Origin of the sequence: Streptomyces sp. NPDC051105, from assembly GCF_040682795.1 — a bacterium.
In the GTDB taxonomy this organism is placed as follows: domain Bacteria; phylum Actinomycetota; class Actinomycetes; order Streptomycetales; family Streptomycetaceae; genus Streptomyces.
In genome coordinates, this window is sequence record NZ_JBFBBR010000020.1 from 57,672 (window position 1) to 112,461 (window position 54,790).

Annotated in this window: 57 protein-coding genes and 1 riboswitch (2 of these 58 only partly in view); of the genes, 32 read left to right on the forward strand and 25 right to left on the reverse strand. The window is 71.2% G+C overall.

What is annotated here, in order from left to right; all coding sequences use genetic code 11:
* The 4 genes from AB0N16_RS35985 to AB0N16_RS36000 form a co-directional block, all read left to right on the forward strand.
* Nucleotides 1-1,112: the 3' portion of an ABC transporter ATP-binding protein gene (locus AB0N16_RS35985; protein ID WP_365804232.1), read on the forward strand. The gene continues 559 nt to the left of window position 1, outside the view; the window shows 1,112 of its 1,671 coding nt (coding positions 560-1,671); its start codon lies beyond the left edge, outside the window; its stop codon occupies nucleotides 1,110-1,112.
* A complete protein-coding gene (locus AB0N16_RS35990; RefSeq protein ID WP_365804234.1) occupies nucleotides 1,109-2,329 on the forward strand; it encodes a dipeptidase in 1,221 nt (406 codons plus the stop codon). Before AB0N16_RS35985 ends, AB0N16_RS35990 begins: the two co-directional genes overlap by 4 nt.
* 467 nt (nucleotides 2,330-2,796) lie before the next feature.
* The gene (locus AB0N16_RS35995; RefSeq protein ID WP_365804236.1) at nucleotides 2,797-3,897 is read left to right on the forward strand and encodes an LLM class flavin-dependent oxidoreductase; all 1,101 of its coding nucleotides are present in this window, start codon (nucleotides 2,797-2,799) and stop codon (nucleotides 3,895-3,897) included.
* Nucleotides 3,894-5,294, forward strand: a complete 1,401-nt coding sequence (locus tag AB0N16_RS36000) for an NtaA/DmoA family FMN-dependent monooxygenase (RefSeq protein WP_365804238.1) — start codon at nucleotides 3,894-3,896, stop codon at nucleotides 5,292-5,294. Before AB0N16_RS35995 ends, AB0N16_RS36000 begins: the two co-directional genes overlap by 4 nt.
* A gap of 76 nt (nucleotides 5,295-5,370) precedes the next feature.
* Here AB0N16_RS36000 and AB0N16_RS36005 read toward each other — a convergent pair whose 3' ends face one another.
* The 9 genes from AB0N16_RS36005 to AB0N16_RS36045 form a co-directional block, all read right to left on the reverse strand.
* On the reverse strand, nucleotides 5,371-6,369 hold the full coding sequence (locus AB0N16_RS36005; RefSeq protein ID WP_365804240.1) for a zinc-binding dehydrogenase: 999 nt from the start codon (nucleotides 6,367-6,369) through the stop codon (nucleotides 5,371-5,373).
* A gap of 172 nt (nucleotides 6,370-6,541) precedes the next feature.
* On the reverse strand, nucleotides 6,542-7,834 hold the full coding sequence (egtA, locus tag AB0N16_RS36010) for an ergothioneine biosynthesis glutamate--cysteine ligase EgtA (RefSeq protein WP_365804243.1): 1,293 nt from the start codon (nucleotides 7,832-7,834) through the stop codon (nucleotides 6,542-6,544).
* A gap of 357 nt (nucleotides 7,835-8,191) precedes the next feature.
* Nucleotides 8,192-9,466 (reverse strand): sulfite oxidase, encoded by a 1,275-nt coding sequence (locus AB0N16_RS36015; protein ID WP_365804245.1) that lies wholly within the window; start codon nucleotides 9,464-9,466, stop codon nucleotides 8,192-8,194.
* On the reverse strand, nucleotides 9,412-9,858 hold the full coding sequence (locus AB0N16_RS36020; RefSeq protein ID WP_365804247.1) for an ATP-binding cassette domain-containing protein: 447 nt from the start codon (nucleotides 9,856-9,858) through the stop codon (nucleotides 9,412-9,414). The genes AB0N16_RS36015 and AB0N16_RS36020 overlap by 55 nt, the downstream gene beginning before the upstream one ends.
* Nucleotides 9,851-11,206, reverse strand: a complete 1,356-nt coding sequence (locus tag AB0N16_RS36025; protein WP_365804249.1) for an LLM class flavin-dependent oxidoreductase — start codon at nucleotides 11,204-11,206, stop codon at nucleotides 9,851-9,853. The genes AB0N16_RS36020 and AB0N16_RS36025 overlap by 8 nt, the downstream gene beginning before the upstream one ends.
* Nucleotides 11,203-12,258: an aliphatic sulfonate ABC transporter substrate-binding protein gene (locus AB0N16_RS36030; RefSeq protein ID WP_365804251.1), complete on the reverse strand. Its 1,056-nt coding sequence runs from the start codon at nucleotides 12,256-12,258 to the stop codon at nucleotides 11,203-11,205. The genes AB0N16_RS36025 and AB0N16_RS36030 overlap by 4 nt, the downstream gene beginning before the upstream one ends.
* Nucleotides 12,259-12,323: 65 nt before the next feature.
* Nucleotides 12,324-13,055, reverse strand: a complete 732-nt coding sequence (locus AB0N16_RS36035) for an ABC transporter ATP-binding protein (protein ID WP_365804254.1) — start codon at nucleotides 13,053-13,055, stop codon at nucleotides 12,324-12,326.
* On the reverse strand, nucleotides 13,052-13,942 hold the full coding sequence (locus tag AB0N16_RS36040; RefSeq protein WP_365804256.1) for an ABC transporter permease: 891 nt from the start codon (nucleotides 13,940-13,942) through the stop codon (nucleotides 13,052-13,054). Before AB0N16_RS36040 ends, AB0N16_RS36035 begins: the two co-directional genes overlap by 4 nt.
* A complete protein-coding gene (locus AB0N16_RS36045) occupies nucleotides 13,939-14,835 on the reverse strand; it encodes a TauD/TfdA family dioxygenase (RefSeq protein ID WP_365804259.1) in 897 nt (298 codons plus the stop codon). Before AB0N16_RS36045 ends, AB0N16_RS36040 begins: the two co-directional genes overlap by 4 nt.
* Nucleotides 14,836-15,537: 702 nt before the next feature.
* Between AB0N16_RS36045 and AB0N16_RS36050 the strand changes: the two genes are divergently transcribed.
* Nucleotides 15,538-16,359 (forward strand): DUF1684 domain-containing protein, encoded by an 822-nt coding sequence (locus AB0N16_RS36050; RefSeq protein ID WP_365804261.1) that lies wholly within the window; start codon nucleotides 15,538-15,540, stop codon nucleotides 16,357-16,359.
* 192 nt (nucleotides 16,360-16,551) lie between these two features.
* On the opposite strand, the gene AB0N16_RS36055 is transcribed toward AB0N16_RS36050, so the two are convergent.
* Complete coding sequence (locus tag AB0N16_RS36055; protein WP_365804263.1) at nucleotides 16,552-17,367, reverse strand: DUF427 domain-containing protein; 816 nt, start codon at nucleotides 17,365-17,367, stop codon at nucleotides 16,552-16,554.
* Nucleotides 17,368-17,389: 22 nt separating this feature from the next.
* A complete protein-coding gene (locus AB0N16_RS36060) occupies nucleotides 17,390-17,584 on the reverse strand; it encodes a hypothetical protein (protein ID WP_365804265.1) in 195 nt (64 codons plus the stop codon).
* 36 nt (nucleotides 17,585-17,620) lie between these two features.
* Nucleotides 17,621-17,734: riboswitch (SAM riboswitch) on the forward strand.
* A gap of 37 nt (nucleotides 17,735-17,771) precedes the next feature.
* Here AB0N16_RS36060 and AB0N16_RS36065 point away from each other — a divergent pair.
* The 7 genes from AB0N16_RS36065 (at nucleotide 17,772) to AB0N16_RS36095 (ending at nucleotide 24,926) form a co-directional block, all read left to right on the forward strand.
* Nucleotides 17,772-17,888, forward strand: coding sequence for a putative leader peptide (locus AB0N16_RS36065; RefSeq protein WP_365804267.1), 117 nt, complete (start codon nucleotides 17,772-17,774; stop codon nucleotides 17,886-17,888).
* Nucleotides 17,889-18,118: 230 nt separating this feature from the next.
* On the forward strand, nucleotides 18,119-19,738 hold the full coding sequence (locus AB0N16_RS36070; protein WP_365804269.1) for an ABC transporter substrate-binding protein: 1,620 nt from the start codon (nucleotides 18,119-18,121) through the stop codon (nucleotides 19,736-19,738).
* A 3-nt stretch (nucleotides 19,739-19,741) separates the two neighbouring features.
* Complete coding sequence (locus AB0N16_RS36075; RefSeq protein WP_365804271.1) at nucleotides 19,742-20,701, forward strand: ABC transporter permease; 960 nt, start codon at nucleotides 19,742-19,744, stop codon at nucleotides 20,699-20,701.
* Nucleotides 20,698-21,621 carry an ABC transporter permease gene (locus tag AB0N16_RS36080; protein ID WP_365804273.1) on the forward strand — a complete coding sequence of 308 codons (924 nt, stop codon included), beginning with the start codon at nucleotides 20,698-20,700 and terminating at the stop codon, nucleotides 21,619-21,621. Before AB0N16_RS36075 ends, AB0N16_RS36080 begins: the two co-directional genes overlap by 4 nt.
* A complete protein-coding gene (locus AB0N16_RS36085) occupies nucleotides 21,618-23,318 on the forward strand; it encodes an ABC transporter ATP-binding protein (protein ID WP_365804275.1) in 1,701 nt (566 codons plus the stop codon). Before AB0N16_RS36080 ends, AB0N16_RS36085 begins: the two co-directional genes overlap by 4 nt.
* Before the next feature lie 13 nt (nucleotides 23,319-23,331).
* Nucleotides 23,332-24,372, forward strand: a complete 1,041-nt coding sequence (locus AB0N16_RS36090) for an LLM class flavin-dependent oxidoreductase (protein ID WP_365804277.1) — start codon at nucleotides 23,332-23,334, stop codon at nucleotides 24,370-24,372.
* Between the two features lie 209 nt (nucleotides 24,373-24,581).
* Nucleotides 24,582-24,926, forward strand: coding sequence for a DUF6479 family protein (locus tag AB0N16_RS36095; RefSeq protein ID WP_365804279.1), 345 nt, complete (start codon nucleotides 24,582-24,584; stop codon nucleotides 24,924-24,926).
* 175 nt (nucleotides 24,927-25,101) lie between these two features.
* Here the strand turns inward: AB0N16_RS36095 and AB0N16_RS36100 are convergent, their stop codons facing one another.
* Complete coding sequence (locus AB0N16_RS36100) at nucleotides 25,102-26,088, reverse strand: YihY/virulence factor BrkB family protein (protein ID WP_365804281.1); 987 nt, start codon at nucleotides 26,086-26,088, stop codon at nucleotides 25,102-25,104.
* A 261-nt stretch (nucleotides 26,089-26,349) separates the two neighbouring features.
* Between AB0N16_RS36100 and AB0N16_RS36105 the strand changes: the two genes are divergently transcribed.
* The 4 genes from AB0N16_RS36105 (at nucleotide 26,350) to AB0N16_RS36120 (ending at nucleotide 29,602) form a co-directional block, all read left to right on the forward strand.
* Nucleotides 26,350-27,030, forward strand: coding sequence for a HemK2/MTQ2 family protein methyltransferase (locus AB0N16_RS36105; protein ID WP_365804283.1), 681 nt, complete (start codon nucleotides 26,350-26,352; stop codon nucleotides 27,028-27,030).
* Nucleotides 27,011-27,223 (forward strand): CDGSH iron-sulfur domain-containing protein, encoded by a 213-nt coding sequence (locus tag AB0N16_RS36110; protein ID WP_365804285.1) that lies wholly within the window; start codon nucleotides 27,011-27,013, stop codon nucleotides 27,221-27,223. Before AB0N16_RS36105 ends, AB0N16_RS36110 begins: the two co-directional genes overlap by 20 nt.
* Entirely contained in the window at nucleotides 27,220-28,236 is a 1,017-nt protein-coding gene (locus AB0N16_RS36115; protein WP_365804287.1) for an iron-containing redox enzyme family protein, read from the forward strand. The genes AB0N16_RS36110 and AB0N16_RS36115 overlap by 4 nt, the downstream gene beginning before the upstream one ends.
* A gap of 355 nt (nucleotides 28,237-28,591) precedes the next feature.
* Nucleotides 28,592-29,602, forward strand: a complete 1,011-nt coding sequence (locus tag AB0N16_RS36120; protein WP_365804289.1) for an AI-2E family transporter — start codon at nucleotides 28,592-28,594, stop codon at nucleotides 29,600-29,602.
* A gap of 415 nt (nucleotides 29,603-30,017) precedes the next feature.
* Here the strand turns inward: AB0N16_RS36120 and AB0N16_RS36125 are convergent, their stop codons facing one another.
* The 3 genes from AB0N16_RS36125 to AB0N16_RS36135 are packed head-to-tail and all read right to left on the reverse strand — an operon-like array spanning nucleotide 30,018 to nucleotide 32,071.
* On the reverse strand, nucleotides 30,018-30,689 hold the full coding sequence (locus tag AB0N16_RS36125) for an HAD family hydrolase (RefSeq protein WP_365804291.1): 672 nt from the start codon (nucleotides 30,687-30,689) through the stop codon (nucleotides 30,018-30,020).
* 19 nt (nucleotides 30,690-30,708) lie between these two features.
* A complete protein-coding gene (locus AB0N16_RS36130; RefSeq protein ID WP_365804417.1) occupies nucleotides 30,709-31,674 on the reverse strand; it encodes an LLM class F420-dependent oxidoreductase in 966 nt (321 codons plus the stop codon).
* A 52-nt stretch (nucleotides 31,675-31,726) separates the two neighbouring features.
* Nucleotides 31,727-32,071: a hypothetical protein gene (locus tag AB0N16_RS36135; protein WP_365804293.1), complete on the reverse strand. Its 345-nt coding sequence runs from the start codon at nucleotides 32,069-32,071 to the stop codon at nucleotides 31,727-31,729.
* A 755-nt stretch (nucleotides 32,072-32,826) separates the two neighbouring features.
* Between AB0N16_RS36135 and AB0N16_RS36140 the strand changes: the two genes are divergently transcribed.
* The 3 genes from AB0N16_RS36140 to AB0N16_RS36150 all read left to right on the forward strand — a co-directional run bounded on the left by AB0N16_RS36140 (nucleotide 32,827) and on the right by AB0N16_RS36150 (nucleotide 35,129).
* A complete protein-coding gene (locus AB0N16_RS36140; RefSeq protein ID WP_365804295.1) occupies nucleotides 32,827-33,384 on the forward strand; it encodes a hypothetical protein in 558 nt (185 codons plus the stop codon).
* A 252-nt stretch (nucleotides 33,385-33,636) separates the two neighbouring features.
* Nucleotides 33,637-33,792, forward strand: coding sequence for a DUF6131 family protein (locus AB0N16_RS36145; protein ID WP_365804297.1), 156 nt, complete (start codon nucleotides 33,637-33,639; stop codon nucleotides 33,790-33,792).
* 524 nt (nucleotides 33,793-34,316) lie between these two features.
* Entirely contained in the window at nucleotides 34,317-35,129 is an 813-nt protein-coding gene (locus AB0N16_RS36150) for a Rieske (2Fe-2S) protein (RefSeq protein WP_365804299.1), read from the forward strand.
* A 379-nt stretch (nucleotides 35,130-35,508) separates the two neighbouring features.
* Here AB0N16_RS36150 and AB0N16_RS36155 read toward each other — a convergent pair whose 3' ends face one another.
* Genes AB0N16_RS36155 through AB0N16_RS36165 form a run of 3 tightly spaced genes read right to left on the reverse strand, consistent with a single transcriptional unit; the run spans nucleotide 35,509 to nucleotide 39,191 of the window.
* Complete coding sequence (locus tag AB0N16_RS36155) at nucleotides 35,509-35,685, reverse strand: hypothetical protein (RefSeq protein ID WP_365804301.1); 177 nt, start codon at nucleotides 35,683-35,685, stop codon at nucleotides 35,509-35,511.
* Complete coding sequence (gene amcB / locus AB0N16_RS36160) at nucleotides 35,660-36,763, reverse strand: cyclophane-forming radical SAM peptide maturase AmcB (protein ID WP_365804304.1); 1,104 nt, start codon at nucleotides 36,761-36,763, stop codon at nucleotides 35,660-35,662. Before amcB ends, AB0N16_RS36155 begins: the two co-directional genes overlap by 26 nt.
* Nucleotides 36,756-39,191, reverse strand: coding sequence for a tetratricopeptide repeat protein (locus AB0N16_RS36165; RefSeq protein WP_365804306.1), 2,436 nt, complete (start codon nucleotides 39,189-39,191; stop codon nucleotides 36,756-36,758). Before AB0N16_RS36165 ends, amcB begins: the two co-directional genes overlap by 8 nt.
* A 177-nt stretch (nucleotides 39,192-39,368) precedes the next feature.
* Here AB0N16_RS36165 and AB0N16_RS36170 point away from each other — a divergent pair, with 177 nt between their 5' ends.
* Both AB0N16_RS36170 and AB0N16_RS36175 read left to right on the forward strand, forming a co-directional pair.
* Nucleotides 39,369-39,836 (forward strand): GNAT family N-acetyltransferase, encoded by a 468-nt coding sequence (locus tag AB0N16_RS36170; RefSeq protein WP_365804308.1) that lies wholly within the window; start codon nucleotides 39,369-39,371, stop codon nucleotides 39,834-39,836.
* Nucleotides 39,837-39,865: 29 nt separating this feature from the next.
* A complete protein-coding gene (locus AB0N16_RS36175; protein WP_365804419.1) occupies nucleotides 39,866-40,111 on the forward strand; it encodes an alcohol dehydrogenase catalytic domain-containing protein in 246 nt (81 codons plus the stop codon).
* 109 nt (nucleotides 40,112-40,220) lie between these two features.
* Here AB0N16_RS36175 and AB0N16_RS36180 read toward each other — a convergent pair whose 3' ends face one another.
* The 3 genes from AB0N16_RS36180 to AB0N16_RS36190 form a co-directional block, all read right to left on the reverse strand.
* Nucleotides 40,221-40,862: a hypothetical protein gene (locus AB0N16_RS36180; RefSeq protein ID WP_365804310.1), complete on the reverse strand. Its 642-nt coding sequence runs from the start codon at nucleotides 40,860-40,862 to the stop codon at nucleotides 40,221-40,223.
* Between the two features lie 150 nt (nucleotides 40,863-41,012).
* A complete protein-coding gene (locus AB0N16_RS36185; RefSeq protein ID WP_365804312.1) occupies nucleotides 41,013-41,846 on the reverse strand; it encodes a hypothetical protein in 834 nt (277 codons plus the stop codon).
* Between the two features lie 325 nt (nucleotides 41,847-42,171).
* Nucleotides 42,172-42,840 (reverse strand): Type 1 glutamine amidotransferase-like domain-containing protein, encoded by a 669-nt coding sequence (locus AB0N16_RS36190; protein ID WP_365804314.1) that lies wholly within the window; start codon nucleotides 42,838-42,840, stop codon nucleotides 42,172-42,174.
* A gap of 264 nt (nucleotides 42,841-43,104) precedes the next feature.
* Here AB0N16_RS36190 and AB0N16_RS36195 point away from each other — a divergent pair, with 264 nt between their 5' ends.
* The 11 genes from AB0N16_RS36195 to hypA all read left to right on the forward strand — a co-directional run bounded on the left by AB0N16_RS36195 (nucleotide 43,105) and on the right by hypA (nucleotide 51,358).
* Nucleotides 43,105-43,329: a hypothetical protein gene (locus tag AB0N16_RS36195; RefSeq protein ID WP_329277862.1), complete on the forward strand. Its 225-nt coding sequence runs from the start codon at nucleotides 43,105-43,107 to the stop codon at nucleotides 43,327-43,329.
* Nucleotides 43,330-43,523: 194 nt separating this feature from the next.
* Nucleotides 43,524-43,694, forward strand: a complete 171-nt coding sequence (locus AB0N16_RS36200) for a hypothetical protein (protein WP_365804317.1) — start codon at nucleotides 43,524-43,526, stop codon at nucleotides 43,692-43,694.
* Nucleotides 43,695-43,763: 69 nt separating this feature from the next.
* A complete protein-coding gene (locus AB0N16_RS36205) occupies nucleotides 43,764-44,588 on the forward strand; it encodes a maleylpyruvate isomerase family mycothiol-dependent enzyme (protein WP_365804319.1) in 825 nt (274 codons plus the stop codon).
* A 414-nt stretch (nucleotides 44,589-45,002) separates the two neighbouring features.
* Entirely contained in the window at nucleotides 45,003-46,493 is a 1,491-nt protein-coding gene (locus AB0N16_RS36210; RefSeq protein WP_365804321.1) for a hypothetical protein, read from the forward strand.
* Nucleotides 46,494-46,601: 108 nt separating this feature from the next.
* The gene (locus AB0N16_RS36215; RefSeq protein ID WP_365804421.1) at nucleotides 46,602-47,588 is read left to right on the forward strand and encodes a hydrogenase expression protein HypE; all 987 of its coding nucleotides are present in this window, start codon (nucleotides 46,602-46,604) and stop codon (nucleotides 47,586-47,588) included.
* A 52-nt stretch (nucleotides 47,589-47,640) separates the two neighbouring features.
* Complete coding sequence (locus AB0N16_RS36220; protein ID WP_365804423.1) at nucleotides 47,641-49,434, forward strand: nickel-dependent hydrogenase large subunit; 1,794 nt, start codon at nucleotides 47,641-47,643, stop codon at nucleotides 49,432-49,434.
* Entirely contained in the window at nucleotides 49,427-49,975 is a 549-nt protein-coding gene (locus AB0N16_RS36225) for a NifU family protein (protein ID WP_365804323.1), read from the forward strand. Before AB0N16_RS36220 ends, AB0N16_RS36225 begins: the two co-directional genes overlap by 8 nt.
* The gene (locus AB0N16_RS36230) at nucleotides 49,972-50,577 is read left to right on the forward strand and encodes a DUF5947 family protein (RefSeq protein WP_365804325.1); all 606 of its coding nucleotides are present in this window, start codon (nucleotides 49,972-49,974) and stop codon (nucleotides 50,575-50,577) included. The genes AB0N16_RS36225 and AB0N16_RS36230 overlap by 4 nt, the downstream gene beginning before the upstream one ends.
* Nucleotides 50,578-50,606: 29 nt before the next feature.
* Nucleotides 50,607-50,813: a hypothetical protein gene (locus AB0N16_RS36235; RefSeq protein WP_365804327.1), complete on the forward strand. Its 207-nt coding sequence runs from the start codon at nucleotides 50,607-50,609 to the stop codon at nucleotides 50,811-50,813.
* 22 nt (nucleotides 50,814-50,835) lie between these two features.
* Nucleotides 50,836-51,012, forward strand: a complete 177-nt coding sequence (locus AB0N16_RS36240) for a hypothetical protein (RefSeq protein ID WP_365804329.1) — start codon at nucleotides 50,836-50,838, stop codon at nucleotides 51,010-51,012.
* A 7-nt stretch (nucleotides 51,013-51,019) separates the two neighbouring features.
* A complete protein-coding gene (gene hypA / locus AB0N16_RS36245) occupies nucleotides 51,020-51,358 on the forward strand; it encodes a hydrogenase maturation nickel metallochaperone HypA (RefSeq protein WP_365804331.1) in 339 nt (112 codons plus the stop codon).
* 108 nt (nucleotides 51,359-51,466) lie between these two features.
* On the opposite strand, the gene hypE is transcribed toward hypA, so the two are convergent.
* From hypE to hypF, 4 genes are all read right to left on the reverse strand, one after another.
* A complete protein-coding gene (hypE, locus tag AB0N16_RS36250) occupies nucleotides 51,467-52,456 on the reverse strand; it encodes a hydrogenase expression/formation protein HypE (RefSeq protein ID WP_365804425.1) in 990 nt (329 codons plus the stop codon).
* 67 nt (nucleotides 52,457-52,523) lie between these two features.
* Nucleotides 52,524-53,651: a hydrogenase formation protein HypD gene (gene hypD, locus AB0N16_RS36255; protein WP_365804333.1), complete on the reverse strand. Its 1,128-nt coding sequence runs from the start codon at nucleotides 53,649-53,651 to the stop codon at nucleotides 52,524-52,526.
* The gene (locus tag AB0N16_RS36260) at nucleotides 53,648-53,938 is read right to left on the reverse strand and encodes a HypC/HybG/HupF family hydrogenase formation chaperone (RefSeq protein WP_351734432.1); all 291 of its coding nucleotides are present in this window, start codon (nucleotides 53,936-53,938) and stop codon (nucleotides 53,648-53,650) included. The genes hypD and AB0N16_RS36260 overlap by 4 nt, the downstream gene beginning before the upstream one ends.
* A 3-nt stretch (nucleotides 53,939-53,941) precedes the next feature.
* On the reverse strand, nucleotides 53,942-54,790 hold the final stretch of the coding sequence (hypF, locus tag AB0N16_RS36265) for a carbamoyltransferase HypF (protein WP_365804335.1). Its footprint extends 1,515 nt past the window's final position; only the last 849 of its 2,364 coding nucleotides appear in the window; the start codon falls outside the window, past its right edge; the stop codon is at nucleotides 53,942-53,944.

The window sequence follows — 54,790 nt, forward strand, 5'->3', positions numbered from 1 at the left end:
CGACCACCGCCCTGGACGTCACGGTCCAGGCGGAGATCCTGGAACTGCTGCACCGCTGCCGCATCGACTTCGGCACCGCCGTGCTGCTCATCACCCACAACATGGGAGTCGTCGCCGACCTCGCCGACCGGGTGGTGGTCATGCGGGCCGGAAAGGTGGTGGAACAAGCGCCGGTGCGTGATCTGTTCGCGGCGCCCACCCATCCGTACACCCGGGAACTCCTCGCCGCCGTACCAGGTTTCGGTACCGGCGGACGTGCCGGGCCGGAGCCGGCGGACGGTGGGGTCCAGTCGGTCGTGCGGGCCTCTGGGCTGGTCGTCGACTACCCGGGGCGGCTGGGGCGCAAGGGCTTCCGGGCGGTGGACGGGGTGAGCTTCGAGATCCGGCCGGGTGAGGTGCTCGGGCTGGTCGGTGAGAGCGGTAGCGGCAAGACCACCATCGGGCGGGCCATCGCCGGGCTGACCGCGGTGACGGGCGGCCGACTGGAGCTGTTCGGCGAGCCGTTGACACGGACGTCACGGAAGTCGAGGACGGCCGGGCGCATCGGGTTCGTCTTCCAGGACCCCGCCACCAGCTTCAACCCCCTGCTGACGATCGCCGAGAGCATCGCGGAACCGCTCGTCGTGCACCGGCGGGAGCTGGGCGCGAAGGAGATCCGGGCGCAGGCCGAGTCGCTGCTCGAAGCGGTGCGCCTGCCACGCGCCTACGCGGACCGCTACCCGCACGAGCTCAGCGGCGGCCAGCGTCAGCGCGCCGGCCTCGCGAGGGCACTCGCGCTGCGGCCGGGGCTGCTGATCGCGGACGAGCCGACCTCCGCGCTGGACGTGTCCGTGCAGGCCAAGGTGCTCGATCTGTTCGGCGAGCTCCAGCGCGAACTGGGCTTCGCGGCGCTGTTCGTCAGCCACGACCTGGCCGTGGTCGAACAGGTCGCCCACCGGGTGGTGGTACTGCACCGGGGGCGGATCGCCGAGGAGGGCACCACCGGCCAGGTGCTCGGCAGCCCGCAGGACGCCTACACCCGCCGGCTCGTCGCCGCCCTGCCCGTGCCCGACCCGGTCCGGCAGGCGAGACGTCAGCAACGCCCCGTGGAGGAAGGAGTGGCCGGCTCATGACCGACGGCACACTGATCGAGGAAGTACTCAGCAGCACGCCTGTCTTCGACGGCCACAACGACCTGCCGGTGGCACTGCGCGCGCGGGCCGGCTACAGCGTCGAGGGGCTCGACGACGGCCGCCCGGAGCTGCATACAGACCTGCCCCGGCTGCGCGCCGGAGGGGTGGGCGCGCAGTTCTGGTCGGTGTACGTCTCCTCCAGGCTGTCCGAGCCCGAGGCGGTGGTGGCCACGCTGGAGCAGATCGACGCCGTCTACCGGCTCGCCGCCCGCTACCCCGACGCCTTGCGGATCGCCTACACCGCCGCCGACGTCGAGACGGCCTTCGCCGAGGGGCGCATCGCCTCCCTGATCGGTGTCGAGGGCGGCCACAGCCTCGCCGAGTCGCCCGGTGTGCTGCGCTCGTACGCCCGGCTCGGCGTGCGCTACGTGACCCTGACCCACAACGACAACACCTCCTGGGCCGACTCGGCCACCGACGAGCCGGTGGTCGGCGGTCTCAACGACACCGGCCGGGCGATCGTCGCCGAACTGAACCGCACCGGCGTGCTCGTGGACCTCTCCCATGTCGCCGAGTCCACGCAGCGCGCGGCCCTCGCCGTCTCCACCGCCCCGGTGCTGTTCAGCCACTCCTCCGCGCGGGCCCTCAACGACCACCCCCGCAACGTGAGCGACGAGGTACTGGAGCTGCTCCCCGGCAACGGGGGCGTGATCCAGCTGACCTTCGTGCCGTACTTCATCTCCGCCGACGTCGCCGCCTGGGGCCAAGCGCTCCAGGACGAACGCGCACGCCTGGGGCTGCCCGCCGTGCCCTGGAGCTGGCCGCGCGCACCACGCCCGGGCGAGGATCCGGCGCGGGTCGCCGAGGAGCACGCGGAGGCCTTCGGTGCGGCGCCCGACGACCGGTTGAAGAGCTGGCTCGATGCCCACCCCCGCCCCGACGTGACGGTCGCTCAGGTCGCCGACCACGTGGAGCACGCGCGTGCGGTGGCCGGGGTGGACCACATCGGTCTCGGCGGCGACTACGACGGGGTGGACCATCAGCCGACCGGCCTCGCCGACGTCTCGGGCTATCCGGTCCTGCTGCGTGAACTCGCCGACCGCGGCTGGTCGCGGCCCGAGCTGGAGGCCCTGACCGGCCGGAACGTCCTGCGTGTGCTGCGCGCCGCCGAGGAGTGGGCCACCGAGCCGCTGTGGCCCACGGTCCCGCTGCGCTGACCGATCGGTCCACACCGGCCGACGCCCCGGCGGGTGTGGACCGCGTCGCATGTCCTTGACACCCGCGGGGGCGGGCGACGTACGGTGAACCGATCGGTTTCGGACGGGTGGAGGCCCTTGATGCACGTATCCGGCGCGGCACCGCGAGGTGGGCGCTGCGGCGTGCGACTGATCATGCGCCGGCATGTCGACTACTGCCGCACCTGCTCCGCCGTCTGTCCTTCCGGACACCGCCTCTGACCCCTGCGGCCCGTCTCGCAACACGGTCCCGCAGGCCCGTTCGCAGGTCCCGTACGCCGTGGCCACGCCCAGTCCCGCGCGCCGTCGTCACACCCGGCACCTCTGGTCGTCGCCACGCCTTGCTCGTACGTCGTGGCTTCGTCCGGCTCTCGTCCCCTGCCGTCGCCCGGCTCGCTCGTCGTGGCCGGGCGGCCGCGAGTTCCCGTGTTTCCCGGAAGGAACGTCCCATGTCCGGCCCCGCCCTGCACCTCGCCGTCGAGATCGACGGTGACGGCGCCCACCCCGCGGCCTGGCGCCGCGCCGCCCACGCACCCGACCTGCTGCTCACCCCGCGCCGGGTGGCCGGGCTCGCCGCCGTCGCCGAGAACGCCGGGTTCACCCTGATCACCCTGGACGACGGGGTGCTGCCGCCCGGTGCCGCGCCGGATCCCGTCGGCCGGATCGGGGCGGTGGAGCGGGCGGCGTACGTCGCCGCGTCCACGAGCACGATCGGGATCGCGCCCGTCGTCCCGGTCACCTATGCCGAACCCTTCCATGTCTCCAGCCAGTTGGCGTCCCTGGACCACATCTCCGCCGGCCGCGCCGGCTGGGTGGTGACGGAGGAGGGCGACCCCAGGGCGGCCCGGGTGTGGGGGCGCCCTCTGGTCGCCGACGCGGCCGGGCGGGCCCGGGAGTCCCGGGACGGGGTGGAGGTGGCCCGCGCCCTGTGGGACTCGTGGGAGGACGACGCGGTCATCCGGTCCGTGGCCACGAGCCGTTACCTCGACCGCGAGCGGCTGCACTACATCGACTTCACCGGGGAGACCTACGCCGTCAAGGGCCCGGCGATCGTGCCGCGCCCGCCGCAGGGGCAGCTCGTCGTCCTGGGCCGGGCGGACCGGGTGCCCGCCGCGCGGCTCGACGTCGCCCTGGTCGAGGGCCGCGACCCGGCGTCGGTCGCCGCGGCCGCCGCCGGTGCCGGCACGCCCCGTGTCTTCGCCGAGGTCGAGGTGGCGCTGGACACGCCGGAGACGACCGGCGCCGAGCGCGTCGCCGACCTGGAACGCCATGCCCCGTGGGACGACCGCGGACGGCTGCGGCACGTCGGCTCGGCGGACGGACTGGTGGCTGTTCTCGATGAGTTGAGCCGTCACGTCCACGGGGTGCGACTGCATCCCCTCGTACTGGACGAGGATCTGCCCGTCCTCTCCCGCCTCGTCCTGCCGGCCCTGTCCGCGCGGCGCCTGGTCGCCCGCCCGCTGCCCGGCACGTCCCTGCGCTCGACCCTGGGTCTGGAGCGCCCCGCCAACCGTTTCGCGGCCGCGGCCGTCCAGGAGGAGACCCGATGACCCGCACCGACCCCCTCGACGTCCCCCGGCCGGACGCCCAGCTGCATTTCGGCGTGTTCTTCCAGGGCGTGAACCACTGGACCATCTGGTCCGCCCCCGACAGCGGCTCGCAGATCGACCCCGCCTCCTTCCGGCGGGTCGCCCAGGCCGCCGAACGGGGCCTGTTCGACGCGTTCTTCCTCGGTGAGGGACTGCGGCTGCGCGAGGTCGACGGCAGGATCCACGATCTCGACGTGGCCGGACGGCCCGATGCCATCACCCAGCTCGCGGCGCTGGCCGCGGTCACCCGCCGGATCGGCCTGGTCTCCACCTCCAACTCCACCTTCAACGAGCCGGCGGACCTCGCCCGCCGCCTCTCCGGCCTCGACCTCCTCTCCGAGGGCCGGGCCGGCTGGAACGTGGTGACCACCGACAACGCCTGGACCGGCGCCAACTTCCGCCGCGGCGGCTACCTCGACCACGCCGACCGCTACCGGCGCGCCGAGGAGTTCCTCACCGTGGCCCGCGCCCTGTGGGACGGCTGGGACGATCGGGCGGTCGCCACGTCCGTGGCCGCGCCCGCCTGGTCGGTGCCCGGCGCCGTACGCCAAGTACGCCACCGGGGAGCGCAGTTCGACGTCGATCTCGCCCCCACCCTGCCGCGCAGCGCCCAGGGCCACCCGGTGATCTTCCAGGCCGGTGACTCGGGCGAGGGGCGCGACTTCGCCGCCCGCAACGCCGACGTCATCTTCTCCGCGCACGGCGACGACTTCGACGACGCGCTGGCCTTCGCCGAGGACATCCGGAGCCGGCTGCGGGCGGTCGGGCGGCCCGACGACGACCTGCGGATTCTGCCCGGCACCGAGATCATCATCGGCGCCACCGAGGAGGAGGCGCAGGAGAAGAAGCGCTGGATCCGGCTCCAGCAGGTCACGCCCGCCACGGCGCTGGGGATCGCCGGTCTGCTGTGGGGCATCGACCTGTCCGACCGTGACGCCGACGGGCCGCTGCCCGCGGAGGACCCGGTCGTCGCCGAGAACGACGGTTCCTTCGGGGCGCGGCGCATCGCCGATCCGCGCACGGTGGTGGCCGAATGGCGGGCGAAGGCGGAGGCGCACGGCTGGTCGCTGCGCGAGACCGTCATCGCGCTCGGTCCGCAGCGTGGGCACGTCGGCACGCCGTCCGGCCTGGCCGACAAGTTCGCCCGGTTCGTGCGGCACGGCGCGGTCGACGGCTTCAACGTCACGCCGTACCTCATCCCCGACGGCCTCGACGACATCGTCGACCTGCTCGTCCCGGAACTCCAGGAACGCGGGGTCTACCGCACCGCGTACACCGGCAGCACACTGCGCGAACACCTCGGCCTGCGGGCACCGCTCACCCACCGCTCCGCACCCGAGCGACGGCAGGCCGGCTGAACACGTCTCCCCCCGTCGCACCGGACCGGCACCGGCTCCTCGCTCGCCGGAGCGACGGGGGAACGCACCGCCCGGCTCAGCCCGCCCCGTGCCCCGTGAACGCGAGCACGGTCTTTCCGTGGGTCCGCCCGGCCTCGTGACGGCGGTGGACCTCGACGACGTCCGACGACGCGACGACGGTCGGCGGGGTGTAGGGCAGTTCGCCGGAGGCCAGCGCGGACAGCGCCCTGGAGAGGTGTTCGCCGATGGTGGCGGGGGAACGGCGGGCGACGTCACCGATGTTGTATCCGGCGATGGTCTTGTTGTTCTTCCACAGGTCCCAGACGTCCGCCGTCCAGTCGGCGTCACGTCCGAGGTCCCCGTAGGTGACCACCCGGCCGAAGGGGGCCAGTACCCGCAGGCCGGCGTGGCGCACCGGACCGCCGACGGGGTCCAGCACCAGGTCCACCCCGCGCCCAGCGGTGGCCTCCCGGACCGCGTCCTCGAAGTCCTCCCGGACGAACAGGGCGTCGTAGCCCAGTTCGGCGGCCAGTTGTGTCTTCGTCGCGGAGCCGACCGTGCCGAAGACCCGGGCGGCGCCACGCGCTCGCGCGATGCGCGCGGCGGCCGAACCGACTCCGCCGGCCGCGGCATGGATCAGGACCGTGTCGCCCTCGTGGAGCCGCCCCGCCTCCGTCAGCACCCCGTAGGCCGTCGGATAGACGCACGGCACCCCGGCCGCGTGCGCGAGCGGAAGCACACCGACCGGGCGGACGAAGTCCGTGTCGACGACGGCGAACTCCGCGTATCCGCCGAAGGCCGGAAGGTAGGCCGCGACCTGTTCGCCGACAGCCGGACCCGTCGCCCCGCTGCCGAGCGCTGCCACCGTGCCGGAGACTTCCAGCCCGGGCACGTCGTAGCCGCCGGGGCCGTCGGGCTCGCCGAACTCGCCCCGTCGGTGCTGGACCTCGGCGAAGTTCACACCGGCGTACGCGACCTCGATCAGCACCTGACCCGGGGCCGGCCGCGGGGTCGGTACCTGGATCTCTTCCAGGACTTCCGGTCCGCCGTTCGACTTGAATCCGTATGCACGCACGTGGCGTCCTTCTCTACTCGATCGATGCGCAGGCCCGAGGCCATCCCGCGGAGCGCCGTTGCTCCATCACCCCGACTCGCGGTCCCCACAGGTGTCCTGACGACCCGAAACCCTTCAGCGGCAACATCACGAAGCGCTTCGCCATTCCGCTCGGGGGCCAGGATCGTCCGGGTCACCGGCAGGTCCGGCGCCGTACGGACGCGTCCCGGTCACGCTGCCGGTCGAGCACGTCGTCGGCCGGGCAGCGGCCACGGCTGACATAGCGGTCGGTGTAGGCGGCGACGGCGTCCATGACCCTGGTGCTCGCGCCCAGCCGGGGCAGGACGTCCAGCGCCGCGCCGAAACAGGTCACGGCAGCCCGCTTCAGCTCCGGGTCGGCAAGCCCGTGGCGCGCCGCGTCGGCCCACAGCGGATTGTGCGGAGCCGGGGTCCCGGCGGCCCGCTCGACCAGGGGCTCCACCGCCCGGTTCGCGATCGCCGCGGCACCGGGGTCGTCGAACAGGGCCGTGGCCACGGCGAGCGGCACGATCCACCCGTCGTCGCCGGGCTGTGCGTCGATCATGCGCAGTTCCAGGTATCCGCGCGGCCTGACGGGCGGAAACAGGGTGCTGATGTGATAGTCGAGGTCCGCGTGGGTCGGCGGGCGCATGGTGCGCGAGCGGGTCCACTCGCGGAAGCTCACTTTGTCCGGCACCTCCCAGGGACCGTCCCGCCGTACGCACATCACCGGTGCGTCCAGGACGCGCCGGACCCAGGCACGGCGCGGGTCGGGGACCAGGGAGGGCCCGCCGGCCCGTCCCGGATCGACTTCCGCCCACATCAGCTGCCGCGTGGACAGCCAGCCCGTGGCGCGCCCCTCAGCCATGGGCGAGTTCGCGAACGCCGCGACCAGGACCGCGCCCAGGTGGTGTGCCAGCCACCAGCGGCGCGCGAATCCCATGACGCCGGGTTCCTCCCGTCCGGCGTCGAGGCAGACCTGGACGGAGGCCGAGGTACACATCAGGGTTCGTCCCGCCGGACCCGTACGGTCGAGGCAGGCCTCCATGGCGTCGTAGCGCCGCTCCCGCAGGAACCGGCGGGGCGGCTGCCAGGGATCGACGCCCATCCCGGCCAGGGTCAGGCCGTGCGCGCGCAGCGCGGTGCGTACGGCCGCAAGATCGGCGGAGACCTCCGAGACGCACTGGGCCAGCGACGGGGCCGGCCGGGAGCTCAGCTCCACCTGACCGCCGGGCTCGACGCTCAGCCCGGACGTCAGCGGGAGGGTTCGCAGTACGGCGTGGGCCGCTTCCAGGTCTTCCCGGCCCACGACGTCGTGCGGCGCACGCTCCCGGTGGACAAGCCATTCCACCTCGACACCGACGCTGCGCGGCGGGCCCGTCTTGAAGCAGATCCCCTCGACCAGCACCTCCGCCTCGTGTTCGGAGACAGCAGGACCATCAACGCCGCACTCCGGTGAAACCGACATCCGGGAGCCTCCTGAGCCGCCTCAGGGCCGTCGGGGATCCGACGTCCGGTACGCGCCGCCGTATCTGCTGCCAGAGTCCGCCGTCCCGCCCTGTCATGACAAGAGCGCACTTTCCAGACACCTGGGCGTGCGGCACCCCGCGACGGGCGTCTCGGGAGGTGCCGGGCCGCCCTCAGCCCGTCGCGGGCCCGCTGTCGGTGTCCCGGCGTACCTTCTGGCGGATACGCGTGTCCCGGCCGTGGTCGTGGTGCCCCAGCACGCGCGGCCGGACCCTCGTCGTCGGCCGCCCGGATCGCCTCGGTGACCGCCCGGTTTCCGGCGAGGGTCGCTCCGAGCCGCGTCCTGCTCAGTGATCCGTCACACCACGCTCACCGGATGCCGGACCACCGCGTCGAACAAGTAGCCCTGTGTGTTCGGTACGGCGACGTCCGGCTGAGTACGGCCGGCTGCGTCCGTGGCACGGGCCAGCAGGTGGGTGGCGCCGGGTTCCTCGGGCTGCCAACCGAGGGACCAGCGGGTCCAGGTACCGGCGCGGGGGCGGTCGTGCAGGCGGGCAGGGCGCCAGTTCACCCCGCCGTCGGTGCTGACGTCGACCCGGGCGACGGCGCCCGCGCCCGACCATGACCGTCCGTGCAGTACGTGTCCGCGACCCGCCGTGAACGTGGCCCCGCTCGCCAGCTCGAAGGCGCTCTTCGTCGCCTGCCGAGTGAGCGGTGCGCTGCCGCCCTCCGGGTAGGAGGGGCCGAACAGCCGGTAGAAGGTGGTGTTCCAGGGCGAGTAGAGAGGCTGCGCGGACACCTGGATGTCGCCGACCCATTTGATCGACGCGATCCCCACCCAGGAGGGCACCAGCACCCGCACCGGGTAGCCGTGATCGTACGGAAGCCGCTCGCCGTTCATCTCGTACGCGAGCAGTACGTCGTCCAGAGCCTTGGCCAGCGGCAGCGGACGGCGTACCCGGCCCAGGCTCTCGCCGCCGCTGACGTACTCGGCGTCCAGACCGCGCGGCTGCACGTCCACGGCGTGGGGGGACAGACCGGCCCTGCGCAGCACGTCGGCGAGGCGCACCCCGCGCCAGCGCGCCACCCCGATCGCTCCCAGGGTCCACGCGGTGCCGGTGACCGTCTCGCCCTGCTGTGTCGTGTAGTAGGAGCGGCCGTTGCCTGCGCACTCCACGAAGGCAGTCCGGGTGACGGCGGGCAGGGCGCGCAGATCGTCGTACCCGAACTCCACCGGTCGGTCCTCACCGGGGTTGCCGCGCAGCCCGTTCCCCCACAGCCTCAGCCGCCAGTCGTCGGCCTCCAGCAGGGGGGTGGCGGTGTGGTTGCGTACGAAGAACAGCTCGTTGGGGGTGTGGTGGCCGGTTCCGCGCAGCGCCTCCCAGCGGGTCTCGGCGTTGGTACCGCGCTCGATGAACCACTCGGGCGGCAGCGGCTTGACGATTCCGGCGACGGCGGCGCGGGCGGAGCGGGGGTTCCCGAGTGCGGTCCCGGCGGCGGTGGCGGCGAGCAGGGTGAGCAGCCGACGGCGGGTGACCCCGTCAGCCCTGGCCTCACCGGCGAGCCACTGGCGCAGCCTTAGGCGGTCGTAGTCGGTTTCGTGGCGGTGCCCGGAGGAGTGGGCAGCAGACATGGCGGGTCCTCGTCATGAGAGGGGTGAAGGAGCACGGCAGGGGGCGGCACGGGCCACGGCCGGGGCATCCGGCGGCAGCCCACACGATTTCCTTTTCCACGGATCGGCAGAAACCGGTCCACGTTGATCTCCCGTTCGGCCAGGCCGAGCAGCCGGCGCGCCTCCCGGGTCCGGTGGTCGTGGCCGAAGACGGTGAGCGTGCCGGTAGTGGGACGGACGATGCTGCACACCGAGCCGATCAGCGTGGTCTTGCCGGCGCCGTTCGGGCCGAGCAGACCGAAGAAGGTCCCGCTGGGGATCTCCAGGTCCAGCCCGGCCACTACGGTGAAGCCGTCCTCGTACGTCTTGCCAGCCCCCTGGACGCGCAGGGCCGGCGGTCCGGTTTCAGCCATCGGAACGGTGGAACTGGTTGGCCGGTACCGGCAGCCCGTAGTGCTCGCGCAGCGTCGTGCCCTCGTACTCCTCCCGGAACAGGCCCTTGCCGCGCAGGATCGGCAGCACGTGCTGGACGAAGGCCGCCAGGCCGGACGGCAGGGCCGGTGCCATGATGTTGAATCCGTCGGCGGCACCGCCCTCGAACCAGGTGATGATCGTGTCCGCCACCTGCTCGGGCGTGCCGATGAACTCGAAGTGGCCGCGGCCGCCGCCGAGCCGCGAGATGATCTGGCGGACCGTTAGTTTCTCGCGTAGGGCAAGCTCGATGATGAGGTCGGAGCGGCTCTGCGAGCCCTCCAGCTTGGGCCGGGCGAGGATGAAGTCGGGGAGCGGGCCGTCGAGTTCGAACACCGACGGTTCGGTCTCGAAGACCGATGCCAGCTGACGCAGCCCGTACTCCGGTACGCGCAGCTCGTCGAACTCCTTCGCCAGCGCCCGGGCCTCCTCCTCGGTCGACCCGATGTACGGGACGATGCCCGGCAGCACGATCACGCCGTCCGGGTCTCGCCCCGCAGCGCGGGTCCTGGCCTTGATGTCGGCGTAGAAGGCGGCGGCGCGCTCGTACGTCCGGTGGGCGGTGAAGATCGCCTCGGCGTGCCGGGCGGCGAAGTCCTTGCCGTCCTCGGAGGAGCCGGCCTGGACGAGCAGCGGGTAACCCTGGGGCGGGCGCTCGACGTTGAGCGGTCCTGCCACCGAGAAGTGCGTGCCCCGGTGGTCGAGCCGGTGCAGCCGGCCCGGGTCCGCGTACCGCCCCGTGGCCTTGTCCGCCACGACGGCCTCGGACTCCCAGCTGTCCCAGAGCGCCTTGGCGACCTGGAGGAACTCGTCGGCCCTGGCGTAGCGCAGGGCGTGGTCGGGACGGTCGGCGAGGCCGAAGTTGGCCGCCTCGTCGGCGCCCGCCGAGGTGACGATGTTCCAGCCGGCGCGGCCACCGCTGACATGGTCGACGGAGGCGAGGCGGCGGGCGAGGTTGTAGGGCTCGTTGTACGTCGTCGACACGGTCGCGATGAGGCCGATCCTGCTGGTCGCCTGGGACAGCACGGTCAGCAGCGTCAGCGGTTCGAGTTGGCCGGGCGGCCGGAACTCGCCGGTGCCGTTCAGGGCCGGCCCGTCCGCGAGGAACAGCGAGTCGAACTTGGCGCTCTCGGCCAGCCGGGCCAGCTCGATCCAGTGCCGCAGGTCGAAGTCCGCCCGCGGGTCGCTGTGCGGGAGCCGCCAGGCGGCCTCGTGGTGGCCGGCCTCCATCAGGAAGGCGTTGAGGTGGAGCCGGCGGCGTCTCTCGCTGACGTGGCTCACGTGGCTCACGAGGTGACCTCCAGCTTCGAGCTGTCGTAGCCGGCCGGGAGGAGGTTGTCGGTGATCGACGCGACGTCGACCGTCTTGGTGATCTGGCCCGCCTCCAGGAAGGCGTCGGCGAGCTTCTGCTCCGCCGCGATGTCCGACTTCTCCACCGGGGTGACGCGGGTCTCGAAGGTCTCCAGGGAGGCCTTCGCGTCGGCCAGCGGGATGCCCTCTTCCTTGGAGACGGCCTCGGCGTACTTGTCCTCGTGCTTGATGGCCCAGGCGAACTCGTGGGCCAGCCGCTTGAGGACGTCCGTGAGGGCCGCCCGCTTCGTCTTGTCGTTCAGCGACTTCTCGCTCGCGACGTAGTAGCTGCTCGTCTGGTCGATGGGCGGAAGGCCCTTCGCCAGGATCCGCGCACCGTTCTTCACCGCGATGGCCGACTGCGGGTTCCAGATCGACCAGGCGTCCACCTTTCCGGTGTTGAACGCCGTCGCGCCGGCCGCCGGATCCAGGAAGACCAGCTTCACGTCCTTGGGGCCGAGACCGACGCTCTTGAGGGCGTTGAGGGCGAGACCGTGGGCAGAACTGCCCTGCGGGACGGCGAGTTTCTTGCCCTTGAGGTCCGCGAGCGTCTTCAGCGTCGAGCCCTTCGGCACGATGATGTTCTCGTTGGCCTGGTCGGGCCTCAGGGAACGGTTCACGGCGACGACCTTGAAGCCGTACTCCTTCGCGGCGCCGGTGATGGGCGGTACGTCGCCGACGCTGCCCAGGTCGATGTCGCCCGACGCGGCGGCCTGGACGAGCGGCGGCCCGTAGGTGAAGCGGGCGAACTTCACCTTGTACGGCGCGTTGTCGAAGACGCCGGTGATCTTCGCCAGCTCCTGGCTGCCGTCGCCGCCGTTGTCACCGATGGTGAACGTGTAGTTCTTCCACTCGGGGTGGCTGTCGGCACTCGATCCGCTCACGTTGCTCAGCGGTGCCGCCGCCTCCGACTCCGATCCGCAGGCGGCGAGGGGACCCGCGAGGGCGAGCAGGCCGAGGGCGCCGACTGTTCGGGCAAATCTTGTGGGCATGGTTCTCACGTGCTTTCTGTGCAGGGACGGGGCGGGCGGGAGCGGGGGGGATGACTGGCTTGGATTCAGTGCTGGTTGGCGAGACCGAGGTCTTCGAGGAGCGCGGCGCGTAGTTCCTCGCGGGCGACGCTCGCCTCGCGGTCGGCGGCGGACAGCTCGACCAGGTGCGAGGTGCCGATGCGTCCGTTGCTCATGACGACGACGCGGTCGGCCAGCGCGATCGCCTCGTCGACGTCGTGGGTGACGAGCAGCATGGCCGCGTGATGCCTGCTGCGCAGCGCCCGCACGAGGTCGTGCATGCGCAGCCGCGTGATCGCGTCGAGTGCCGCGAACGGCTCATCGAGCAGCACGAGTTCGGGCTCCGAGACCAATGCCCGGGCCAGGGACACCCGTTGGGCCTCGCCGCCGGAGAGTTCCTTGGGCCACGCCTTCTCGCGGCCCGCGAGCCCGACCTCGGCGAGCACGTCGAGGGCCCGCTGGTCGGCGTCCGGTCCGTGCAGGCCGAGGGTGATGTTGCGCAGTACCCGCTGCCACGGCAGCAGCCGGTCGGCCTGGAAGACGATCGCGCGCCTGGCCGGGACCTCCACCCGCCCGCCGTCGGGCCGGTCGAGACCGGCGAGCAGCCGCAGGAGGGTGCTCTTGCCGCAGCCGGAGGGGCCCAGCAGGACCACCAGCTCCTCGTCGGCGATGGCGAGGTCCAGCTGATCCAGGACGACCCGCTCGCCGAACCGCCGGACGACCTTCTCCACGGCGGCGCCGGTCTGCTGCCGGGGCTGTGCCCGGACGGTGGTGCTCATGACGCCTCATAACTGGGACGCCACCGCAGCAGCACCCGCTCGAGAACCCGGACGAACTGGTCGGCGAGCAGACCGAGGAGCGAGTAGATCACCAGCCCCACGAAGACCTGGTCGGTCTGCAGGTACGTCTGCCCCTGCGTGATGAGGAAGCCGAGGCCCTTGTCGGCGTTGACCGTCTCGGCCGCGACCAGGCCCAGGACGCTGTAGGCGAGCGAGAACCGCAGGCCCACCAGGAATCCCGGCAGGGCTCCGGGCACCAGCACCCGTGTCACCAGCCGCCAGGTGCCCGCTCCCGTCGTCCGTGCCATCTCGATGAGCCGCTGGTCGACACCGCGGATCGCGGCGAAGAGGTTGACGTACATGGGGACGCCGGCGCCGAAGGAGATCAGCAGCACCTTCGTCAGCTCGTCGATGCCGAACCACACGATCATCAGCGGCAGTACCGCCAGCAGCGGGATCGTGTTCAGGATCTGCACGACGCCGTTGAACAGGTACTCGCCGCTGCGCAGCAGCCCGCCCAGTACCCCGCTGACGATGCCCACGGTCAGCCCGACGGCCAGGCCGATGCCGGCGCGTTGCAGCGAGATGGCCAGGTCGGGTCCGAGGACGCCCTGTCGCCACAGGTCGACGGCGGACCCGACGATGGAGGTCGGCGCCGGGGCGTAGGTCTTCTGCAGCACTCCAGCCCTGGCGAGGATCTCCCAGGCGATGAGGATCACGACCGGGGTGGTGTAGATGCCCAGCGGCCAGCGCAGCCGCTCGCGGAGCGTGTGCAGCGGGGTCCGGCGGCGGGCGTCGAGCGGCAGGAACACCTCGCGTCCGGGCACGCCCGTCGTCTCGGCGACCGCCGGGACGACGGCCGGCCTCTTGAGGCTGACCTCGGTCATGCCGCCACCTCCAGCACCTTGCTGTAGTGCGAGGCGTCGCCCACGAGTTGTTCGCTGCGCCAGCCGTCGACGCCGACCGGCACGTCTCCGGCGACCGTCACCCGGTTGAGGCGGCGCGGGTGGTCGTCGTAGTTGTCGACCCCGTAGTGCTGGGTGATCCTGTTGTCGAAGATCAGCAGCTGGCCGGGGGCCCAGGTCCAGCGCAGGATGTTCTCCGGGCGGGTCACGTACGACTGGAAGATGCGCAGCAGATCGGCCGAGTCACTGTGCGACAGGCCTGCGATGCGCTTGGCGAAGCCGCCGATGAACAACCCGCGTTCGCCCGTCAGCGGATGTACGCGCACGAGGGGATGCTCCGTCTCGTACGGTGTCGAGACGAAGACCCGGTCGTACGCCCGCTGTTCGGGCGTCGTGGCGGCGGGGCGCGCGTAGTCGTACTGGTTGGTGTGCACGACCCGCAGCGAGTCGGCCAGGGCCCGCAGCGGCTCGGGCAGGTCGCGGTAGGCCGCGGCGGCGTTCGCGACGAGCGTCTCGCCGCCGTAGGGCGTGGTCACGATGGACCGGAGCGTGGTGAGCTGGGGCGGGTTGAGCACGAAGGTGACGTCCGTGTGCCACTCGTTGGCCTTGGACGTCTCGCTGTCGACGGCGAGCACGTTCGTCGTCCCGTCGGCGGCCGGCACGTTCGGGTGGGCGGTCGTCAGGTCGCCGAACCAGCCGGCCACCCGCTCCTGACCGGCGTTGTCGAGGTTCACGTCGTCGAACACGATCGCCTTGTGCTCGTCGAGGGCATGACGGAGCGCCGTGACCGTCGAGGGATCGGCGGGCGCGGCGAGGTCGACGCCGTCGACGAGCGCGCCGATGCGGCCCGTGAGCTTGCGGATGGTCGGAGGCATGAGGAGGTCCCTCTCGAGGAATGGGGCGCAGTGCCGGGTGCTGAGAGCCGGGGTGAACGGGTGACGAGCAGCGGTGAACGGCCCCGAAGCCGGTGCTGGGTCCGGTCGCGATGCGGGGTCCGACGCCCTCGCGAGGAGTGCCGGACGAAGGTCAAGCTGTGCGGTGGAGATGTGGCGACAGCAGCCGACGGCACATCCCCTCACTGATCTCGGGGAGCACCATGCGCACCGCGGCCCGAGGAAGCCGGGGCACTGGGGAGCCGGGGAGCCAGGGGGGAGAAGCAGTCGCGCGGTGGACACCGCTGAGGCGGAGGCTTCGCACCGCCCCTTCCGGAAGTACGCCCAGGGCGCACTCCGGCCACTGCCGGGAGCCGCTCAGCGGATCAGCCGATCAGCCGATCAGCGGGCAGCGGGCAGCGGGCAGCGGGCAGCGGGCAGCCGACAGCGGATCAGCGACACGCCTTCCGGATCAACTACAACAGAACGCGCTGGAGACATGCGCCAGGTCGATGTGGCGCCTCCGGGTCAAATCCACACGCGGGGTCATGGGACGTGAGTTGAGCAGACACCCACCGCGTCGGTCAATGATTTCCGACCAGCTCTCACATTACGGAAACGTGGAACGTCTCCACCCTGGCGGGATGATCTGCGCAGGCGTGGCCGTTGCACGAAGGACAGGACACGCAGCGGGAGGGAGCCGACATGACCGTCCAGGACGTCGACCGGGTGAGCTTCGTACAGGAGTGGGAGGAGTGGCACCGGCAGAAGGAGGCGGTGCTGGCAGGCCCGCACGGGTTCCTCGCGATCACCGGCCTCCATTGGCTGAGCGACGAGCCCACCCGGTTCGAGGACGCGCCCGGTGCCTGGTCGAGCACCACCGACGGCGTGGTCGTCGAGTTGGACGAGGGCGAGGAGCTGGTCATCGACGAGCAGGTCGTGCGCGGCCGCCACGACTTCGGCGTCCTCGCCGAACGCGCCAGTGTGTACGTCAGCTGGGGCGACGCGGTGATCGAGGTCGCCAAGCGCGGCGGACACGACATCGTGCGCCCCCGCCACCCCGGCAACGCGCTGCGTACGGAGTTCACCGGGACGCCTGCGTACGAGCCCGACGCCCGCTGGGTGCTCTCCGGCCGCTTCCTGCCCTTCGACAGCCCGCGCCCGGTGACCGTCGGTGCCGCCGTCGAGGGTCTTGAGCATGTCTACGACTCCCCCGGCCAGGTCGAGTTCGAGCTGGAGGGCACTGCGCACCGGCTCACCGCGTTCGACGGCCCGACGCCCGGAGCCCTGATGGTGCTGTTCACCGACAAGACCTCCGGTGTGACCACGTACGCGGCGAACCGCTCCCTCCAGATCCCCGCCCCCGACGCCGACGGCAGGGTGACGATCGACTTCAACCGCGCCGCCAACCTGCCCTGCGCCTACACGGACCTGGCCACCTGCCCGCTGCCGCCCACCGAGAACCGCCTGCCGGTCGGGATCGAGACGGGCGAGAAGATCCCGCTGGAACGCGGCGGACGCCCCTGACGGAACGCGCTCTCCCGGCCCCCGTCGCCGTCACCGTCGTCCGCGGTCGGCGGCGGGGGCTGTCCGCGGGTGCCGGCCGGCGGGATCCCGTGGTCCGGGGGGCGGCGAAGGGCCTGGCTGTCCGGTGACGCCACCGGCCCATCGCGTGGTGGCCGACCATGGACCGGCGCGGTCCGTCGAGACGGATTCCCGTCATGTGCGTGCTTGCTCCGAGAGCGCCTGGGTGAAGTGGGTGACGGGGCGCGCCACCCGTTCCCCGTCGAGGGTGATGTCGACCGCCTCGTTGTAGAAGGCGAGGAGCCCCTGGACGGCGCCGACCGCGGGCAGCGGGTCCGGGTAGCTCCAGACGACGTTGGGCGGCACGTCGGCCTCACCGCGCCACGACCAGTACTCGGCGGTGCCCTTGTAGGGGCAGCCGGTGTGATGGTCGGTGGCTTCGAGCAGGTCGAGGCGGACGTCCTCGCGCGGGACGTAGTAGCGGGTGGGCAGGCCGGTCTCGAAGAGCAGGACCGGTCGGCGGGTGTCCGCGACGACCGTGCCGTCGATCTCGACCACGAGGTGACGGCTGCTGGGGATGGCGTCCACCCGCTTGTGCGGGTCACGGGGGTGGATGAAGATCTCTTCCTCCTCCTCGTACCAGTGGTCCAGGCCCCGCCCGACGCGCCGGAACCACTCGAAGGCGATGTGATCGGCCAGGTCGGCGGCCGGGAAGGTCCAGGCGGCGTTCTCCAGCAGCTCACCGTCGATCTCGACGTCGTAGAAGATCCGCGACCCGGTGTGCGTACCGGTCTGCGGGTTCTTCGCGGGGCGGAGGAGTTCCTCGCGTACCTCCGTGCGCGGGAACGCGTACAGCGGTACGGGCACACCGGGCTCCCAGACGAGGACGGGATGGCGGCTGTCGACGACCGTGACATCACCCTTACGGCCCCGCACCCAGCGTTCGCTCGGCTCCCACAGGAGTCCCTCGGGGGTGGTCCGCACGGCCCGTGCGGTGGGGAATGTGGTCATGGCCGGCTCTCCTTCGGCTTGCTCAGGCGGTGACTTCGGCGACGTAGGGGCGGTTCTCCCGCCAGGCCGCGAGCTGCTCGGGGCTGCCGAAGACCCGCAGGTACTCCTCGACGTTGCCACTGGCACGCTCCCACACCGAGACACAAGGTGCGTCCACCAGGCGTCCCGGCACCTGAGACGGTCGCGTCTTCCCGAACTGGGCGTCCGGTTGCGGCATTGACGTACGACAAAACCGATCCGTACGATCGCCAACGGCATTGAGTGTCAGCGTCAGGCCCTGGCTCGCTGACCGGCAACCCTCCCACGCGGTGGGGTGCTCCAGGTGAAAGCCCGGCGGGATCACCGATGACTCCCGCAAGCGCGTGGCGCCGTGACCGGGGCCGGAGACGAGGGGAGGGACCGGCATGCGACACAGCGATGACCACGCCGCCTCCCCCGCCGACGCCACGGCGTACTCCCGGCTCTCGCGCCGGCGCCACATCGATCTGAAGCGTTCGACCAGCTGCCTCTGTCGGTTCTGACCGGCCCGCCTGTCGTCGGCTGACCTCCGTCACCGGCCACGGCTCCTTCGCGCCGTCCTTTCCCTCGCCACCGGTTCTCGGTGTCGTTCGTTTCCCATCCCCCTTGTCTGCACAGCGCCTCCCCGGCCGGTTCCGATCCGGCCGGGGCCGCACGCCGCCGCACGGCCGTGCCTCGCTGCCCCGTAGCCCGGCACCCCGTGCCGGGTGACACGAGTAGGAGAACTCCCTCCGTGACTGCACTCCCGGATTTCAGACCCTCCCGATGGGCGCCCCTGGCCGCGCTCCTGACCACCAGCGTCCTGCTGACCGCGTGCGGTTCGGGCGACGACGGCTCCGGCGGCGGAAGCGGCCCGGCGAAGTCCGGCGGCACCCTGACCTTCGCGGTGGGATCCGACGCCGGCTGCGTGGATCCGCAGCAGGTCGCGAGCAACGACACCATCTACTCGGTGCGGCAGATCGTGGACTCCCTGACCGACCAGGACCCGAAGACCGGCAAGATCGTGCCGTGGCTCGCCAAGAGCTGGGACATCAGCGCCGACGCGACGACGTTCACGTTCCACCTGCGCCCGGGGGTCACCTTCAGCGACGGGTCGAAGCTGACCGCGCAGGTGGTCAAGGACAACTTCGACGCGGTACCGAACCTCGGCGCCCTGGGCACCCTCGCCGAGGGCTATCTGAGCGGCGTCAAGAGCACCACCGCGGTGGACCCGCTCACCGTCAAGGTGGCCTTCAAGCAGCCCAACGCCCAGTTCCTGCAGGCTACTTCGACCCACTCGCTGGCCATCGAGTCATCGGCGAGCGTCAAGAAGACCCCGCAGCAGAAGTGCAGTGACGGTGTGGTCGGCTCCGGGCCTTTCGTGCTGAAGCAGTATGTGCAGAACCAGTCGGTCACCCTGGCCAGGCGCACCGGGTACGACTGGGGTTCCTCGCTGTGGTCGAAGAAGGGCGAGGCCTACCTGGACAAGCTGGTGTTCAAGGTCGTGCCCGAGGCGGGGGTGCGGGCCGGCAGCCTCCAGTCCGGGCAGGTGGACGTGATCAGCAGCGTCGGCAGGGCCAACGAGGCGGCGCTCAAGGGCGGCCAGGTCGCCCTCCGGAGCCGGGCCAACCCCGGCGTGGTGTTCGGTCTGGGACTGAACAACTCGCGGCCCCTGCTGAAGGACGCGAAGGTGCGCCAGGCGATCCTGGCCGCCGTCGACCGGAAGCAGATCGCCGACACCGTCTTCCCCACCGGCACCCAGCCGGCGACCAGCATCCTGGCGCACACCACGCCCGACTACACCGACCTCTCCACCGACCTCGCCTTCGACGCGGCCAAGGCCAAGTCCCTGCTGGACGAGGCTGGTTGGAAGGCAGGTGGCGACGGAGTCCGCACCAAGGGCGGCAAGAAGCTGAGCCTGACCATCAGCTGGTTCCCCAACGCGGCGACCAACCAGCCCGCGCTGGAGCTGGTCCAGCAGCAGCTGAAGGCCGTCGGGATCGACGTGGTGCTCAAGCAGCTCCCGGTCACACAGTTCGCCACGACGCTCCAGTCGGGTGACTTCGACGTGGTGTGGGGGAACACGACCCGCGCCGACCCGGACATCCTGCGCAGCTCCTTCTCCACCCAGCTGGCCAACTTCTACCATCTTCCCGCCAGTTCGCTGGACACGGCGCTGTCCGCGCAGGCCGCGACCACGGACACCGCGAAGCGCAAGCTACTGGTGGCGGAGGCGCAGCAGCTGATCGTGCAGAACGCGTACGACGTGCCGGTGGTGGAGCTCCAGACCCAGCTCGGCGTCTCGAACAAGGTGCACGACCTGACCTTCGACTCCGGCAGCCGCCTCCAGCTGCACGACACCTGGGTCGGATAGCGGATGCGCCGCTATGTGATCAAACGGCTGGCGCAGGCGGTCGGGGTGCTGTGGGCGGCCTATACGGTGTCGTTCCTGGTGCTGGACTTCCTGCCCGGTGACCCGGTCTCCGCGATGGCCGGGGCCGGGATGGACACGGGGCAGGTCGATCCCGCCCAACTCGCCGAGCTGCGGCACGAGTACGGCTTCGACAAGCCGGTGCTGGTGCAGTACGCGGAGTATCTGGGCCGGGCGGTGCGCGGGGACTTCGGCGACGCGGTCTCCACCGGCCGCCCGGTGACCTCCACCCTGGCCGACGCGCTGCCGCAGACACTCCAGCTGACCGGTGCCGCGCTGCTGCTGGCGGTGGTGCTCGGCGGCGGCCTCGCGGTGGTGGCGACGTACACCTCGCAGCGGTGGCTGCGGCAGCTGCTGCTGTCGCTGCCCCCGTTGGGGGTGTCGGTCCCGACGTTCTGGGTGGGTCTGCTGCTGGTCGAGGCGTTCTCGTTCCGGCTGCACTGGTTCCCGGCGTTCGGCAACGACGGGCTGAAGGGTTTGGTGCTGCCGGCGCTCACGCTGGCGATCCCGACCGGTGCGCAGGTCGCCCAGGTGCTGGCCAAGAGCCTGCTGACCGCACTGGACCAGGCCTACGTGGAGACCGCGCGGGCCAAGGGCGCCGGCCGGTGGCGGGTGCATCTGCGGCACGCGCTGCGCAACGCCTCGCTGCCGGCGCTGACGGTGGTGGGCCTGCTGGTCGGGCAGCTGATCGCCGGTTCGGTGGTCGTCGAGACGGTGTTCTCCCGCGACGGTCTGGGCCGGGTGACCGCGGCGGCGGTCACCGCCCAGGACATCCCGCTGGTCCAGGGGGTGGTGGTGTTCGGGGCGCTGATCTTCGTGGCGACGAACCTGCTCGTCGACCTCGTCTATCCGCTGCTGGACCCGCGGATCGTGGTCGCCTCGGACAGAAAGGCGAGCTTCGCATGAGTCAGAGCCTTGTCGACGACCAGGCCGAGGCCGCCCTCGGCCTCGCCCGGCCGGTCGAGAACGGATCCCCCGCGGAACCCGGCCGGCCCGTCGACATCCGCCGGGTGCTCCGCTTCCTGCTGCGCCGCCCCGGTCTGCTGCTGTCCGTCGTCGTCCTCGTGCTGGTGGTGCTGGCCTCCTTCTGGCCGGATCTGTTCACCTCGCAGGACCCGCTGAAGGGGGTGCCGTCCCAGAACTTCCGCGGCCCGAGCGGCAGTCACTGGTTCGGCACGGACGAACTGGGCCGCGACGTCTTCTCCCGCGTGGTGCACGGTGCCCAGCTCTCCCTCAAGGCCACGCTGATCGCGGTCCTGGTCGCGTTCGTGGTCGGCGGTCTGATCGGCGTGGTCGCCGGGTTCGTGGGCCGCTGGGTGGACGACGTGCTCATGCGCTTCGTCGACGTCCTCCTCTCCATCCCCGCGCTGTTCCTGTCATTGGCCCTGGTCACCGCGCTCGGGTACGGGACGGTGAAGGTGGCCGTCGCGGTCGGCATCGCCAGCGTCGCCTCCTTCGCCCGGGTGGCGCGGGCCGAGGTGCTGCGGGTACGGCAGGCGGTGTTCGTCGAGGCGTCCCGGTCCTGCGGGACCCGCTGGTACGCGGTCCTCGGCCGGCACGTCCTGCCCAACGCCGCAGGGCCGGTGATCGTGCTGGCCACCCTGGACTTCGGCTCCTCGATCCTGGCCGTGTCGGCGCTGAGCTTCCTCGGCTACGGCGCGCCGCCGCCCGCCCCGGAATGGGGGACGTTGATCTCCGACGGCCGCAACTATCTGGCCAACGCCTGGTGGCTGACCGCACTGCCCGGGCTGGCGATCGCCGCGACGGTGCTGGCCACCAACCGTATCGCCAGGGCACTGGACGGCGAATGGGCGCGCCAGCGATGACCGATAGCGTACACGAGAACGGTGACGCACGCGAGAACGGTGAGAACGTGACCACACCACTCCTGGAGATCCGCGGCCTGTCCGTGTCGTACCGCACCCGGGGCGGCACGGTCTCGGCCGTACGGGGCGTGGACCTCGACGTATGGCCGGGGCAGGTGACCGCCGTGGTCGGCGAGTCCGGCTCCGGCAAGAGCACCACGGCACACGCCGTCACCCGGCTGCTGGCGGCGAACGGCACCATCGACGCGGGCACGGTCCGCTTCGGCCGACACGACCTGGCCACGCTGTCGGAGGCGGAGCTGCGCACCGTGCGGGGCGCGCAGATCGGGCTGGTCCCGCAGGATCCGACGGTCTCGCTCAACCCGGTCGAGCGGATCGGGGACCAGGTCGCCGAGGTGCTGCGCATCCACGGCCTGGCGACCCGCCGGGCGGCGGCCGCCGAGGCGGTCGCCGTCCTGGACCGGGCCGGGCTGCCCGACGCGGCCGTCCGGGCCCGGCAGTACCCGCACGAACTGTCCGGCGGCATGCGGCAACGGGCCCTGATCGCCGTCGCCATCGCCGCGAAGCCCCGGCTGATCATCGCCGACGAGCCGACCAGCGCGCTCGACGTCACCGTGCAGCGGGTCATCCTCGACCATCTCCACCACCTCACCGAGGAGTCGGGCACCGCGATCCTGCTCGTCACCCACGACCTCGGGGTGGCCGCCGACCGGGCCCAGCGCCTGGTGGTCATGGAGCAGGGCAAGGTGGTCGAGGCGGGCGAGACCCGTGCCGTCCTCGCCGACCCGCAGCACGCGTACACCCGGCGGCTGCTGGCCGCCGCCCCGAGCCTGACCACGGCCCGCCCCCGTACCCCGGTCTCCGCCGCCCCGGCCGACACGGCGACTCCCCTGGTCGAGGCACGCAACCTGGTCAAGGAGTTCAGGCTGCCGCGGGCCGACGGCGAGGCCCGGACCCTGCGCGCGGTCGACGACGTCAGCCTCACCCTGCGGCGCGGCCAGACCCTTGCCCTGGTCGGGGAGTCGGGCTCGGGCAAGTCCACCACCGCCCGGCTGGTGCTGCGCCTGGCCGAGGCGACCTCCGGACAGGTGCTGTTCGACGGCACCGACGTCACCGCCGCCAAGGGCGCCGAGGTCCGGCAGCTGCGCCGGCGCGCCCAGCTCGTCTACCAGAACCCCTACGCCTCGCTCGATCCGCGCTTCTCCATCGGCGAGGTGATCACCGAGCCGCTGCGGGCGTTCAAGGTCGGCGACCGCGCCTCCCGGCTCGACCGCGCCCGCGAACTCCTGGGCCGCGTCGCACTGCCCGCCTCGACACTGGAGCGACGCCCGGCGGAGCTGTCGGGCGGCCAGCGCCAGCGGGTGGCCATCGCGCGGGCCCTCGCCCTCTCCCCCGACCTGGTGGTCTGCGACGAACCCGTCTCCGCGCTCGACGTGTCCGTCCAGGCCCAGGTCCTGGACCTGCTGGCCGAGTTGCAGGCGGACACCGGCGTGGCGTACCTGTTCATCTCCCACGACCTGGCCGTCGTACGGCAGATCGCGCACCAGGTCGCCGTCATGCGGGCCGGACGGGTCGTCGAGACGGGGCCGCCCGAGGATCTGTTCTCCGAGCCCCGCGACGCGTACACCCGGGAGTTGCTGGCGGCGATCCCGGGCGGGCGTGTCCCCTCCCCCGTCACAGAGACCACCACGAGCTGAGGACCGGCGACCCATGAGCACTCCGACCATCACCTCACTGGCCTTTCTGACCCCCGGCAACTTCGCGGACGACGACCCCTATCCGGGTCTGGAGGAGACTCTCCAGCTGTTCGAGTACGGCGAGCGGCTCGGCTACGACGGCGCCTGGATCCGGCAGCGCCACCTCGAACACGGCGTCGGCTCGGCGGCGGTGTTCCTCGCCGCGGCCGGGCAGCGCACCGAGCGGATCGAACTGGGCACAGCCGTCATCCCGATCGGCTACGAGAGCCCGTTCCGGCTCGCCGAGGACCTGGCGCTGGCCGACGTGCTGTCCCGGGGCCGGCTCCAGATCGGTTTCAGCACCGGCATGCCGCACGCCGACCTGCTCGGCGACCGGGTGTACGACGGCGACTGGCGCGGCTTCGACCTGTCGTACGGCAGGATCGCCCGGGTCGTGCAGAACCTGGGCGGCGACTACCTCGGCGGCCCGGACACGGTCATCCACTCGCCGGGCAACGTCCAGCGGCCCCGTCTGCAACCGCACAACCCCGGGCTGGCACGGCGCATCTGGTACGGCGGCGGAAGCCTGCGCTCGGTACGCTGGGCCGCCGAGCAGGGCCTCGGTCTGCTGTCCGGCAACATCGTCACCGGCGAGGACACCGACGACTTCACCACGGCCCAGCTGAACCTGCTCGCCGCGTACCGGCGCACACTGTCCGGGGACCGGGCGCCGCGCGTGGCCCTGGGCCGGGTGATCGTGCCCCTCGACAGCGCCGACGCGGCCACCCGGGCCCGCTACCGGGCCTACGCGGCGAGCCGCCACGAGCGCACCCTCGCGCCCCAGGGCCCGAAGCGCATCCTGTTCGCCCCGGACGTGGTGGGGACCTCGGAGCAGATCCTGGAGCGGCTGACCGCCGACCCGGTGCTCGCCGGGGTCTCCGAACTGCGCCTGGAGCTGCCGTACGAGTTCCACCGGGAGGAGTACGAGCAGATCCTCCACGACGTACGGCACCTCGTCGCGCCCGAGCTGGGCTGGCGGCCCGTCGTGTCGGCGGTTCAGGAGGCGGCCCTCTGAGTGCCGTCCGGGAGCCGGCCGTGCGGCTGGAGGTACACACCCGCGAGCCGTTCGCAGGGCAGTTCTGGAACACCCTCGGACGACCACGGACATGTGACCCGGCTCGTCTCAGGCCCGGGAGGCCTGCTCCTAGGCGTCGAACCTGCGTACCTCGTCGCGTATCCGCGGGCACAGAGGTTGCCCCCGCGCCTCCGGGGTACCCGGGGCTGATGACTGCACCGAGTACGGAAGTGATCGCGTCGACTGGGATGGCACGGGGAATCCTGCCACTTGCGGCAGGCTTGATCCTCGTCATCGCGCTGATCTGGGCCGTACGGCTCGGTATCAGGGTCCGTCGTCGGGAGTCGGCGTCGCCGCGCCCGGAAGAGCAGCCCCGGCTGCCGGAAACCGGGCCGACCCGTGAGGTTCAGGAGATGCGCGAGCCCGACGAGGTGCCGCACGCGAAAGACGAGAGCGAGCGGCTCACCCCACACCAACTGTCCGGGACCGGGACGCCGAGCAGCAAGCGCAGCAAGGACCAGAGGCGTCGGCGATGGGATTCGCGTTCGAGGTGACCACGGGTTTCGTGCGAGGGGCCGCTGAACGTGCTGCTGGTGAAGAGGTGTGCTTCCGACCGTGCGCTGTTCGGTATCGCCACCGCCCGCGCCCAGGCGCCGCTGCTCGTCCCCGACACCCCGAAAGCCCCGACGCTCCCCGTGTGCTCGACCGGCTCCTGCGTCGCCGACCGCGTCAGTCCATGCGGCGGTGGTCCTCCGCACTCCAGGCGCGGGTGTCACGGGGCGGGAGGTAGGGCTCCTCACCCTTCGGGTGTCCGCCGGCGACGGCGCGTTGGCGGGACAGTTCCGCGTCGAATTCCAGGCCGAGCAGGATCGCGATGTTGCTGATCCACAGCCAGATCAGGAAGACGATCACCCCGGCGAGCGTGCCGTACGTCTTGTTGTACGACGCGAAGTGGGCCACGTAGAAGGCGAAGCCCGCCGAGGCGATCATCCAGACCAGCAGGGCCAGCACACAGCCCGGAGTGACCCAATGGAAGCCACGGCCCTTCACGTTCGGCGCCGCCCAGTACAGGATCGCGATCATGATCGTGACCACGACGACCAGGCCCGGCCACTTCGCGATCGACCACACCTTCAGCGCGGCGTCCCCGATTCCGAGTGCCGAACCGACCGCGCGGGCCAGGCCGCCGGTGAACACCACGATCAGCGCGCTGATCAGCGTGAGGACCAGCAGCACCACCGTGACGCCCACCCGGATCGGCAGCACCTTCCACATGGGGCGCCCCTCGGGCATGTCGTACACGGCGTTGGCACTGCGTATGAACGCCGCGATGTAGCCGGACGCCGACCACACCGCCAGCCCGATGCCGGCCACGGCGACGATCGAGCCGATGCCGCCGGACGCCTGAAGCTGCCGTACCGCGTCACTGATGACGTCCCGGGCCGAGCTCGGCGCCAGTCCCTCGACGTTGTCCAGGACCTGTTGGGTCGTCGACCTGCCGACGATACCGAGCAGCGAGACCAGGACCAGCAGCGCCGGGAAGAGCGACAGGACCCCGTAGTACGTCAACGCCGCGGCACGGTCGGCGAGTTCGTCGTTCTGGAACTCTCTGACCGTGCCCTTGAGCACCGCCCACCAGGACACTTTCGGCAGTTTGCTGGGCCTGTCCGGCGTACGAGGCTCGACCGGCTGTTCCGGTCCCGGTGTCGGTGGCATGCCATGGGAGTATCCCCGCCCGGCTCGACCATGTGTCGGGACAGCACCCCTGTCGGATCGTGGCTGTGGCGCCCGGGTGATCGCAGAAGTGTCTGTTGTGCCGTGTGAGGTCCGTTTCGCGGGGCACTCGGAGCCGTGACGCATTGGTCGGGTATGCCCTAGGGGGCACACCCGTGAGGCGCCCCCTCGCATCGAGCCACCGGCCGGATGCGTACGGTGACACGCTCGGGGCGCGGGCTGCGAGGTGTAGGTGTGATCGACATGACGACCCGGAACGACAGCGGAGTCGGCTCGGTACTGGCCCCGTGGGGGGTGTACGCCCCCCAGCACGACACCCTGCTGCTGACCCAGGCCCTGGGCCGGGAGCACATCGGCACCGGATCCGCCGTCCTCGACGTGGGGACCGGTGCCGGGGCTCTCGCCTTGGCCGCCGCACGGCGGGGTGCCCGCGTCACCGCCGTCGACAGGGCCTACCGGGCGGTCCTCGCCACCCGGCTCAACGCCAGGCGCGCCCGCCTGCCCGTCGAAGTCCTCCACGGTGACCTGTTCGGCCCGGTCGCCGGCCGCCGGTTCGACCTCGTCGTGAGCAATCCGCCCTACGTCCCGACGCCGGAGGCCGTCCCCCGCCGCCACCGTGCCGCGCTGGCGTGGGACGCGGGTGTCGACGGACGCCTCCTGCTGGACCGGATATGCCGCCGCGCGCACACCTCGCTGCGTCCCGGCGGTGTACTGCTGCTGGTGCACTCCGCCCTGTGCGGCATCGCACCGACCTTGGCCTGCCTGGAGCGGTCGGGACTCGCAGCCCGGGTGACCGACCGACGTCTCGTGCCCTTCGGCCCCGTGCTCCGCTCGCGAGGGGCGTGGCTGCGGGAGCAGGGGCTCGTCGACGCCGCCGAGGAGAAGGAAGAGCTGGTGATCATCCGTGCCGAACGGACGCACTGAACAACCGCGCCGCGTCACGCTGACGAGCGACGGGCCGATCCTCGTCGAAGGACCGGTCGAGGTAGTACTCGACGACGGGAGGACCGTGTGCTCGGACCGTTTCACCGTCGCGCTCTGCGTCTGCCGGCGCAGCCGGGCCTATCCCTGGTGCGACACCAGCCACCGTGCCCGGGAGAAGAGGCGGACCGCATGACCGGCACCACTGTGGCCGCCCACGAACGCGCCACCGGCCCCGCGCTGCCGCGGAGCAGGGGCGAACTCTCCCGCACCGTCCGGCAGGCCCTGACCCGTCCCGCCGGGACGCCGCTGCCGCGGCGGGTGACGGCGGAGCACGCGGACCCGTACGGGGACGATCTGCAGCTGGCGCTCTACCTCTGCTACGAACTGCACTACCGAGGCTTCGCCGGCGTCGACCCCGGGTGGGAGTGGGAGCCCGGCCTACTGCGGCTGCGGGGAGAGATGGAGCATCGCTTCCTGTCCGCGCTCCGCGCCGACGTCGGCCCGCCCAGAAAGGCGGAAGAGGCTCTGGCGGAACTTCTCGTGGAACCCGCCGACGGCCACGGGCCCTCCCAATTCCTCAAGGAACGAGGGGAGTTGTGGCAGTTCCGCGAGTACGCGGCCCAACGCTCCCTCTACCACCTGAAGGAAGCCGATCCGCACGCCTGGGTCATCCCGCGTCTCGCGGGACGCGCGAAGGCCGCCATGGTCGCCGTGGAGTACGACGAGTTCGGCGCCGGACGGCCGGAGCGCATCCACGCCCGGCTGTTCGCCGACCTGATGGCCGACCTCGAACTGGAGACCGCCTACGGACGCTATGTCGACTCGGCCGGCGCGGAGATGCTGACGAACGTCAACCTCATGTCCCTGTTCGGACTGCACCGCGCGCTGCGCGGGGCGCTGGTGGGTCACTTCGCGGCCGTGGAGACCACGTCGTCGCCCGGTTCGCGACGCCTCGCCCAGGGCCTTCGGCGAGTCGGCGCGGGCCCCGCGGCCGTTCACTTCTACGCCGAGCACGTGGAGGCCGACGCGGTCCACGAGCAGATCGTCCGCCGGGACGTCGTCGGTGGTCTCCTGGAGACCGAGCCCTTCCTCGACGAGGACATCGCCTTCGGCGTCGACGCCACCGAATGGTCCGAGAACCGGCTCGGCAACCACCTCCTCACCGCCTGGGAAGACGGTCGTACCTCACTGCGCGCACCGCTGTGACAGCGCGCATGCGGTACGAGCACGATGCCGGGGTACCCGGGCGCCCGGGCGGCGGCCGCACTCGGACGAACCGCCCGCGGTGACGGACAGAGACGAGACCTGCTGTCCGGCCACGCACGGCGAGAGACGGGGAGGCCCGCGGGTCCCTGCCCGTTCGAGGCAGTCGAGGAGAGGCATCGCGATGTCCGCGCAGTCCGAGTCCGGGTCCGGATCCACTCGGGAGGAGCACGACGCTGTGGAAGGGCCGGGCACGCATGTCTTAGATCCCGGCCCGGCGGACGGCGTCCAGACATCCTGGACGGCGCCCCAGAAGCCGCCGCATCCGCATGCGCGCGATGGGCGCAGGCGGTCATGGGTGACCGTGGGTTTCGCTCTGGGCCTGGGCGCGAGCCTGGCATGGTTCGCCGTCCAGACCGTCATGCGGGTCAGTTCCATGCTGACCTTGCTGCTGCTGGCGGTGTTCATCGCGATCAGCCTGGAACCGCTCGTCGTGTGGTTCACACGCCGCGGGCTGCGGCGCGGCTGGGCCGTCGCGATCGTGCTGACGGGGTTCATCGTGGTGCTCGGTGGGTTCCTGGCGCTGGTCATTCCGCCGGTGTCCAAGGAGATCTCCGCGCTGGTCGACGCGGTGCCCGGCTGGCTGGAACAGCTCCACGACCACCATTCGGCGATCGGCCGCATGGAGGACCGCTATCACCTGGTCGAGAAGGCCAAGCAGCAGATGGGTTCAGGAGGTGGAGCGACCGATCTGGCCGGAGGCGTCCTCGGCGCCGGCCAGATCGTCCTGAGTACCGTCACCTCCACGGCGATCGTGATCACGGTCACCCTCTACTGCATGGCGGCGCTTCCGGCCATCAAGCAGTTCTGTTACCGCCTCGTGGCGGTCAGCCGGCGCGAGCGAGTCGAGCGCGTGGCCGAAGAGGTCATGAACCGGATCGGCAAGTTCATGCTCGGCAACCTCGTGACCTCGGGGATCGCCGGTCTGGCGACCTTCGGCTGGTGCGCGGCCACCGGTGTCCCCTACGCAGCTGCGCTGGGTATCTTCACGGCTCTGATGGACCTGATCCCGATCGTCGGCTCGACTCTCGCCGGCATCGTCGTCAGCCTCGTCGCCCTGTCCGTGTCCCTCCCCATCGCGATCGCGACCGCGGTCTTCTACGTGGTCTTCCGGGTCGCCGAGGACTACCTCATCGTGCCGAGGGCCATGAAGTTCGCCGTCGACGTCCACCCGTTGGTCACCGTTCTCGCGGTGCTGGTCGGCGGGGCGCTCCTCGGCATCATCGGCGCCCTCGTCGCCATCCCGGCGGCCGTCGCCGTCGGACTGGTCCTCGACGAGTACGTCTTCCCCAAGAAGGAACGGCAGTGACGGTGGGTGTTCCGATGGATGCCCTCCGCCTTCCCGCCCGGGGCGGGTGGACTTTGTGCGGGTCCGGGGAGCCGGGGCGCGCGTCTGTCCGGGGGGCCCGACCGCATGTCCGGCGCCGCGGGGCGGGTACCCCACCTGGGCAGCGTTCGAGAGCACGGCCGGCCCGCTCTCCCGATGGAGGCGTCCGCTCCGGCCGCGTGGGGGGCGTTCTGTCTCTCCCTGCGGATCGGTGCCCTCACACTGGGCGACGCCGACCCTGGTCAGAAGAGGGACGGCGTCGCCCACACACGGTGTGTCCACCGGAGCCCGGAAGGTCGATGCCGCCCTCGTGGCTGCCGGCACCACCTGGCCGGTGCCCGCCCCCGGGAGGACTCCGTACTCACCATCAGCCGAGTTCGTACCTCGTGGCCTTCGGTCACTCCATGTCGGCGAAGACGCTGGAGTCCAGGTGTCCGAGGAGGTCGGCGGGGTCCCGGTACACCGCCTGAGCACCGGCGGTCTCCAGGTCCGCGCGCGGGATCCCGCCGGACAGCACCGCCACGGGCGTCACTCCGTCCCGTGCGGCGGCCTTCATGTCCCAGACGGTGTCGCCCACGAACACGGTCCGCTCGCTCGGCACCCCGGCCAGTTCTCGGGCCTGCTGGACAGGGTCGGGGGCGGGTTTGCCCTCGGCGACGTCGTCCGCGCTGGCCGCCCCGAGGATGACGTCGTCCGCGTCGATGGCACGCCGCAGCGCGGACAGCTCCGCGCCGCTCGCCGACGTCGCCAGGACGATGTGCCACCCCCGCCCGGCAAGCGCGCGGAGCAGATCGCCTGCCGCGTCCAGCGCCGGCAGCCGCTCGAAGTAGGTGGCGTAGAGGGCGTGGTGGGCCGCGGTGAGCTGCTCGTCCTCATCGGGATCGCGGTCGTCGCCGAGCAGGTGGTCCAGCAGGTCACCGCCGCTGAGGCCCACGGCCCGGTGGATGTCACGCATGGGGACGTGCCGGCCCGCCTGCCGGAAAGCCTCCCACCAGGTGACGACGTGCAGGTGGTTGGTGTCGACGAGCGTTCCGTCGACGTCGAAGACCGCGGCGCGTCTCGTAGTCATCTCGGGTGTCCTCGCCCTCTCACAGCTCACGGAGGGCGGGCAGAAGCTTGTGCTCGGCCCATTCCAGGTACGGCTCCTGGTGCTCGCCGCCGATCTGGACCAGGGCGACCTCGGTGAACCCAGCGTCGACGTAGGGGCGCACGGCTTCGACGACGGCGTCCACGTCGTCACCGCAGGGAATGGACTCGGCGACGTCCTCGGGCCGTACGAACTGGGTGGCACTCGCGAACGCGGCGGGTCCGGGCAGCTCGGAGTTGACCGGCCAGCCGCCGCCGAACCAGCGGAACTGGTCGTGGGCGCGGGCGATCGCCGCGTCGCGGTCGGTGTCGTAGCAGATCGGCAGCTGGCCGACCCTGGGCTTGCCCGTGCCGCCGTGCCGGTCGAACGCGGAGATCAGTTCCGGCCTGGGTTCGGTGGCGATCACCAAGTCGGCCAGACGTCCCGCGAGTTCGCACGAGCGGTCACCCGAGACGGCGACACCGATCGGCGGGGGCGCCTCGGGCAGATCCCAAAGCCTGGCGTTCGCCACGTCGAAGTGGACACCGTGATGGTTGACGTTCTCCCCTGCCAGGAGTGGACGGATGATTTCCAGCGCCTCCTCCAGCATCTCAAGCCGGACGTGCGCGGCGGGCCAACCACCCCCCACCACATGCTCGTTGAGGTTCTCCCCGGATCCGAGTCCCAGACGGAACCGCCCCTGGGAGAGAAGCTGCATCGTGGCGGCCTTCTGCGCGACGACGGCCGGGTGATAGCGGGTCGTCGGGCACGTCACGTATGTCATCAGCGGAATGCGTTCGGTGGCCTGCGCGGCGGCACCGAGGACGCTCCACGCATAGGAGGCGTGGCCCTGGGACTCCAGCCAGGGGAAGTAGTGGTCGGACGTGACCGAGAAGTGGAAGCCGGCACGCTCCGCGCCGACGACATGCCGCACCAGGTCCCGCGGCCCGGCCTGCTCGGTCATCATCGTGTACCCGATCTGCACCATCGCGCTCATCTCCTCGAGGGTCGGGGTTGTGCGAGAACGGCCGTCCGTCCCGTCACCGCTTCGTCGTGAGCCGCAGGTCGACCTCCTGTTCCTGGTCTCCCGACGCCGTCCCCCCCTCGTCCACGGCGAACGCGGCACCCAGAGCTTCACGGAGCTGATCCACGGCGACATAGTCGCCCTGCAGCGTGGCGGAGACCGAGCCCTCCAGAGGGATCGGATCGACGGGGACCCAATCCTGCGTCGGCTCGAACTCCGCGGTCCACACGACGGAGGGGCCGCCCGGCTGCTCCTGGGGCACGTCGCCGGCGGAACGGTCGGTCGGGAACGCGGTCCGCAGGACGCGGAAGACGGTGGCGGCGTCTTCCTCGGACGCTCCGGTGAGGGACACGGTGGCCATCGGGCTCACTCTCCTTGCATGCATACGACGGGACGGATGATCAGACGCAGTCGTTCACGGTGTCGGCATACGGCCCCAGCAGCCGCGACCGTAGGGACAAGGCGGCACGGCCACGGGCCGGCGGGGCGGATCCGGCCGGCTGTCGAGAGACGGGACAGGCATCGGGCCGGGCACGCATCCATCCGGTCTCCTCTCCGCCGGCCCGTCTCGTGGCGACGGTCACCGGGCGTCCTTTACAGCGTCGCCCGACTCGGCTCCCACAGCGCGCTGGGCGTCAGCCGGACGGTTCGTCGGGCACGGGACGCCTCGGACGTGCGCTGCCGGGATGTGCGGCGCGCTCCTCCTGGCGCCGGCCTCGTCCGTGTGGGGGATCTTCGGGTCGGGGATCTCCGGATCACGCCCCTCCGGCTCGCGCGGCTCGTCGGCGCCTGCCTGGGATCGGGCGGGTCCTTCGGGATCGTCTTCGGTCTCGGCCCCCTGTGTCCGGGGGCTTCCGTGCGGTGGTCCCTCACAGCGTTCTCGATTCCTCGCACAGGGTGGGTGCCAGGCGCAGGTACCCCGACCGTCGACGATGATGCCCACCTCGATGCCCCAGCCCGCGCTCACCGTCTGCGGGGGCCCTCGCGAACGCCGTCCGCTCTCCATGCACCCGAGGTGCCGGTCGCCCCACATGCCAATCGCCACAGAAAGGGTGAATATCGGATAAATGGGAACTTGGAGGAGGTATCTCACCTCCCCACGAGGAGCCTGTGCCCATGTCCACCGGAACACTTTTGGCGATCATCATTGCGATCGTGGTGGTGCTAGCCCTTGTCGCCGTAGCGGTAGCGCTCGTAGCGCGACGCCGTCATCTCCGTGAGCGCTTCGGCCCGGAGTACGAACGGACCATGGAGGGATCCGACGGTCGGCTCGCCGCCGAGCGTGAACTCAGGGAACGCGAGAAGCGGCACGATGCACTGGAGATCAAACCGCTCCCGCCGGTCTCACGTGACCGCTACACGCGGGAATGGAGCAGCGTCCAGGAGGAGTTCGTGGACCGGCCGCAGGACGCGGTGCACGACGCGGACCAGCTGGTGACCTCCCTGATGCACGACCGCGGCTACCCGACCGAAGGGTTCGACCAGCAGATGAAGGACCTCTCGGTGGAACACGGGAGCACCCTCGAGCACTACCGCGCCGCACACGAGGTGGAGTCCCTCAGCAGCCACGACCAGGCGACGACCGAGCAACTGCGGAGTGCCATGGTGCACTACCGCACGCTGTTCGACGAGTTGCTCACCGACGGCGGCCAGGCACGGCCCGCCCGTTCCTGACGCCGGTCCTCGGACGACGAAGCTCCACAAGAAACAGTGGGCGTCGGGATCACGGTCGGCGCACCGCCCGCCACGCGGGTGATCGACACAACCGTGGACCGCTCCGCCTGGGGGTCGCCGGCCACCCACCGCACCGCGCGGAGTAAGGAGGAGACCATCCCACCCCCTCGCCCGCTCCCTGCGGACTCTCACCGTTCGCCGGGGCGCCGGCACCACTACCGGGGCTCCGGCACTCATCCCCATGGAGAAACCATGATCATCCTGGGCATCATTCTGCTCGTCGTCGGCTTCGTCCTCGGGATATCCATCCTGTGGACCATCGGGATCATCCTGCTGGTCATCGGAGCCATCCTGTGGCTCCTCGGCGGCATGGGACACGCTGTCGCCGGTCGACGCCACTACTGGTGATCGCCCCACCTCGCCTGCCACGCCGTCACTGACCCCCCGGGATCGGTGACAGCGGGCACGGCCCACGGTGCGGGTGCCCGGGGGTACCTTGCGGCGCCCGAGTCGCCCTGGGGCGGCTCGGGCGCCGCCTCGTGCTCAGGGCTCGGGGTGCCGCCTCGCCTCGTGATCGACAGAGCCGTGGGCCGCAGTACAGAGCCGTGGGCCGCAGTCTCGGCGCCACGGAGAAGCCGGTCCGCGTCACGGAGGCACTCCGCGGGTCACCGCTCGAAACCGGTGCGGACGGCCCGCCGACACTCCTCCGGCAGCGATGCCCCCGCCGACCACTCGTTCACCGCGTGGAAGGCCAGCACACGAGGTGTTCTCGGCTCAGCAGTGGCCGGCTGATTGCGGCACCGTGAAGCGGCTACTCGGAGCACATGAGACTCAGCACTCTCCCCCACCGCCTTTCCCCGACGGCCGGACGGCTCCTGCCCGACGCAGGGGGACCTGGTCGTGTCCTGAAAGCGGTCGACCGCCTGGAACGCTTGTCCAGCGCCGACCGGTTGCTCGAGGTCATGCAGCGGATGGTGCAGGCGGTGCCACTCGGCCGGGCCAGAGACGGTCTGCACGGACGTTGGCTCGGTCACCCGGTACACCCTCTGCTGGTCCAGATACCCCTCGGCAGCTGGCTGTCGGCCGCCGTGCTCGACTCAGTGCCCGGCCACCGACGCGCGGCACGCATCCTGATCGCCACCGGCTTGCTCGCCGCAGCCCCGGCCGCGGCGTCAGGCTGGGTGGACTGGGCGGAACTGAACCGTCGGCAGATGCGCGTCGGCATCGTCCACGCCACGGCGAACGTCACCGGTGTCGCCCTGTACGTCACCTCCCTGACCGCTCGTCTGCGCGGGCATGAAATCGCCGGCAGGTTGTACGGCTGGGCGGGGCTCGGCGTCGTCGGTATCGGTGGCGCGCTCGGCGGCCACCTCGCCTACCGCCTGGCAGCCGGCGCCAACCACGCCGAAGCCGTCGCGCAGCTGGTGGAGCCGGGCTGGCACTACGTCGCCGACCTGTCCGACCTTCCGCACGGCCGACCGACGCACTGCGACCTCGACGGTGTGGCCGTGGTGGCCGTCCGCCAGCCGGACGACAGGGTGTACGTGCTGGCCGAACACTGCAGCCACCTGGCGGGCCCCCTGTCGGAAGGCACTCTGGAAGACGGCTGCCTGCGCTGCCCCTGGCACGGCAGCACCTTCCGGCTGACCGACGGCTGGAACATCACCGGCCCGGCCACAGCACCCCAGCCCGCTTTCGACACCCGCATAACCGACGGCCGGGTGGAAGCACGGCTGCGCTCCTGAAACCGCCCCCTGTCCGGATGCCGGGCGCCAGCTCGTCACAGGCCCGGCAGGCCGTCTCCAGCTGGGCGGGCAGAGTTCGCGTCTGATGCCCCACCGCCTGCCCGACCAGGGCCGGCCGGTGGAGCCGGGTCCGGTGGAGCACTTCGAGGAGCCGGCCGGCCGTCGAAGTTCGGCACGACCGACCGTCGCGTGCGTCATGCCGTCGAAGTTCGGCAGAACCGACTGTCGGGAGCGTCATGCCGTCGAGGGCGGGACAAATCGCCTCGAGCGCCACCGGCCCGTGGCCACGAGATACGACGGGCTTGCCGTTCACCACGAGGCGACCGTGCTGGTCGCAGTCCTCAACGAGTGGCCGTGACCAGCACTTTCCCGACAAACCCTAGCCGTTGGGGTCGATGCAGGAGGAGAGGAGGGTGTCGGCGCGGAAGTCGGGGGCGGGGGGAGGCTGGGACGGGGAGGGGGCGCGGTCGGGGGCCGTGAGCAGGTCCGACAGGGCGTCTCGGTGGGCTTCGACGGTCGTGGACAGGGTTTCAGGTTGCCCGGGGTTCTGGGACACCGCGCATCAGTCCTTTCATGAGTCGCTTCTTGCTGTTGCGGCAGTGCGTCGTCTCCGTGACGTCGAACCGCCCCGTCTCGAAGTACTTGTTGGCGGGTTGCCCGCCGAGGCAGTAGGCGTAGTGGTCACAGGTGGACCGGCACGCCTCGGTGCCGTCCAGGACCTCGCGGACCCATCCGGACTGCGCGGCCCGCGCCACCAGTTCCGTGAGATCCGCGTCGGCCACGTTGCCCACGTCGAACGTGCCGAGCCTCGAGGAGGAGAAGCCCGACAGATCCGGCCCGAACAGGGTCACGTCTCCGTCCCAGCCGATCATGGGCAGCGGATCGTGGGGGGCCAGAGCCCGCTCCCTGGCTCGTCCGCCCAGCTCCGCGGCGACATAGCGCAGGGCGTGGTCGAACTCGCGGATGGGGAGCCGACGGTCCCTCCTCCAGCGGAGTGCGAGAGCGGTCCAGAAGGCGGTGACCCGCTCGTCGTCCGCCGACACCCGCACGTGGGTGCCTTTGCGTTCCACGATGTTGATGCCGAGTGAGCGGCACCCGAGCGCGGCGAACCAGTCGTACAGCTCCTCGGCCTGTTCCGGGTCGGGGTCCTGGACGACCGCGATCGCGGCGAAGGGGAGGTGGTGGCGGCGCAGTGCCGCGATGCCGCGGAGCGTGCGGTCGAGGCTGCCGCGGCCGGCGCGCGTGACACGGTCGCGGTTGAACCGCCCGGGCCCGTCGAGGCTGACCGTCACCGCCACCCGGTGCCGGACGAAGACCTCACACCACGCGTCGTCGATGAGCGTGCCGTTGGTCTGCACCGTGTGACTGACCCGCTGCGCACCCGCGCGGAACCGTCCGAGGAGTTCCACGAATCCGGGAAGGCCCAGGGCGAGCGGTTCCCCGCCATGCCACACCACGTTCACCGGGTGGACGTCGGACCAGACCGACACCGCCCGCGCGACGGCGTCGGCCACGTCGACGGACATCCGGCGGCGGAGGGCCCGCTCGGGGAGATAGCAGTACGAGCAGTCGAGGTTGCACAGGGTCACGGGTTGCAGGAAGACCACCGACGCGGTCGACGCCAGCTCAGGCACCGGAATCCCCCCGACCGCCCTCGCCGCCCGCATCCGCCCCGGCCTCCCCGTACCGCGCGGCCGCCTCCCGCCGTGCCCGGCGTGCCTCGTCGAGTGCGCCCGTCCCTTCCACGGCGGCCGCATACAGGTCGAGCGAGCGGGCCTGTCCGTAGGGGTCGTGGAAGATGTCGCGGAACAGCGCCAGCGCCCGTCCATGGCAGTCGGCGGCCTCCTCGGGCCGACCGGCCCGGCACAGGGTCTCGCCCAGGTCATTGAGCACCATGGCTTCGCGGTAGCGCTCCGTGTGCTGTCTGACCAGGTTCAACGCCTCGGCATGCCGCTCCAGCGCTTCCGCCGTGCGGCCCATCTCCCGCAGGGCCAGGGCGAGGTCGTTGCAGGCGGTGGCCACGCGCTCGGCCTGGCCCAACGGCCTGAACAGCGCGATGGAACGCAGATGGTCGCGGCACGATGCCTCGAACTGCCCGAGTGCCCGCCGGGCGCGGCCCCGGTTGTTGGTGGCGATGCCCTCGGGAATGGTCTCGCCGAGGGACCGGAACACGTTCTGCGCGGAGTCCAACCGACGTACCGACTCGGCGAAGTGTCCCGTCATGAGGTGCACCACGCCGATTCCGTTCTGGGCCATGGCCGCGAGGCTCCGTACTCCCCCGCCCCGTAACAGGGTCTCGGCTTCCAGGTACGCCGTGAGCGCACGGTCGTAGCGCCGGGCCTCCAGGTACGCGTTGCCCAGGTTGTAGAGGGCCCTGCCCTCTCCACGGGGAGCCTCCCGTGCGGTTCCCGGTGGCGAGGGGAGCTCCCGGCACGTCCGCAGTGCCCGGTGGTGCGCGTCGACGGCCTCGTCGAGCCGCCTCAGCTGGCGCAGGGCGATGCCGAGGTTGTCGTACGCCAGTGCCTCGCGCTCCTGGTCCCCCAGCAGATGGGCACCCCGGGCCGCGTAGCGGTACACGATGGCCGCGTCGTCGTAGTGGCGCCGCCAGCCGAGGTAGTCGTACAGGCTCAGGGCCAGCCGCACCGCGGGCTCGGCATGCGCCGGATCGGCGGCCCACTGGGCGGCGGCCACGAGCCCGTCGCGTTCCGTGTCCAGCCAGGCGAGGGCCTCCTCCCGGTCGGTGAAGCCGTTGTGCCGCGTGGTACTCGCGGCCGTCGGTTTGAGGTGCGCGGTACCGTCGGTGACACGCTCCTGGTAGCGGCCCAGCAACCGATCGCGCGCCGCGTGCACCTCTGCCACCGACGAGGCGTCCGCCATGGCCCGGGCGGCTCCGTAGGCCCGGACCAGATCGTGCATCCGCCAGCGTCCGCGCCGACTGCCGGTCTCGATCAGATGGGCCCTGACCAGGGCGTCGACCTCGCGCGGCGCCGGTTCCGCACCGGCGAGCGCCCCGAGCGCCTCCGTCCCGGTATCAGGACCGGGCGCGATGGCGAGCAGGCGGAACAGCCGTGCGGGGCCGGGGGCGAGGCGGTCGTACGACGTGTCGAAGGTCGCCCGGATCGCCCGCTCGCCGTCATACAGGTTGTCGAGAGGCCCGGCCGCGTCGGCGAGTTCGTCCGCGAGTTCGGCCACCGGCTTGCCGGGGTCGTTGATGAGCAGGGCGGCGGCGATGTGGAGCGCGAGCGGCAGCTGCCCGCACAAGGCGCCGAGCCGCCTCGCGTCCTCGGGTTCCCGTGCGATGCGGGTGTCCCGGGGGTCGGCGGCCGTGACTGCCGTGGCCAGCACCTCGACACCCTGTTCGGCCGGCAGCACTCCCAGGTGCAGCAGGTGGGCGCCGAGCTGGGAGAGGGTGTCGCGTGAGGTCACCAGCACCCGGTGGCGCGGATGGCCCGGCAGCAGGGGCCGCACCTGCGAGGGGTGGGACGCGTTGTCGACGACGATGAGGAGGGCGCCGCGTTCCTCGGCCGTCCCGGCCAGCACGGACCGGTAGAGTCCGGCCCTCGCGTCCGCGCTCGCGGGGATGTGCCCGGCCGGCACTGCGAGCGCGCGCAGCAACTGCTCCAACGCCTGTTCCGGAGCCAACGGCACGTCGTCGTACCCGTGGAGGTCGAGGAAGACCGCGCCCGCGGGGAAGAGTCCCTGGTCCTGTGCCGCGTGCGCCGCCTGGAGGGCGAGCGCGGTCTTGCCGACGCCGCCCAGTCCGGCGACGGCGGAGATGAGCACGGTGCCGTGGGAGCGGGTGCCGGCGCCGAGGGTCTCCAGCAGGCTGCGGAGTTCGTCGTGGCGGCCGACGAAGCCGCTGACCGGGCCGGGCAGTGACCTCAGCGCGGAATGGCCGTGCGCCACATAATGGTGGTGCTCCACCTTCTTGCCCACCACATCGCCGTGGAACCGTCCCGCGCGAAAGTCGAGGTGATCCGCGGCAACGGTCGTGCTGACGCCGTGCTCCCCGTGTGTGTCGCCGTCCTCGCCCCTGGGGGCCGTATCCGCAACGTCCCGCATGGATCCATCATGGAGGGGCTCGCGCCACGGGTATACGGGCCGACCTGAAGTAGTTTCCGACTTCCGGCAGTTCTGGAACACGTCATCGGCCTGCCGAAGAACGACAAGGTCCTGCCCGATCGCCGCAACTTGCCCAACCCGTACGGCCCTTCGGCTGCAACGGCCAGGGAGTCTGCCATGATCGTCATCATGGGGATACACATCGCACCGGCCGGGGTGGCCGACTTCCACCAGGTCCTCACTGATCACCCCCGTTACTGGGGCGACCGCGACCTTCGGTCGCTGCACCTTCTGGCTCTGGTGCAGGAGTTCGGTTCCACCTGCCTGGTCGCCCGGGCGGAGGACGGAATCCGTGGGTACGTCTTCGGGTTCGTCACCCCGGACGGCACCGGGTACGTGCATCTGATCGCCACGCGGGACGACGCCCGTGGCACCGGTCTCGGGCGTCGGCTGTACACGGCGTTCGCTGAAGCAGCGGAACGTCACGGTGCACAGCGGCTGAAGGCGATCACGTCAATCGAGAACACCGGGTCAATCGCCTTCCATCGCAGCCTCGGCTTCGACACGAGGACCGTCGACGACTACAACGGCCCCGGCCGGGCCATGGCCGTCTTCCACCGAGATCTGCCGCTCGACGTCTCATAGCCCGACCAACCAACCAGCCGTCACCGGTAATCGCTCCCCAGGCCGTAAGACCTGACGACGGCTGCGCACGCCGCGCCGGACCCGGCGAGCCGTTCGAAGCCACAACGGTCGACCGCCGCGAGGTCGGCCCGACGGACGTCCTCGTCGACATCGCCTACTGCGGGGTCTGCCTCACCGACGTCTCCAGAATCAGGAGCGCGTTCGGGACGACCACCTGCCCGCTGGCGCCCGGACACGAGACGCCGGTGTGGTGTCGGCCGCGGGGCCCGCGGTGACCGGGTTCTCGGTCGGAGACCGGGTGGCAGTCGGCTGCATGGTCGACTCCTGCCGGGACAGGTCTTGACCATTGCTCGGCGATGTACGCCGACAACGCCAAGCTGGTGGTCACTGCTTCCGCTCTCCAGGCGTGAACGGGCCGGTCGCGGGGGCTACGCACTTGTCGACGACGGTCTCCTCGCCGGCTGCCAAGCCCTCCACGCACAGCCGTCCACCCTTGTCACGTAGGTCAAGGAAGAACCGCGTGGTCGCCCCGGACCGCTTGAGGTCGTGGATGCGCTCGTCGACATAGCCGAGGTCGTTCAGGATCGCCCTGACCTTCGTGGGGGTGGGTTCCAGCAGATTCCGGAGCGCCTGGGTGATGCGCTGTTCATGAAGGTTGCTCGCGCACCAGTCGCGAGCGTTCAACTCCACTTCCGGACCCGCCGTGGGGGCGATGGGCTCGATCGCGTCGCTCGGCGGTGTCTCCACCCCATCGGACGGCAGCGTTTTCGCCGGACCGCTCGGCGGCGCCTCTGGCGGGGCGCTCGGGGGGCACGACTGAGCGATCTTATGCAGCATCGCGGTGAAGGCCGCGTCGGGCTGACCTCCGACGGCGTCGGCGCGCTGGGTCTGCTCTCCGACGGCGTTCGTCTTCTCGGTGCCGCACGCTCCAAGTGCCATGCAGGCAAGGGCGGTTGTCACGAGGGCGAGCTGCGGGCGGCGCGAGGAGCGGGCGAACATGCTGGTCAAGGTAGCGATCCGTCTCATGCGCACAGTCTGCGATCAAGCCTCCCCCCGCGCGTGAGTACGCATACTCATGTGGGTGGGGGTACTCCCTCAAACCTCGATGAGACATGACCGAACTTCAGTGGGACAGGATGGCTCCCGCGGGACTCGCAGTGATGCGTGGGTGCCTCGCTAACCGAGCTTCCGCAGCACCTCGGCGATGGTGGTCCGGTATTCCCGCAGCGCCCGCAGCCCGGCGGCGTAGCGGTCGCGGTGCCGTGTGATGTCCATGGCCTGCTGCTGCGCCCGTGCAGCGTGCCAGATCTCGGCCGTATGGTGGCGGCGCTTGCAGATGACGTCCGCGACGGCGGTGGCCCGCTCCCGCCGCGTATGCCGGGTGTTGCCGTCACTGCCCCGTTGCCAGGCGGCGTCCGTGTACGCCGCGACGGGGTCGGGATAGCGCGTGAATCCTTGTTCTGCCACACAGCGGGACCACACCTCCCAAGCCGTACGGAGGCGTGGGTCGCGCTTGACCGCCTTGTCGATCGCGACCGCCCGTGTACCCGCGTAGAGCCAGTCCCGCTTGAGGTCGATGCCGCGCAGCAGCCGCCGACTCGCCTCAGCGTTGCAGACGGGGAAGTCCGCGTACTCGGCGCTGGTCATCCGGCGGCCCTTCGGCCGCAGGGCCGGGGACTTGGCCGGGTCCCAGCCGTAGCCCCAGCGGCGGGCGGCGGCGAGATCCAGGGCGCCGTAGTCGGTGCTGACCGCGGTGGCGATGATGGGGTCGCTGGGATAGCGGGGGTCGAGCGGGAAGTCCCGGTGGCCGTGCTCCGCCATGCACTGCCGGACCAGCAACGCCGTTGCCCGTTGCGAACGCTGGTAGTCCTGCGGTGTGTAGTCGTAGCGGTCGGTCGGCAGGGGGCCGAGGTCGGACGCCGTACGGACGACCTCCGAGTGCTCGGGACCGGAGACGCAGACCGCCGCCAGCACCGCCACGACACCAAGTCGCCACCCCCGCCTCGTCATGCGAAGGGATGCTAGCGGGCGGCGTACTGCGGCCGGCCGTCGCCCCCGGCACGCAACCACGCACGCCAAGACGTCAGGTGACAGAGGGTTCGGTCAGGCGACACCTACCGCGCATGGGTGCGATCGTGCGGCTCCCGTTGCCTTCTGGCCGCAAGGGTTCGTGTACCCGGCGCTCCGGCTCGGCGGGTACGCGAGGTCGGCAGGTCGGCCCCCAGCAGGTTCCGCCGCCCTCCCTTACTGATCGCTTCAGCATGAGGTACGCAGGCGGCGAAGGTGGATGAGGCTGTAGCCCTGCCCGGTCCAGGGCTCCCGACCACGCGTCGAGTCACGGATGGAACCGCCACCGGCCTTCAGAAATGACGTCCACCTTGCTGTCCCTGACGCGAACGGCCGTCTCATCGTCGATGAAGTAGATGGGGAAGTCCGCCCGCGAGGCGATGTGATCAGCCCAGGCGTCGTCCCGCTCGGGGAAATCCGGCGAGTACAGGTGGGGCTTGAGATACCAGTCAAAGAGGCCGAACGGCGGCTCCACGCTTGCCGCGCCGAGCACGTGGAGGTCCGCCGCGTCCCCGATGACATCGGCGGAGTGCTCGGTGAGATTCCGGCTGAAGATCATCGATCCGGCGCTCACCCCCACATAGACCCGGCTCTCCAGCGCCTGCAGGAAACCGTCGGCCAGGCCGTTGCCGGTGATGCTGCGCGCGAGGTGGTAGTGACTGCCGCCCTCGACATAGATGACGTCGGCGTGGAGGAGCCGGTCGACCACCATCTGCCGGGGCAGGCCGTTCAGTTCCAGGACGTCGAACTCCCGCCAGCCGAGGCCGTGCAGCCGGCTCATGTCAGCGACGAACCATCCATGGTCCCCGGGCTCGGCGACTGACGCCGTGGGAACGAACACGACGTTCGCCGACCCGAACGGCTTACCCAACATGTCCCGCAGCGCATCCCGCAGCGTCTCGTTGCGCAGGCCACTCGCAGTCAACAGAAAGTTCATCGGGCGAGCCAAGCACGACTGACGGGCGCACGCAACGAACCCAGGGTGGCCGGCTGGCGTTCAGTGGACGGGACTGAGCCGGCACGAGGCGCACACCGGCGGAGACATGACTCGCCGACACGGTGTCAGGCGCCCATGATCCGCCGACCGGTCACGGGGCCGTGCGCGAAAGGCCACGGCCCGTTTGTCGCGCGTCACGCGGGATGAGGGCGACGGGAACTGGTCCCGATGACCACCGCCCCAGCCGCTCACTACACTCCCACAATGAACAACATACGGTGCACCCAATGCGGTGCGGTGGGGCTGGAGCCGGGCTTCGTCGAGGACTCCGGACAAGGCGCTCGCGGGTTCGCGCGGTGGATCGCGGGCCCCCTTCAGCGCGGCCCGCTCGGCGGTGCCAAGAGGATGGGCCGACCGCACTGGCAGATCGATGCCTATCGTTGTCCCACCTGCGCACACCTGGAACTGTTCGCCGCCCAGCGGGACTAGCGGCGTGACAGGAACGGCGGGCCATGACGTGAAGAGAGCCGCACGGGCTGGGGAGATTGCGACGTCTCCCTTGACCGTATTGCTCAACTTTCGCCCTGTTGTCGGTTGAGGGTGCCGCCCGTGCTGAGCGTCGTGGTTACTCGGCGTCGAGCTGGTGGTCGGCCCAGACGTAGCTTTCGGGCAGCAAGCCGGTGATGCGGACGGTTCACGAGGGGCTCCTCCGCGCGGATCTCCCGCTCTCGTGGGCGAGTTCACTGCTGCCGCAGCTGATGCACCCGGCCTCGCAGGAGTCGCCCGAGCTCAGCGCCGCCCAGGCCGCCGACGTGGTCGTCGACACCTTCCTGCACGGCCTCGGCCCGCGCTGACCGCCACGGGTCTTGTGGTGCGCCCTTACGTCTGATTGGGTACCGCCCGGTAGAACGGGAGCGACCGACATGGATCAGGCGGCACGGCAGGACGTCCGCGGGGCGCTGCCCGCAGGGCTCGGGCAGGCGATACGGCAGGCCGGCGAGGACATCGCGGCCGTGCTGGACGGCGTGGCCGACACGAGTGCCGCCGTACCGGGGTCGCAATGGACGGTCGGCGAGGCGGCCGCCCATCTGGCGCTCGCCAACGGGCTGATGGCCGACCTCGCGCTCGGCAGGGAACGCCCTTACGGGGACGGCACACCGCGGAGCCTCGCGGCGGCCAACGCCGCGTCGCTGGCAGCGTTCGGGGAGCGCCGGGCCGAGCCGCTCGCGGCGATGATCACCGAGGAGGCCGCGCGGTGTGTCGACGCGCTGGCCATGACGGCGGACGGACCTGCGCCGGTCACCCCGCTCGGTTCGATGGACCGGTCCGTCCTCGCCTCCTACCTGCTCACGCACATGCTGGGCCACGGCTACGATCTCGCCCGCGCCCTGCGGCGCCCGCACATGATCGACGCCGAACGGGTCGCGCTGTGCATGCCGTTCATGCTCTCGGTGATGCCGACCGTGGCGGACGGTTCGGCGGTCGCCGGACTGACCGCCCGTTACACAATCCGGCTGCGCGGTGGCGGCTGCGCCTTCGGCGTCACGTTCGCCGACGGTGCCGTCCGGGTGGCTCCGGAACCGCAGGACCGCCCTGACTGCACCATCCTCATCGATCCGGTGGCCTTCCTCCTCATCGCCCTCGGCCGCCGCAACCCGTGGCTGGCGATGGCCCGGGGCCAGATACTCGCCGGCGGCCGCAAGCCCTGGCTGGCCCCCCGCTTTCCCTCCCTCTTCACCGCCCCCTGACCACCCGGCGACCCGCTGGGGACGAGGTCTTTGGACGACCTGCCGTGGGCGTGGCGGAAGCGGGAAGGGCGAGCGGCTGTACTTGTCCACCGTTCCTGCCGGCTGTTTCCCTCGACCGGCGCACCGGGACCGAGCGGTGGAGCACGGCCAAGGTGGCCGACTCCGGGAACCTCCGCCGAGGCCACCGCGCCGAGCCTGCTGCTGGTGAAGGACGCGGTCGTGGCCCGAGCCCCCGGCATCGTCTTCTCGGTCCGCCCGGACCTTCCCGCGCGGGCCACCGCCGCCGGCTGACCCGGCGTACGCCCTGGCACACCCCGTTCGGCCCAACCCCGCTCGCCCAGAAGAGGCGAGCAGGCGTGACCGATGTGACCGTGGTGGAAGGTATGGGCGCGCGCACGGATCCGAGGAGGCTGCATGGCCGAGGGACTGGTGGACGGCAGAGCGCCCCGCACTGCCCTGGTGGACGGCTCGAAGCCGCCTCCTGAGCGGTCCGGGCACTCCTTCGGGCAGCTGAGCGCCGTCGCCGATGCCGTCCTCTACGAGGGCTACCTGCTCTACCCCTATCGGCGGTCCTCGCCGAAGAATCGTGCCCGCTGGCAGTTCGGGGTCCTCTTCCCCAGGGACTGGGTGGAGGCCGACGGCCCGGTCCGCCCGGGCGTGTCGGGTTCGGCGGACTCCTGGTACCAGCAGACGGAGTGCCTGGTGCGGGTGCACCGGCCGGGCGCGGTCCTGCGGATGCGGGTGCGGTACCTGCAGATGCAGCACAAGCAGGTCGAGGACGCGGACCGGCGGCCGGTCGCGTCGCTGACGTGCGACGACGGGACCGTGCACCTGACCTTCGAGGAGGCCGTACCGCGCGAGGCCGACCTCACGGTCGCCCTGGCCGAGGGCGAGCACACCTTCCCGGTGGGCTCCCCCGCCGGTACCACCACCACGACGCTGTCCTCCGGTGCCGGCCGGGTGGTCAGGCGCCGGGAGGAGGCACGTGCGAGCACCACGGTCGTGGTTGAGCGGTTCGGCGAGGGCCTCCTCCGGCTCCGGGTGCGCACCGCGCACGTGGGGCAGGCCGCGGATCCGCACGCTCCGCGCGACCGTGCGCTGCGCCAGGCCCTCATCGCCACCCACACCCTGTTCGGCGCTGAGGGCGCGGAGTTCGTCTCGCTGATCGACCCGGTCCCCGGCCTCCAGGAGGCCGCCCGGAGCTGCCGCAACGACTTCACGTTCCCGGTGCTCGGCGGCGCACCCCCCGCCGACATCCCCGCCCACGGTTCGGTCTCCGCCCTGCTGCTCTCCTCGCCGATCATCCTGCCCGACCATCCGCAGGTGGCACCGGAGAGCCCCGGGGATCTGCACGACGCCGGTGAGATCGACGAGATCCTCACCCTGCGCACCATGCTGCTGACGGACGAGGAGAAGCGGGAGGCCCGCGCCACCGACCCGCGGGCCGCCGAGATCCTCGACCGGGTCGACACCATGCCGCCGGAGGTCTTCGGGCGACTGCACGGCGCGATCCGCTCGCTGAAGCCGGTCGCAGACCGTCCCGCCTGGTGGCAGGAGGGCGCCGACGAGGGGCTCTCGCCGGCCACCGACACCGTCCTGGTCGACGGCGTGCGGGTCGGCGGCGGCAGCGCGGTGCGGCTGCGCCCGCGCGGCCGGGGTGCCGACGCCCAGGACATGTTCCTGGCCGGACGGACCGCGACCGTGGCCGCCGTCTTCCACGACGTGGACGGCAGCACCCATCTCGCCGTCACCGTCGACGACGATCCGGCGGCCGAACTGCACGGCTGGTACGGCCGGTTCCACTACTTCCGGCCCGACGAAATCGAGCCGCTCGGGGGCACCGACGTCCCGGACCCAGCGGCGGCACAAGAGCCGCCCACGGGACCCACTCCATCGGAGGCCTAGCGTATGAGCACCAAGAACGGCACCACCGCCGCCGTCGGCGGCGAGCCCGGCGAAACCGTCGAACACCAGGGGTTCGACGAGATCACCATCCTGTGGATCTCCGAGGGCATGAGCTGCGACGGCGACACCGTCTCGGTCACCGCCGCCGACCAGCCCTCCATCGAGGACCTGGTCCTCGGCCTGATCCCGGGCATGCCGAAGGTCAACCTGGTCAACAAGGTGCTGTCGCCGAGCCTGGGCGGCGAGGACTTCCTCGCGCCGTACCGGAAGGCGGCGCGGGGCGAGCTGGAGCCGTTCATCCTCGTCATCGAGGGCTCGATCCCGAACCAGAACATCATCGAGGGCGAGGGCTACTGGACGTCCTTCGGCAACGACCCGGAGACCGGCCAGCCGCAGACCCTCAACGACTGGATCGACCAACTGGCGCCCAAGGCCTGGGCGGTGGTGGCCATCGGCACCTGTGCGACCTTCGGCGGCATCCACGCGATGGCGGGCAACCCGACCGGCTCGATGGGTCTCGCGGACTACCTGGGCTGGGACTTCAAGTCCCAGGGCGGGCTGCCCGTGGTGAACATCCCGGGGTGCCCGGTCCAGCCGGAGAACTTCATGGAGACCCTGGTCTGGGTGCTCTACCACGCCGCCGGCACCGCTCCCCCGCCCCCGCTGGACCACATGCTGCGCCCCCAGTGGCTGTTCGGGCGCACGGTGCACGAGGGCTGCGACCGAGGCTCGTACTACGAGCAGGCGTCCTTCGCGATGGACTACAACTCGCCCAAGTGCCTGGTGAAGACCGGCTGCTGGGGTCCGGTCGTGAACTGCAACGTGCCCAAGCGGGGCTGGATGGCCGGCATCGGCGGCTGCCCCAACGTCGGTGGTATCTGCATCGGCTGCACCATGCCGGGCTTCCCGGACGCGTTCATGCCGTTCATGGACGAGCCGCCCGGAGGCACCCTCTCCTCGCTCGCCATCAAGCCGTACGGGGCGGTCATCCGCCGGCTGCGCGGCTTCACCAACGACCTGGTCAACCACGAACCCAAGTGGCGCCACAACAAGCGCAAGCTCACCAGCGGGTACGCCCCGCGCTGGCGGCCCTGACACGCCACAGTCCTCCCCGCCCCAAGTCCCCCCACAGCAAAGGCCAGCGACGCTGATGACAACCGAGGCCCGGCAGAAAGAGCGCAAGCCCGCGCAGATCGTGGACATGTCCTGGGATCCGATCACCCGGATCATCGGAAACCTGGGCATCTACACGAAGATCGACTTCGCCAACCGGGAGGTGACGGAGTGCCACAGCACCTCCTCCCTCTTCCGCGGCTACTCCGTCTTCATGAAGGGGAAGGACCCGCGCGACGCGGGCTTCATCACCTCGCGGATCTGCGGTATCTGCGGCGACAACCACACCACGTGCTCCGACTACGCCCAGCAGATGGCGTACGGAGTGAAGCCGCCGCCGCTGGCCGAGCACATCGTCAACCTCGGCGAAGCGGCCGAGTACATGTTCGACCACACGATCTTCCAGGACAACCTGGTCTTCGTGGACTTCTGCGAGCAGATGGTCAAGGCCACCAACCCGAGTGTGCTGGCCCGCGCCCAGAAGACCGCCGCGCCGCGCGGTGACATCCACGGGTACCGGACCATCGCGGACATCATGAAGGCCTTCAACCCCTTCGAGGGCGAGGTCTACAAGGAGGCCCTGAAGGTCTCCCGGACCACCCGCGAGATGTTCTGCCTGATGGAGGGCCGGCACGTCCACCCCTCCACGCTGTATCCGGGCGGTGTCGGCACCATGCCGTCGCCGACCGTGTTCACCGACTACCTCAGCCGGCTGATGCACGTCATCGACTTCGTGAAGAAGGCCGTCGCCATGAACGACGACGTCTTCGACTTCTTCTACGAGGCACTGCCGGGCTACGAGGAGGTCGGCAAGCGCCGTATCCTGCTCGGCTGCTGGGGCGCCTGGCAGGACCCGAAGGTCGTGGACTACCGCTACGAGAACATGGACCGCTGGGGCAAGGCGATGTACGTCACCCCGGGCATCGTGGTCGACGGCGAACTGGTCACCAACAACCTGGTCGACATCAACCTGGGCCTCAGGATCATGCTGGGCAGCTCGTTCTACGAGGACTGGGTGAACGAGGACCCGTTCGTCACCCACGACCCGCTGGGCAACCCCGTCGACATGCGCCACCCGTGGAACCAGACGACCCTTCCGGTGCCGCAGAAGCGGGACTTCGACGCCAACTACAGCTGGGTGATGAGTCCGCGCTGGTTCGACCAGCGCACCGGCGACCACCTGGCGCTCGACACCGGCGGCGGCCCGCTGGCCCGGCTCTGGTCGACCGCGCTGAACGGCATCGTCGACACGCCGTACATCAAGGCCACCGGCACCAGTGTGCGGATCTCGCTGCCCAAGGGCGTGAGCCTGCCGGAGACCACGCTGGAGTGGAAGATCCCGAAGTGGTCCAACACCCTCGAACGCGACCGCGCCCGGCCGTACTTCGTCGCCTACGCGGCGGCCATGGCCCTGCAGTTCCTGGACGAGGCGATGGGCCTGGTGCGGTCCGGCGACACCAAGGTGTTCGAGGACTTCGAGGTGCCGGACGAGGCGATCGGCTGCGGGTTCCACGAGGCCGTGCGCGGAGTCCTCTCCCACCACCTGGTGATCAAGGACAAGAAGATCGCCAACTACCACCCGTACCCGCCGACCCCGTGGAACGCCAGCCCCCGCGACAAGTTCGGCACCCCCGGCCCCTACGAGGACGCCGTCCAGGGCCAGCCGATCTTCGAGGAGAACGGCCCGGACGACTTCAAGGGCGTCGACATCATGCGCACGGTCCGCAGCTTCGACCCCTGTCTGCCGTGCGGTGTCCACATGTACACCGGCAAGGGCAAGACGCTGACCGTCACGCACTCGCCGACGTACGGGGCGAACCATGGCTGACCTCGGTCGGCTCGACGGCCCGGCGGTCGAGGCCCGGCTGGGCCGCCTCGACACGCTGCTGGAGGGGCTGGAGTCGGCCCCCGGCCCGACCGGCGGCTCGGCCGTCGAGGCGGTGCGCCTGCTGACCGAGGTCTACGGCGAGGCGCTCGCCCGCGTTCTGGACCGCGCGGACGCACCGCTGGCCGAGCGGCTCGCCGACGACGAGTTGCTCGACCACCTCCTGGTCCTGCACGACATCCACCCCGACTCGCCCGAGCGCCGGGCGGCCCGCGCGGTCGAGCGGCTGCGCCCCGCGGTGCGCGAACGCGGCGGTGACGTCGAGTGGGCCGGTGTGGAGGGCCAGGTGGGCCGGGTGCGGCTGACCACGGGCGGCGGTTGCGGCTCCGGGTGCGGCGGAGGTACTACGGAGGTGACCGACGTCGTCCGGGAGGCGGTGCTCGCCGCGGCCCCCGAGCTGACCGACGTGCAGCCGGTTCCCGAGGACCCGGCCCCCGCCTTCGTCCCCCTGGACTCCCTGCGTCGGCCACAGGAGGCCCGGTGAGCACCGACGGAGCCCTGGCCCGCCTCATCCGCTCCGCCGCCGACCACCGGCCGGCGGCGGAGGCGGAGGTGTGCGACCTGTGCGCCGCCCCGGTGCCCGAGAACCATCCGCATCTGTACGACACCGGGCCGGGCGAGGTCCGCTGTGCCTGCCGCCCTTGCTCGGTGCTGTTCCCAGGACAGCCGGGACCGGGCACCGGCGAAGTCCAGTTCCGGCTGATCCCGACCCGCCGGGTCCGGCTCCCCAAGGTCGACACCGCGGCCCTCGGGGTCCCGGTCGGCCTGGTCTTCTTCGTACCGCGCGCCGACGGCTCGGTCACCGCCGAGGGGCCGAGCCCCGCGGGTGCCATGCGCTGGGAGGTGGACGCGGCGGCCTGGCAGCGGGCGGTCGCCGGCTGCCCGCCCCTGGCCGGCATGGCACCCGACGTCGAGGCGCTGCTGGTCAACACCGTCCACGGCCTGGACCACCACTGGATCGCACCGGTCGACGACTGCTTCCGCATGCTCGCCGTGGTCCGCCGGGAATGGCGCGGCCTGTCCGGTGGCGGCCGGATGTGGCCGGCCGTGGAGCGTTTCTTCGAGGAGCTCACCGAGCGCCCTTGAAGAACGGCAACACAGGAAGGAGAAACCCCATGGGAAGCATCCGAGTCGGCCGAGCCCAGGCGAAGCCCGACACACCGTCCCACGTGCCCGGTATGCACCAGGGCAACGAGGGGCCGCACACCACCCAGACCGGGCACCACCCGGACGGCACCGCCGACGCGCGGCGCTCCACCGGCATCCACTGGAAGCGGCACGACACCCTGCTGGACGTCATGCCGAACATCTCACCCGGATGACACAGAACAGGGAGTTCCCCACATGAAGGTCCAGCGAAAGAGAACCGCAACGGCGGCCCAGCGCGTGCTGACGGCCGAGATCGCCGTCGTGGGCAGCGTCGCCCTCGCGTTGTTCGTCATGGAACTGCCCTCGATCATGCGCGAGATGAAGATCTGGCGGATCGCGGGTGGGCTGCGCGCCGGTCACCGGTATCCGTGAGCCGGTCGTGCATGAACTGTCGATCGCGACCGCGATCGTGGATCAGGCCGGCGCATGGGCCCGGGAGGACGGGGCGGACACCGTCTCGACGGTGTCCGTCCGGGTCGGCGAGCTGTCCGGGGTCGTACCCGACGCGCTGACCTTCGCCTTCGAGGTGGCCCGGGACGGCACCGCGCTGGCGGGGGCGGACCTCGTGGTCGAGCAGGTGCCCGCGCTGGCCTGGTGCGACCCGTGCGCGGAGGAGTTCGCGGTGGGCATGCCGCCGTTCTTCTGGTGCCCGCGCTGCGACCGGCCCTGCCCGGAGCTGCGCAGCGGCAGGGAGCTGGAGATCACCGCCGTCGAATGACCCCGCCGGTGCCCGGTCCGTCCGGGCACCGGCGGGATCTTCGCCTTCTTCTTCGCCTTCTTCTTCGCGTTGTTCTTCGCCTTGCTCTTCGCCTTGCTCTTCGCCTGGTCAGCAGATCCGCGGGAGCTGCTCCCCCAGCGGCAGGTCCACGACCCGGGTGCCGCCGAGTCCGGTGGCCACCACGACCATCCCCGGGTGGTCGGCCACGCACTCACCGATCCGGGTCGCCCCCGCCCCCTGCGGATGCGCGCGCATCGCATCGAGGACGGCCTCGGCCTCCGTCGGCGGGACGAAGGCGACGAGCCGGCCCTCGTTGGCGACGTAGAGCGGGTCGAGCCCGAGGAATCCGCAGGCGTTCGCGACCGCATCCGGTACCGGCACGGCCCGCTCGGTCAGCCGCACCCCTGTTCCCGAGGCGCGGGCGATCTCGTTCAGCGAGGCGGCCAGGCCACCGCGTGTCGGGTCGCGCAGCACGTGGATGTCCGGGGTGACGTCCAGCATGGTGGCGACCAGGTCGGCGAGCGACGCGGTGTCGCTGGCGATCTCGACGCCGAACTCCAGCCCCTCGCGCACGCTCAGGACGGCGACCCCGTGCAGTCCGATCGGCCCGCTGACGATGACCGCGTCACCGGGCCGGGCCCGCTGCGGCCGGATGTCCACCCGCTCGGGCACCAGTCCGACCCCGGCGGTGGTGACGTACACCCCGTCGCCGTGCCCGGCCTCGACCACCTTGGTGTCACCGGTGGCGATGGTGACTCCGGCCGTCTCGGCCGCCGCGCCCATGGCCCGCGCGACGCGTTCGACGACGGTCAGCTCCACCCCCTCCTCCAGGACGAACGCGGCGGAGAGGTAGGCAGGCCGGGCGCCGCTCATCGCCAGGTCGTTGACCGTGCCGTTGACGGCCAGGTCACCGAGGCAGCCGCCGGGGAAGAACAGCGGCCGTACCACGTAGGAGTCGGTGGAGAACGCCAGCCGGGCGCCGCCGAGCTGGAGGACGGCCGAGTCGGTCATGCCGGCGAGCAGGGCGTTGCCGTAGGCGGGGACGAAGACCTGCTCGATCAGTTCGGCGGAGAGGGCGCCGCCTCCGCCGTGGCCCATCACCACGACCGGCTGGTCGCGGATCGGCACCGGACAGCTCCAGTTCGCCGGGTCGGCGACGGTCTGCTCAGCCAACGGGGTTCATCTCCTCGCGCGGGAGCGCCGGTTCGGACATCCGGCGGTAGAGGTAGTAGGCGGCGCAGGCGCCCTCGCTGGAGACCATGGTGGCGCCGAGCGGGGTGCGCGGGGTGCAGCTGGTGCCGAAGGCCGCGCACTCCGTGGGTTTGATGAGCCCCTGGAGGACCTCGCCGGCCCGGCATTCGGCCGGCTCCTCGGTGCGGATGCCGGTGACGTCGAAGCGGTGCTCGGCGTCGTAGTCCCGGTAGGCCTCGCTGAGCCGCCAGCCGCTGGCCGGGATGGGGCCGATGCCCCGCCAGGAGCGGTCGGTGACCTCGAAGACCTCCTCGATCATGCGGATGGCCGCCGGGTTGCCGTCCTCACGCACGGCACGGGCGTAGGCGTTCTCCACCCGGTGCTCGCCGCGCTCCAGCTGAAGGACCGTGCGGCGGATGCCCTCCAGGATGTCGAGCGGTTCGAAGCCGGTGACGACGACGGGGACCCGGTGGCGTGCGGCCAGCTCCGGGTACTCGGTCATGCCCATCACGCTGCACACGTGCCCGGCGGCCAGGAAGCCCTGCACCCGGCAGCTGGGGGCGGTCATGATGGCCTCGATGGCCGGGGGGACCCGCACATGGGAGACCAGCAGGCTGAAGTTGGTCAGGCCGAGGCGCTTGGCCTGGTGGACGGCCATGGCGTTGGCGGGGGCGGTGGTCTCGAAGCCGATGGCGAAGAACACCACCTGACGGTCCGGGTGCCGCTGGGCGAGCTTCAGCGCGTCGAGCGGCGAGTACACCACGCGGACGTCACCGCCCTCGCCCTTGACCCGGAACAGGTCCCGGTCGGTGCCGGGCACCCGCAGCATGTCACCGAAGGAGCAGAAGATCACCCCGGGGCGGGCGGCGATCTCCAGCGCCTTGTCGATGCACTCCAGCGGGGTCACACAGACCGGGCACCCCGGACCGTGGATCAACTCCACCTCTTCGGGAAGGAGTTGGTCGATGCCGTGCCGGATGATCGAGTGGGTCTGGCCGCCGCACACCTCCATCAGGGCCCAGGGCCGGGTGACAGTGGACCGGATCCCGTCCAGCAGCCGGCGGGCCAGCTGGGGGTCGTTGAACTCGTCGAGATACTTCACCGGGCCTCGTTCCCCTCTGCCTGCCGGGCCGCCTGCTGCCAGGCGTCGCCGAACTCCTCGTCCAGCAGCCCCAGTTCCTCGAAGAGCTGGAGGGAGGCCAGGGCCGACTCCTCGTCGAGCCGCTGGAGGGCGAAGCCCACATGGACGATCACGTACTCGCCGACGCGGACGTCGGACACGTACTCCAGACACGCCTGCTTCTGTACACCGCCGAAGTCGATCAGGCCGGTGAGCGGATCGGCCGTGTCGTCGATGCTCACGACTCTGCCGGGCACTGCCAAACACATGGGTCACTCCGTCTCGTCGCCGACTGCCGTATGCGGGCCGTCGTGGGGTGGTTGTCCGTGGGCCGCGACCATCAACTGCCCGAGCGCCAGCCCGCCGTCGTTCGGCGGGACTTCGCGGTGCCGGACGACCGTGAACCCGTGCCCGTGCAGCAGGTCGGAACCGGCCTGCTCCAGGAGGGCGTTGGCGAAGACGCCGCCGGTGAGGGCGACGGTGGTCAGGCCGGTGGCCCGGCGCGCCGCCCGGCAGAGCTCCAGGACCGCCCGGGCGACGCCGCGGTGGAAGCGGGCCGCGATCACTGGTACCGGCGTGCCGCGCCGCAGGTCGGTGACGATCGCGCGCAGTGTCGGGGCCGGGTCGAAGCGGTCGCCGAAGGGGTACGCGGCCGTGTCGTCGTCCCAAGCCAGGCAGGCCTGCGCCTCCAGCTCCAGGGCGGCCTGCGCCTCGTACCCGGCTCGGTGGCACACGCCCGCGAGGGACGACACCGCGTCGAAGAGCCGGCCCATGCTGGAGGTGGCCACACAGCCGACCTGGCTCGGCAACTGCCGTGCCAGCAGTCCGAGTTCCTCGCGCGAGCAGGCGGCGACGCTGGGCAGGTCGGCATCCCAGGGCAGGCCGGCCGCCCACAGCCGGGCCAGCGCCATCCGGCACGGGTTGGCCACTCCCGCGTCGCCGCCGGGGAGCGGGGCCGGGGCGAGGTGGGCGAGGCGCCGGTAGCCGGTGTAGTCGGCGACGAGCACCTCGCCGCCCCAGACGGTGCCGTCGTCGCCGTAACCGGTGCCGTCGAAGGCGACGCCGATGACCGGTGTGGTGCCGTCGAGGCCGGCCTCCGCCATCGCGGCGGCGACATGGGC

Bases quoted from the DNA above. Each gene is read 5' to 3' on its own strand.
- AB0N16_RS35990 (WP_365804234.1), top strand. From the start codon at position 1,109: ATGACCGACGGCACACTGATCGAGGAAGTACTCAGCAGCACGCCTGTC.
- AB0N16_RS35995 (WP_365804236.1), top strand. From the start codon at position 2,797: ATGTCCGGCCCCGCCCTGCACCTCGCCGTCGAGATCGACGGTGACGGC.
- AB0N16_RS36000 (WP_365804238.1), top strand. From the start codon at position 3,894: ATGACCCGCACCGACCCCCTCGACGTCCCCCGGCCGGACGCCCAGCTG.
- egtA (WP_365804243.1), bottom strand. From the start codon at position 7,834: ATGTCGGTTTCACCGGAGTGCGGCGTTGATGGTCCTGCTGTCTCCGAA.
- AB0N16_RS36015 (WP_365804245.1), bottom strand. From the start codon at position 9,466: ATGTCTGCTGCCCACTCCTCCGGGCACCGCCACGAAACCGACTACGAC.
- AB0N16_RS36020 (WP_365804247.1), bottom strand. From the start codon at position 9,858: ATGGCTGAAACCGGACCGCCGGCCCTGCGCGTCCAGGGGGCTGGCAAG.
- AB0N16_RS36030 (WP_365804251.1), bottom strand. From the start codon at position 12,258: ATGCCCACAAGATTTGCCCGAACAGTCGGCGCCCTCGGCCTGCTCGCC.
- AB0N16_RS36035 (WP_365804254.1), bottom strand. From the start codon at position 13,055: ATGAGCACCACCGTCCGGGCACAGCCCCGGCAGCAGACCGGCGCCGCC.
- AB0N16_RS36040 (WP_365804256.1), bottom strand. From the start codon at position 13,942: ATGACCGAGGTCAGCCTCAAGAGGCCGGCCGTCGTCCCGGCGGTCGCC.
- AB0N16_RS36045 (WP_365804259.1), bottom strand. From the start codon at position 14,835: ATGCCTCCGACCATCCGCAAGCTCACGGGCCGCATCGGCGCGCTCGTC.
- AB0N16_RS36050 (WP_365804261.1), top strand. From the start codon at position 15,538: ATGACCGTCCAGGACGTCGACCGGGTGAGCTTCGTACAGGAGTGGGAG.
- AB0N16_RS36055 (WP_365804263.1), bottom strand. From the start codon at position 17,367: ATGACCACATTCCCCACCGCACGGGCCGTGCGGACCACCCCCGAGGGA.
- AB0N16_RS36060 (WP_365804265.1), bottom strand. From the start codon at position 17,584: ATGCCGCAACCGGACGCCCAGTTCGGGAAGACGCGACCGTCTCAGGTG.
- AB0N16_RS36065 (WP_365804267.1), top strand. From the start codon at position 17,772: ATGCGACACAGCGATGACCACGCCGCCTCCCCCGCCGACGCCACGGCG.
- AB0N16_RS36075 (WP_365804271.1), top strand. From the start codon at position 19,742: ATGCGCCGCTATGTGATCAAACGGCTGGCGCAGGCGGTCGGGGTGCTG.
- AB0N16_RS36080 (WP_365804273.1), top strand. From the start codon at position 20,698: ATGAGTCAGAGCCTTGTCGACGACCAGGCCGAGGCCGCCCTCGGCCTC.
- AB0N16_RS36085 (WP_365804275.1), top strand. From the start codon at position 21,618: ATGACCGATAGCGTACACGAGAACGGTGACGCACGCGAGAACGGTGAG.
- AB0N16_RS36090 (WP_365804277.1), top strand. From the start codon at position 23,332: ATGAGCACTCCGACCATCACCTCACTGGCCTTTCTGACCCCCGGCAAC.
- AB0N16_RS36095 (WP_365804279.1), top strand. From the start codon at position 24,582: ATGACTGCACCGAGTACGGAAGTGATCGCGTCGACTGGGATGGCACGG.
- AB0N16_RS36100 (WP_365804281.1), bottom strand. From the start codon at position 26,088: ATGCCACCGACACCGGGACCGGAACAGCCGGTCGAGCCTCGTACGCCG.
- AB0N16_RS36105 (WP_365804283.1), top strand. From the start codon at position 26,350: ATGACGACCCGGAACGACAGCGGAGTCGGCTCGGTACTGGCCCCGTGG.
- AB0N16_RS36115 (WP_365804287.1), top strand. From the start codon at position 27,220: ATGACCGGCACCACTGTGGCCGCCCACGAACGCGCCACCGGCCCCGCG.
- AB0N16_RS36125 (WP_365804291.1), bottom strand. From the start codon at position 30,689: ATGACTACGAGACGCGCCGCGGTCTTCGACGTCGACGGAACGCTCGTC.
- AB0N16_RS36130 (WP_365804417.1), bottom strand. From the start codon at position 31,674: ATGGTGCAGATCGGGTACACGATGATGACCGAGCAGGCCGGGCCGCGG.
- AB0N16_RS36135 (WP_365804293.1), bottom strand. From the start codon at position 32,071: ATGGCCACCGTGTCCCTCACCGGAGCGTCCGAGGAAGACGCCGCCACC.
- AB0N16_RS36140 (WP_365804295.1), top strand. From the start codon at position 32,827: ATGTCCACCGGAACACTTTTGGCGATCATCATTGCGATCGTGGTGGTG.
- AB0N16_RS36145 (WP_365804297.1), top strand. From the start codon at position 33,637: ATGATCATCCTGGGCATCATTCTGCTCGTCGTCGGCTTCGTCCTCGGG.
- AB0N16_RS36165 (WP_365804306.1), bottom strand. From the start codon at position 39,191: ATGCGGGACGTTGCGGATACGGCCCCCAGGGGCGAGGACGGCGACACA.
- AB0N16_RS36170 (WP_365804308.1), top strand. From the start codon at position 39,369: ATGATCGTCATCATGGGGATACACATCGCACCGGCCGGGGTGGCCGAC.
- AB0N16_RS36180 (WP_365804310.1), bottom strand. From the start codon at position 40,862: ATGAGACGGATCGCTACCTTGACCAGCATGTTCGCCCGCTCCTCGCGC.
- AB0N16_RS36185 (WP_365804312.1), bottom strand. From the start codon at position 41,846: ATGACGAGGCGGGGGTGGCGACTTGGTGTCGTGGCGGTGCTGGCGGCG.
- AB0N16_RS36190 (WP_365804314.1), bottom strand. From the start codon at position 42,840: ATGAACTTTCTGTTGACTGCGAGTGGCCTGCGCAACGAGACGCTGCGG.
- AB0N16_RS36195 (WP_329277862.1), top strand. From the start codon at position 43,105: ATGAACAACATACGGTGCACCCAATGCGGTGCGGTGGGGCTGGAGCCG.
- AB0N16_RS36200 (WP_365804317.1), top strand. From the start codon at position 43,524: ATGCGGACGGTTCACGAGGGGCTCCTCCGCGCGGATCTCCCGCTCTCG.
- AB0N16_RS36205 (WP_365804319.1), top strand. From the start codon at position 43,764: ATGGATCAGGCGGCACGGCAGGACGTCCGCGGGGCGCTGCCCGCAGGG.
- AB0N16_RS36210 (WP_365804321.1), top strand. From the start codon at position 45,003: ATGGCCGAGGGACTGGTGGACGGCAGAGCGCCCCGCACTGCCCTGGTG.
- AB0N16_RS36215 (WP_365804421.1), top strand. From the start codon at position 46,602: ATGAGCTGCGACGGCGACACCGTCTCGGTCACCGCCGCCGACCAGCCC.
- AB0N16_RS36225 (WP_365804323.1), top strand. From the start codon at position 49,427: ATGGCTGACCTCGGTCGGCTCGACGGCCCGGCGGTCGAGGCCCGGCTG.
- AB0N16_RS36235 (WP_365804327.1), top strand. From the start codon at position 50,607: ATGGGAAGCATCCGAGTCGGCCGAGCCCAGGCGAAGCCCGACACACCG.
- AB0N16_RS36240 (WP_365804329.1), top strand. From the start codon at position 50,836: ATGAAGGTCCAGCGAAAGAGAACCGCAACGGCGGCCCAGCGCGTGCTG.
- hypE (WP_365804425.1), bottom strand. From the start codon at position 52,456: ATGGGCCACGGCGGAGGCGGCGCCCTCTCCGCCGAACTGATCGAGCAG.
- AB0N16_RS36260 (WP_351734432.1), bottom strand. From the start codon at position 53,938: ATGTGTTTGGCAGTGCCCGGCAGAGTCGTGAGCATCGACGACACGGCC.